The organism is Pseudoalteromonas sp. SW0106-04, from assembly GCF_001293805.1.
In the GTDB taxonomy this organism is placed as follows: Bacteria; Pseudomonadota; Gammaproteobacteria; order Enterobacterales; family Alteromonadaceae; genus Pseudoalteromonas; species Pseudoalteromonas ruthenica.
In genome coordinates this window covers 1-57,671 of sequence record NZ_BCAI01000019.1, presented here as the reverse complement: position 1 = coordinate 57,671, position 57,671 = coordinate 1, and the positions used below count along the sequence as shown (strand labels likewise).

Here is a 57,671-nt window from a genome sequence, read left to right as displayed (position 1 = left end):
ACTTTTTGCCGTCAAGCATTACTACGTTGACGAACTTTGCAAGTAATTCTGATCCGAACTTAGGATCTGGAAGAATTTTACGTTGACCTATTACGCGTCTTCTAGGCATTTTATCTCTCCGATTTCTTCAGGTCTGTTTTTTGAACAGATTCCCAAAACTAATATTTAATTAAAACTTAAGTGCTTGGCCTTACTAACGGAGAACCATTAGCCCTTAGGACGTTTTGCACCGTACTTAGAACGACCTTGTTTACGGTCATTTACGCCGGCACAGTCAAGTGCACCGCGAACAGTGTGGAAACGTACACCAGGTAAGTCTTTAACACGACCACCACGGATAAGGATTACACTGTGCTCTTGAAGGTTGTGGCCTTCACCACCGATGTAAGATGTTACTTCGAAACCGTTTGTTAAACGTACACGGGCTACTTTACGTAGAGCCGAGTTTGGTTTCTTAGGAGTAGTGGTATATACACGAGTACATACACCACGCTTTTGTGGACATGCCTTAAGCGCGGCTGAGTTACTAGTTGTAACCTTGCTGCGACGTGGCTTGCGCACTAGCTGGTTAATAGTTGCCATCAAATAGCTCCTGATGAAAAATTAAAGTTACTACTGAAATTAAAAATTCCGCCCAATTTACACACTGCGATAACACCAGCGAGTAAAAGGGTGGCGGAATTTTAATGAGCAAAGTTTAGCCTGTCAACCAAAACAACGCCGAGAGCGGTATTATACCGCCCTCAGCGTGACTTAATTATGAAATTAAGCGGTTATTCTTGGTCGCCAGACAAATCTGCATTAAGTGCATCAGTCAGTGCTTGGGTTGCTTCCTCGGCACTTACTGTTGGCTCAAGCAGTTCCTCTGCATTCTGTTTACGACGATTTTGGCGATCTTGGTGATACGCAAAGCCAGTACCGGCTGGGATCAAGCGACCCACGATTACGTTTTCTTTCAGACCGCGAAGTTCATCGCTCTTACCATTTACAGCAGCTTCAGTTAGGACACGTGTGGTTTCCTGGAACGAGGCTGCTGAAATGAATGATTCGGTTGCCAATGACGCTTTGGTAATACCCATTAGCTGAATTTCATACTTCGCTGGGATCTTACCTTCGGCCTCAAGTTCACGGTTTGCGATGCTTACGCGTGCAACTTCAACCTGTTCACCGGCTAGGAATTCAGTGTCGCCACCATCGAGGATGATACATTTACGTAGCATCTGACGAATAACAGTTTCGATATGCTTATCGTTAATCTTTACACCTTGCAGACGGTAAACGTCTTGCACTTCATTAACGATGTAGTTAGCAACATCGGTCACACCACGTAGACGAAGGATATCATGCGGAGACTCTGGACCATCGGCGATTACTTCACCTTTGCTCACCGTCTCACCTTCGAACACGTTAAGCTGACGCCACTTTGGAATCATCTCTTCGTATGCATCACCTTCCGCTGGGGTGATGACAAGACGCTTCTTACCTTTGGTTTCTTTACCAAAGCTTACCGTACCTGAGATCTCCGCTAGGATGGCTGGATCTTTCGGCTTACGCGCTTCGAATAGGTCAGCAACACGTGGTAGACCACCGGTAATATCACGAGTTTTCGAACCTTCCTGCGGGATACGTGCAAGCACATCACCCGGGTTCACCGTGGCACCATCGCTCACCTCAATGGTGGTGAATGACGGTAGGCGAATCTCTTGCAGGCCGCGCTCTTCATTCTCAATGATAAGCTTAGGCTCTTTCGCATTCACCTTGGCTAGGTCTTTAACAACCACACGCGTTAGACCTGTCAACTCGTCGGTCTGAGCTTCGGTGTTAGAGTCATCGATATCGCTGAACGATACTTTTGACTCATGCTCGATGATGATTGGGTGACTGTGCGGGTCCCACATCGCTACGATGTCGTTGCCTTTCACTTCGGCACCATCTTGTACCGTTAACACTGCACCGTAAGGTACTTTATAACGCTCTTTCTCACGACCGTGCTCATCAATGATGGTGATCTCGGTAGAACGTGAAGTGATAACGATCTTGCCTTCTGAATTCAATACATATTTCGCATTGTGAAGCTTCAGACGACCGTTGTTTTTAACTTGTACGCTGTTCTCTGCAGATGCCCGCGATGCCGCACCACCGATGTGGAAGGTACGCATGGTAAGCTGTGTACCTGGCTCACCGATTGACTGTGCTGCAATAACACCGACCGCTTCACCTGGGTTGATGATATGGCCACGAGCCAAGTCACGACCGTAACATTTAGCACATACACCAAAGTCATTGTCACAAGTGATAACAGAACGAACACGTACTTCATCCACTGAGTGCTCTTCAAGTAGGTCACACAGCTTTTCATCAAGCATGATGTTACGCTCAACCAACACTTCCTCAGTGCCTGGCTTAAGTACGTCTTCAGCAACTACACGCCCTAGTACACGCTCGCGTAGCGGCTCTACTACGTCACCACCTTCAATGAGTGGCTTCATAGTTAGACCATCTTCCGTGCCACAGTCGCTCTCATTGATTACCAAGTCTTGCGCTACGTCTACGAGACGACGCGTTAGGTAACCCGAGTTCGCTGTCTTCAATGCGGTATCGGCAAGACCTTTACGCGCACCGTGCGTTGAGATGAAGTACTGAAGTACGTTTAGACCTTCACGGAAGTTCGCGGTAATTGGCGTTTCGATGATTGAACCATCTGGACGAGCCATTAGACCACGCATACCCGCTAGCTGACGAATCTGAGCTGCACTACCCCGTGCGCCCGAGTCGGCCATCATAAACACTGAGTTGAATGAGTCTTGCTCTTCTTCGTTACCTTCAGCATTGATAACAGTGTCTTTCGATAAGTTCGCCATCATTTCGCGTGATAAGTTTTCGTTCACACGTGACCAAATATCGATAACTTTGTTGTACTTCTCACCCGCTGTTACAAGACCAGACTGGAACTGTTGGTTGATTTCGGCAACCTCAGCTTCCGCTGCATCGATGATCTCAGTTTTAACCGGCGGGATTTCCATGTCGTTGATGCCGATTGATACACCCGATTTCATCGCATAGTGGAAACCGGTGTACATCACTTGGTCAGCAAACACTACGGTGTCTTTCAAGCCTAGACGACGGTAACACTCATTAAGCATACCTGAGATTTGCTTCTTACCTAACGCACGGTTAACCAGTGAGAAAGGTAAGCCTTTAGGCATGATCAACGAGAAAATAGCACGACCGACAGTGGTATCGATAACGCCGGTCACTTCTTCAGTGCTGCCGTCTTCTTCGATTACCGTTTCTGTCATCCGTACTTTTACTCGAGCATGTAGCTCGGCAGTACCAGTACGATAGGCTTTTTCAGCTTCTTTCGCGTCTTTAAATACCAGGCCTTCACCTTTGGCATTAATGCGGTCACGGGTCATGTAGTAAAGACCCAAAACAACGTCCTGTGAAGGTACGATGATTGGCTCACCGTTCGCAGGCGAAAGAATGTTGTTGGTTGACATCATCAACGCGCGCGCTTCTAGCTGCGCTTCTAGCGTTAATGGTACGTGAACCGCCATTTGGTCACCGTCGAAGTCAGCGTTATACGCCGCACACACCAATGGGTGTAGGTGAATCGCTTTACCTTCGATAAGTACCGGCTCAAACGCCTGGATACCTAAACGGTGAAGGGTTGGTGCACGGTTAAGTAGCACTGGGTGTTCACGAATAACTTCGTCTAGTACGTCCCAAACCTCTGGTACTTCGCGCTCAACCATCTTCTTCGCAGCTTTGATGGTTGTCGCCATACCACGGCGCTCAAGTTTGCCGTAGATGAAAGGCTTGAATAGCTCAAGAGCCATTTTCTTAGGCAGACCACACTGGTGTAGTTTCAGTGTAGGACCTACGGTAATTACAGAACGGCCTGAGTAGTCAACACGCTTACCAAGAAGGTTTTGACGGAAACGACCTTGCTTACCTTTGATCATGTCTGCAAGCGACTTAAGTGGGCGCTTGTTAGAACCGGTAATAGCACGACCACGACGACCGTTATCAAGAAGCGCATCCACAGCTTCTTGCAGCATACGCTTTTCGTTGCGTACGATGATGTCTGGCGCGGCTAAATCGAGAAGACGCTTCAAACGGTTGTTACGGTTGATCACACGACGATAAAGGTCGTTTAGATCTGACGTCGCAAAACGACCGCCATCTAGTGGTACAAGTGGACGTAGATCAGGCGGTAGCACTGGAAGAACGCTCATTACCATCCACTCAGGGTTGTTACCTGACTGGTGGAACGATTCCATCAACTTCAAACGCTTGGTAATTTTCTTACGCTTGGTTTCAGAGTTGATAGTTGGTAGCTCTTCGCGCATTTCTGCAATCAGCTGACCTAGGTCGAGTTCTTTAAGAAGATCAAGTACAGCTTCTGCACCCATCTTCGCTTCAAATTCATCACCGTGCTCTTCAAGAGCATCAAGGTACTCTTCTTCACCTAAAAGCTGACCACGCTCAAGCGTCGTCATACCAGGTTCGGTTACCACGAATGATTCGAAGTACAGCACACGCTCGATGTCACGAAGCGTCATATCAAGCATTAGGCCGATACGCGATGGCAGTGATTTTAGGAACCAAATGTGTGCCACTGGGCTTGCCAGCTCAATGTGACCCATACGGTCACGACGCACTTTGGTTAGCGTTACTTCAACGCCACACTTTTCACAAATAACACCACGGTGCTTCAAGCGCTTGTATTTACCACACAAACACTCGTAATCTTTCACTGGGCCGAAAATACGGGCACAGAATAAGCCGTCACGCTCAGGCTTGAAAGTACGGTAGTTAATGGTCTCAGGTTTCTTTACTTCACCATATGACCATGAACGCACCATGTCCGGCGAAGCAAGACCAATGCGAATTGCATCGAATTCTTCGGTCTTATTTTGTTGCTTCAGAAACTTAAGTAAGTCTTTCACCTTAGCTCTCCTGTCGGAGGTTAATCTCGAGGGCGGCAAGCCGCCCATTTATTTGTTCGCAGGTTTGGGCGCCTTGCGCCCGACCGGCTTATTCTTCTTCCAGCTCGATGTTGATACCGAGTGAACGGATTTCTTTCAACAATACGTTGAATGATTCTGGCATACCCGGTTCCATCTTGTGGTTACCGTCAACGATGTTCTTATACATCTTAGTACGACCATTCACGTCATCCGACTTCACAGTCAACATCTCTTGCAGGGTATAAGCCGCGCCGTACGCTTCTAGTGCCCAGACTTCCATCTCACCGAAGCGCTGACCACCGAACTGTGCTTTACCACCTAGCGGCTGCTGCGTTACTAGGCTGTATGAGCCAGTAGAACGCGCGTGCATCTTGTCATCAACAAGGTGGTTCAGTTTCAGCATGTACATGTAACCAACCGTTACTTGACGCTCAAACTGATCGCCAGTACGACCATCATACAGCGTTACCTGACCGCTTGATGGGTAACCACCGAGCTCCAACATTTCCTTGATTTCGCTTTCGCGAGCACCGTCAAATGCAGGAGTAGCAATCGGTAGACCGCCTTTTAGATTCTCTGCTAGGCGACGAACTTCGTCATCAGAGAAGCTAGCGATGTCTACTTGCTGGCGACATTCACCCAGTTCGTAAGCTTTCTTGATGAATTCACGCAGTTCGTGAAGCTCACGCTGCTCTTTCATCATTTCTTCAATACGCTCACCGATACCGCGTGCCGCAAGACCCATGTGAGTCTCTAGGATCTGACCGATGTTCATACGCGATGGTACGCCCAGCGGGTTCAATACGATATCAACGGTACGGCCTTTCTCATCGTAAGGCATGTCTTCTACAGGTACGATAGTCGAGATAACACCTTTGTTACCGTGACGACCCGCCATCTTATCACCTGGCTGGATGCGACGTTTAACCGCTAGGTAAACCTTCACAATCTTCAATACGCCTGGTGCTAAGTCATCACCTTGAGTGATCTTGCGACGTTTAGTTTCAAACTTCTTATCGTACTCAGCTTTTAGCTCATCGTACTGCGCTGCTAGTTGCTCAAGTTCTGCTTGCTTGCCTTCATCAGCTAGGCTTTGTGTTAATAGTTTATCAGCAGCGAGGCCTTCTAGGCTGGCTGCATCCATGCCTGCGCCGGTCAATAGACCACGAGCACGGCTTAACACACCTTCTTCAAGGATCTTGAACTCTTCGTTGAAGTCTTTCTTCGCTTCACGAAGCTGCATTTCTTCGATTTCAAGCGCACGTTTGTCTTTTTCTACGCCGTCACGGGTGAAGACTTGTACGTCGATTACGGTACCTGATACTGAGTTTGGTACACGTAGCGAGCTGTCTTTAACGTCAGACGCTTTCTCACCAAAGATGGCACGCAGTAGCTTCTCTTCAGGCGTAAGCTGAGTTTCACCTTTAGGTGTTACTTTACCTACTAGAATGTCGCCGCCTTTCACTTCTGCACCGATGTAAACAACGCCAGACTCATCTAGCTTGCCCAGTGCAGACTCACCCACGTTCGGGATGTCAGCAGTGATTTCTTCCGGCCCAAGCTTAGTATCACGAGCAATACACTGAAGCTCTTGGATGTGGATAGTCGTTAGACGATCTTCTTTTACAACGTTCTCTGAAAGGAGGATTGAATCCTCGAAGTTGTAACCATTCCAAGGCATGAATGCCACGCGTAAGTTTTGACCTAACGCCAAGTCGCCAAGGTCTGTTGACGGACCATCAGCAAGCACGTCACCACGTACAATTGGCTCACCAACCATACAAGTTGGCTTTTGGTTAATACAGGTGTTCTGGTTAGAACGGGTGTACTTAGTTAGGTTGTAGATGTCGATACCCGCTTCACCAGGTACACGCTCATCTTCATTTACGTTGATAACGATACGGCTCGCATCAGCGTAATCAACCACCCCACCACGCTTAGCAACGATAGTTACACCCGAGTCTTTCGCAAGTGTAAGCTCGATACCTGTACCTACTAGTGGTTTATCAGCACGTAGTGTTGGTACAGCCTGACGTTGCATGTTCGATCCCATCAATGCACGGTTCGCATCATCGTGCTCTAGGAATGGGATAAGCGCAGCAGCGACTGAAATAACCTGTTGTGGCGAAACGTCCATATACTGGATATCATCGCGCGGCATCAAGGTTGACTCGCCTTTGTGACGGCAAGTAATCAGCTCTTCTACAAATCCGTTGTCATCGTTTAAGTCAGCATTTGCCTGAGCAATAACGAACTGACCTTCTTCGATAGCAGAAAGGTAATCAACCTCGTCGGTAACCGCACCATCAACCACTTTACGGTAAGGTGTTTCTAGGAAACCAAAGTCATTGGTACGTGCATACGTAGACAATGAGTTAATTAGACCGATGTTTGGACCTTCAGGCGTTTCGATTGGACATACGCGACCGTAGTGCGTTACGTGTACGTCACGTACTTCGAAGCCTGCACGCTCACGCGTAAGACCACCCGGACCTAATGCAGAAATACGACGCTTGTGCGTAACTTCTGATAGCGGGTTGTTTTGGTCCATAAATTGAGAAAGCTGTGATGAACCGAAGAACTCTTTCACCGCTGCCGAAATTGGCTTGGCGTTGATAAGGTCTTGCGGCATGATGGCATCAAGGTCACCAAGGCTTAGACGCTCACGTACAGCACGCTCAACACGAACTAGACCGACACGGAACTGGTTTTCTGCCATTTCACCCACAGAGCGGATACGACGGTTACCAAGGTGGTCGATGTCATCAACATCGCCTTTACCGTTACGGATATCGATAAGCACTTTCATCACGGCAACGATGTCTTCTTTAGACAAAGTACCTGGGCCTTCGTCGGTGTCATAACCAACGCGGCTGTTGAACTTCATACGACCTACAGTTGATAGGTCATAGCGCTCATCGGTAAAGAATAAGTTTTCAAATAGCGCTTCTGCAGCTTCTTTTGTCGGCGGCTCACCTGGGCGCATCATACGGTAGATTTCTACCAAGGCCTCAAGGCGGTTTGTAGTTGAGTCGATACGAACGGTATCTGACATGTAAGAGCCGCTGTCTACTTCATTGATATATAAAGTAGCAATTTCGGTGTGACCTGCTTTAACAAGCTCAGCCATTAGCTCAAGCGATAGTTCATCGTTGGCATTGGCGATTACTTCACCTGTTGACTCATCAACATAGTTTTTCGCTAATACCCGACCGATGACGTACTCATGCGGTACTTCTAGCTGCTTGATGCCTTTTTTCTCGATGCTCTTGATGTGACGCGCAGTAATACGACGGCCTTGTTCTACCAAGACTTCGCCATCTTCGCCTTTAATGTCAAAGGCTGCGGTTTCACCACGTAGACGCGCAGGCACAAGCTCCATAAGAACTTTACCGTCACTCACCTCAAAGGTAGTAGTTTCAAAGAAGATATTAAGAATTTCTTCTGTTGAATAATCAAGCGCGCGCAAAATGATCGACGACGGCAACTTACGGCGACGGTCGATACGTACGTAGAGATTATCTTTAGCGTCGAATTCAAAGTCGAGCCATGAACCACGGTAAGGAATAACGCGAGCGTTATAAAGCACCTTACCAGAGGAGTGCGTTTTACCGCGGTCGTTATCAAAGAATACACCAGGTGAACGGTGTAGCTGAGAAACGATAACACGCTCAGTACCATTGATAACAAAGGTACCTGTGTCAGTCATGAGCGGAATTTCGCCCATGTAAACTTCTTGCTCTTTGATGTCTTTAACTGTGCCGGGTGCTTCTTTGTCCATAAGCACAAGACGAAGTTTTACGCGAAGTGGAGCAGAATAAGTCACACCGCGGATTTGACATTCTTTAACATCGAACACTGGCTCACCAATACGATAACTTACGTATTGAAGCTCAGAGTTGCCCGAATAGCTTTTAATCGGGAAAACGGAGCGGAAGGCAGCTTCCAAACCGAAATCGCCGTCAGCGTCCGGAGTTAAGAATTTTTTAAACGATTCTAACTGCATTTGCAGTAAGAAAGGTACGTCCAAAACCTGTGGACGTTTACCAAAATCCTTACGGATACGTTTCTTTTCAGAATAAGAGTAAGCCATGGGGTTCCTCAGCTTGCTGATCTTTGACCCTACCTGTTCTTGTAAGAACAGACATAACTGGCATCTATGCCAATATTTACAACATTTAGAATTGTTGTTCCTAAATGTCACTGCTATTGCCAATGAAGTTACGTAACCAATTGAAAATAAAAGTGAAATTTAGGTTTAGAGCACCCTGGAGCAAATTTTCGCTCTATAGCGCAAAAGGGCCGGTGATTAAATAATCACCAGCCCTTGCCTGATTACTCAGGCAGCGAACCTAGCATACGCTAGATTACTTGATCTCAACTTCAGCACCAGCTTCTTCAAGATCTTTCTTAAGTGCTTCAGCTTCTTCCTTAGAAACACCTTCTTTGATAGGTGCAGGAGCTGATTCAACAAGTGCTTTAGCTTCTTTAAGGCCAAGACCTGTTGCGCCACGTACCGCTTTGATAGCAGCAACTTTGTTACCGCCAGCGCCAGCTAGGATTACGTCGAACTCAGTCTTCTCTTCAGCAGCTTCAGCAGGACCAGCAGCAACAACAGCAGCAGCAGCAGTTACGCCGAATTTTTCTTCCATTGCTTCAACTAGTTCAACAACTTCCATTACTGACATTTCAGCAATAGCGTCAAGGATTTGGTCTTTAGTTACAGACATTATAAATTTCCTAATATTCTCGAACCCGAGGGTTCATTAAATTCATTACACCGATAAAGAACAATAGCTTATAAATAAAAATTAAGCAGCTTGTTCTTGTTTCTGGTCGCGAACTGCAGCAAGAGTTTTTGCCAACTTGCCTGCAGAAGCTTCTTTCATAGCGCTCATTAGACGTGCAACTGCTTCGTCGTATGTAGGTAGCTTAGCTAGCATATCTACATCTACGATTTCACCGTCAAATACAGCCGTTTTAAGCTCAAATGCTTCGTTACTCTTTGCGAAATCTGTGAAGATACGCGCTGCAGCACCTGGGTGCTCAGAAGAGAAAGCGATTAGGCTAGGGCCTACTAGTGAATCGTTAAGACACTCGTAATCAGTCCCTTCGATAGCGCGTTTAGCTAGCGTGTTACGAACGACTTTCATCCATACACCTGCTTCACGAGCTTCTTTACGAAGTGAAGTGATAGCGTCAACAGTTACACCACGAGAATCTGCAACTACTGCAGATAGAGCACCTTTGGCAGCTTCGTTGACTTCAGCAACAATTGCTTTTTTGTCTTGAAGATTTAAAGCCATGGGTGTTACTCCTGGTTCAGTGAGATACCGAAATACCTCAGTTTTACTCTACTCCATCATCATGACGGAGCTGCTTGTTACGGCGAGAGCCAGAAGATTAGGAAAAATCTAGCTGGGATTCACACCGTCTACGTAGGAAATTAAGCAATACGTGACTGCACCTACGGTCTTGGACGGAAGCCAACAACGTTGGCTTCAACCCGAATTCGTTGATTGTTGAGTTCAATACTCAACAAAATGGCGCGAAATTATAGTATAAAAATCGCGCCACGTAAACTCCTAAATTACGCTACTTGCGTGCTTAGTGAGTTTTGGTCAACAGCAACACCTGCGCCCATAGTAGTCGAGATGCTTACTTTCTTGATGTAAGTACCTTTTGCTTGTGAAGGCTTAGCCTTCTTAAGCGCTACGATAAGAGACTCAAGGTTTTGTTGTAACTGTTCAGCAGTGAAGTCAACTTTACCAATGGTAGAGTGAACGATACCGTTCTTGTCGTTGCGGTAACGAACCTGACCCGCTTTCGCGTTTTTAACTGCTTCAGCAACATTAGGTGTTACAGTACCAGTTTTAGGGTTAGGCATAAGACCACGTGGACCTAGGATTTGACCTAGTTGACCAACAACGCGCATTGCATCTGGAGAAGCAACAACAACGTCAAAGTCCATCTCGCCAGCTTTTACTTTGTCAGCAAGATCTTCCATACCTACGATATCCGCGCCAGCTTCTTTAGCTGCGTCTGCATTAGCACCTGAAGTGAATACAGCAACGCGAACGTCACGACCAGTACCATTTGGAAGTACAGTCGCACCACGTACGTTTTGGTCAGATTTACGTGCATCGATACCAAGGTTAACAGCAACGTCAACACTTTCAACGAACTTAGCAGTTGCTAGCTCTTTTAGAAGTGCAACAGCTTCGTTGATTTCGTAATCTTTAGTGACATCCACTTTTTCGCGGATAGTACGCATACGTTTAGTTAATTTTGCCATTATCTTAGTCCTCTACGTTCAAGCCCATTGCACGCGCAGAACCTGCGATAGTGCGTACCGCAGCGTCCATATCAGCCGCTGTAAGGTCAGGTTTCTTCATCTCAACGATCTCTTCAAGTTGAGCACGAGTAACTGTACCCACTTTTTCAGTGTTAGGACGGCCTGAACCAGACTTAATGCCTGCAGCTTTCTTAAGTAGGTAAGCAGCAGGTGGCGTTTTCATGTCAAACGTGAAAGAACGGTCATTGTAAACAGAGATGATTACAGGAACCGGAGCGCCTTTCTCTAGAGATTCTGTACGAGCGTTGAACGCTTTACAGAATTCCATGATGTTTACACCGTGTTGACCTAGAGCAGGACCTACTGGTGGACTAGGGTTAGCCATACCAGCAGCAACTTGTAGCTTGATTAAAGCTTCAACTTTTTTAGCCATGATTATACCTCGTTAGGTGGGTCTTAGCCTCGTGCGCGCGAGGACGCGTACTCAAACGGCTTCCCAATTAATAAAAAACCTATTTTGCAGCCAGCATTTTCAGCTGCTACAAAAAGGCCGCTGATTATAAGTTAATCAGCGGCCTTTTTCAACATTAGTTTGCGAACTTACTTGTCTTGTTCAACCTGACCAAATTCAAGTTCAACAGGTGTAGAACGACCAAAGATAAGTACCGATACTTTCAAGCGGCTTTTCTCGTAATCCACTTCTTCAACCACACCGTTGAAATCAGCAAATGGGCCATCAATAACACGTACCACTTCACCTGCTTCAAACAAGGTGGCTGGCTTCGGTGCTTCAGCATTTTCTTCAAGACGATTAAGAATGCGGTCGGCTTCGCGCTTGCTGATTGGTGCTGGACGATCAGAAGTACCACCAATGAAACCCATCACTCGAGGAGTGCTGTTCACTAAGTGCCAGCTCTCATCATTCATGTCCATTTCTACCAGTACGTAGCCTGGGAAAAATTTACGCTCTGACTTGCGCTTTTGACCGGCGCGCATTTCCACTACTTCTTCAGTTGGCACCAGCACCTCACCAAAGCTATCTTCTAGACCTTGGATTTTGATGTGCTCTTTGATGGTTTGCGCAACACGCTTCTCAAAACCTGAGAAAGCCTGGATTACATACCAACGTAATTTCTTTTCTTTGTTCTCATCCGTCATGGGATTAGATCTCCAATCCAGTTAAAAAGCCCACTAGGCGGAATAAAATTCCGTCCAATCCCCACAAGATAAGCGCCATAATCACTGTCGCGATCATTACGATAAATGTTGTGTGTGTGGTTTCTTGGCGTGTTGGCCAAACAACTTTGCGTACTTCGATGCGAGCTTCTTTCGCAAACGAGATGAAGGAGCGACCTTTGCCCGTCGTTGCCGCAATACCCAGGGCAACGGCGATTGCAGCAACCACGCCAATAGCTCGAATTAACGCAGACTCTTCACCATACATGGTGTTGCCTACTACTGCTGCTGCCAGCAACGCAATGGCGATAAGCCATTTTACCAAGTCCATCGGGCTTGACGAGTTTTCTACATTTGCACTCATAATCCTAATACCTTAAATACAGACACAACAACCCCGTCACACGACAGGGTAAATCTATCCAAATCTAACCTTAAAAACATGCTTTAAAACAGATTTTTAGACTTAGACTTGTCTGTGAAAAGTGGCAGGGGCGGAGAGATTCGAACTCCCAACCGTCGGTTTTGGAGACCGCTGTTCTACCAATTGGAACTACGCCCCTGCAAAGTGGATGCCCATTATACTGACCAGTGACGCTAAAACAAGAGCAAAACAAAGGCCACCGAAAATTAATTTAGTGGTAGAGGCTGTGATTTATTTAGCGCTATAAAGCTGTAATGGCTCATGCGTGCCTTGCCAGTCGGTTAATAGCCAAATTTGTTCGAATGGATGACCTGGTGCAAGGACCAACTGCGGCTTTACTTCAAGAAAGTCTTGATGATGCCAAAGCGTGCTAGCATTGCGAATTAGTAGCCATACGCGCTTGCTGTCATAACGTTTGGCGGCCTTGGCACTGAGTAGTTTAGAGAGTGCATAGCGCAGCTGCTCTGTATCTGGGTTTAGTGCCAACTGCGCCAGTTGGCGTTGTATATCAAGGCTCAAAGGTCGACCAAGCACGGCCATCGCTTCATGCTCGTTGGCATACAGATGCGCAATCTCTATATCTAAGCGCTCACTTTCCATGTAGCAACTGACATCGGGCTTCGCTGGTTGATTGTGCCAAATATGGCGCATCGGAATATGATAATAGCGCTCATAGGCGCGCAGAAAGCGTCGCGCAGCATCATGCTCTAGCGCTATTTTTTCCGCTTCACTGTCACTCATAACACTTTGTACAACTCACCCAGTAATGATGATGCCCCGAAGCGAAAGTTAAAAGGCGTCAACCATGCTCCACCCATAGTGTTTACCGCCATATCCAGATATAACTGCGCTTGGCTTAGGTTTTTTACGCCACCAGAGACCTTAACACCCACCGCTCGCTCACTGTGTGCAACTTCGTCGAAAATCACCGCGACGGCCTCTGGCGTCGCATTAATAGCCACTTTCCCGGTGCTGGTTTTAATGAAGTCAGCGCCGCCGACTATGGCAATGCGACTGGCAATACGTACTTGCGACAAGCTCAATTCGCCACTTTCAATAATCACCTTTAGCTTCGCTTTATTGGCACAGAGTTCACGGCTTTGACGTACATATTCCAAAGCTTTTTGCTCGTCGCCCTGCTGCAACGCTCGATAAGGTAGCACCAAGTCAATCTCATTGGCGCCCAATTGCAGCGCTTCGCGCGTCTGCGCCAAAACAGTGGCCAAATCCTCGTCACCAGTTGGAAAGTTGGTCACTGTGGCCAATGGAATTTGTTGTAAGTTGCGATTATCGAGCTCGCGACGTGTTAGCTGCAACCATTGTGGGTAGACGCACAGCGCTGCAGGCAGTGCATGAGCGGTATTAATTTGCGCCACGAATTGACACATTGCATCCTCACTGTCGTGCTCTTGCAATCGGGTGTAATCTAAACAAGCGAGCGCTAACTGCGCATCGTGAACATCACTCATGGTCATCTCCTGGTCCTGCGCTTAGTGATTATATCGCCGTTATCGCTTTCAATTTTATCACTTTAATCTACTTAAAATAGCGCCTTAATATTGATTTTCATTGCCTTAAGCCATTTCACAAGTCGGCATATAACTTTTAGATATATAAGCTTGGAACAAATTATTTTTTAACCGTTAATGCTGCCTATATCCTTGCATTCTCCAAGCTCAATAAAACATTGTCGCTTTCGGTGTTAACAAATTAGGTGGTGCGCGGTGCAATATTTACCCATTTTTACAAAACTTGATGACAAGCCGGTACTCGTGATCGGCGGCGGTGAGGTCGCACTGCGTAAGTCACAAGCTTTCCTCAAAGCACGAGCTAAAGTTACGGTTATTGCACCTGAGTTTTGCGCTGAACTTGAAGCCCTTGCAAAGCAACAAAAATTAACGTTGCAAAGAGCTTATTTTCAGCCAGAGCAAGTGCTTGGCTATATGTTGATTATTGCTGCTACTGATAACGATACCGTAAATACCCAAGTATTCGAAGCCGCTGAACAGCATAATATTTTCGTTAATGTTGTCGACGATCAACCTAAATGCCGGTTTATTTTCCCCTCTATCGTGGATAGAGATCCAATCACCATTGCTATTTCCAGTGCAGGAACTGCGCCGGTATTGGCTCGCCGACTACGGGAAAAGTTGGAAACGTTAATTCCTCAGCATATAGGCGCATTGGCCAAATTAGTAGGTAGTTTCCGAAAACAAGTAAAGCAACGTTTTACAAGCTTTGATGATCGTCGTCAATTTTGGGAACGGGTGTTTGATTCCAATGTTGTAAGCACCGTGCAAAAAGGCAACATCGAACAAGCCAGTGACGAACTCACGACTATGCTTGATGACAATCTGCCCCCTCAAGGCGAAGTGTATGTGGTTGGCGCAGGCCCTGGCGACCCTGAGTTATTGACCCTCAAAGCTCTGCAATTGATGCAGCAAGCCGATGTGGTGGTATATGACTACTTGGTATCAGATGAAATTATGGAGCTTGTGCGACGCGACGCTGAGCTCATTTGCGTGGGCAAACGCGCAGGCGACCACAGTGTGCCACAAGAGCGCACTAATGAGCTGCTCGTTGAGTTGGCACAACAAGGTAAGAAAGTGTGCCGCATTAAGGGTGGTGACCCCTTTATTTATGGTCGTGGTGGTGAGGAAGTACAAGTGCTAGCCAGTCACGGTGTAAGCTATCAAATTGTACCAGGTATTACTGCAGCAGCAGGGTGCAGCGCCTATGCGGGTATCCCGTTGACACATCGCGACCATGCTCAGGCCATCCAATTTGTCACCGGACACTGCAAAAAAGAGGGTCAAGAACTGGATTGGCCCTCTTTGGCTAAACCCAATCAAACTTTGGCTATCTATATGGGTGTGATTAAGTCACCGCATATTCAAGGCCAGCTGCTGGCTCATGGGCGCAGTGCTACTACTCCTGTGGCGATAGTAGAAAATGGCACACGCAAAGATCAACGTGTTGTCACCGGGCAGCTGGCGCAGCTCAGCGAACTGATTGAAACACATACGATTCAATCCCCGGCGTTATTAATTATTGGCGAGGTCACTTCGCTACATCAGCAACTTGCATGGTTTGGCAAAAAAACGCAAACTAGCAGCTTTGCTCAGCCTCTCACTGATGTGGCTTGACCTTGAAAGAATCAAATCTCTAGATTATTAGGACAGAAGCTATGGCTTTAACCCATCTTCAGCAACTTGAGGCTGAAAGTATCAAAATCATCCGCGAGGTTGCGGCTGAATTTGACAACCCGGTGATGCTTTACTCCATTGGTAAAGACTCATCGGTGTTACTCCATTTAGCACGTAAGGCGTTTTATCCAGCCAAGATCCCCTTCCCTTTGCTGCATGTGGACACCAACTGGAAGTTTCGGGAAATGATTGCCTTTCGCGATCGTATGGCCAAAGAATACGGCTTTGACTTGTTGGTGCATAAAAACCCTGAGGGCTTGGCAATGAATATCAGCCCCTTTGAGCACGGTTCGGCTAAGCACACTGACATAATGAAGACTCAAGGTTTGAAACAAGCCTTGAATCAATATGGGTTCGACGCCGCCTTCGGTGGCGCTCGCCGTGATGAAGAGAAATCGCGTGCCAAAGAGCGAGTTTATTCATTCCGTGACAAGCATCACAGATGGGACCCAAAAAACCAGCGCCCGGAATTGTGGAGCACTTTCAATGGTGAAGTAAACCAAGGTGAAAGTATTCGTGTGTTCCCACTTTCAAATTGGACTGAGCTGGATATTTGGCAATATATCTACCAAGAAAACATTGAGATTGTGCCGCTGTACCTAGCAAAAGAACGTCCGGTGGTCGAACGTGACGGCACCCTAATCATGGTGGACGATGAACGTATACCTCTTAATGAAGGCGAACAGCCACAAATGAAGTCGGTCCGTTTCCGTACCTTAGGCTGTTACCCTCTGACTGGTGCAGTCGAGTCGACGGCTGACTCGCTAACGGGGATCATCGAGGAGATGCTGCTATCAACCTCATCAGAGCGTGAGGGTCGGGTCATTGACCATGATTCAGCAGGGTCTATGGAGAAGAAAAAACGTGAGGGGTATTTCTAATGTCAGCAACTGCTAATGAAGTCAAAGAGCTAGGCATCGAAGCCTATCTAGCACGTCAACAAGACAAAAGTTTATTGCGCTTATTAACCTGTGGCAGTGTCGATGATGGGAAATCAACCTTAATTGGTCGTTTGCTACATGATAGTCACCAAATCTATGAAGATCAGTTAGCCGCACTGCATAAAGACAATGAGAAAGTCGGGAATGCGGGTGAGGAGCTTGATTTAGCGCTGTTAGTCGATGGCCTGCAAGCTGAGCGCGAGCAAGGTATTACCATTGACGTGGCCTATCGTTACTTCTCTACCGCCAAGCGTAAGTTCATCATTGCTGACACTCCAGGGCATGAACAGTACACCCGCAACATGGTAACGGGTGCATCAACCAGCGATCTTGCTGTCATTTTGGTTGATGCTCGCTATGGCGTGCAAGTACAAACCAAACGTCACAGCTTTATCTGTGATTCACTAGGCATTGAACAGTTCGTCGTCGCGATTAACAAAATGGATATTGTCGACTTTGATGAAACTGTTTATGAAAAAATTAAGGCGGACTACTTAAAATTTGCTGAGCAACTTAATGTTAAAGACATTAAGTTCGTACCGATGTCGGCGCTTAAAGGTGATAACGTGGTTACTCGCTCAGAGCATACTCCTTACTACACCGACAAACCGCTACTAGAGCTATTAGAAGACTCGCCTGCAGCAGCGACCGATAACGGCTTTGAACCACGGTTACCGGTGCAATATGTAGTACGTCCGAACCTTGACTTTAGGGGCTTCCAAGGAACCATTACGTCAGGACAATTTAAAGTCGGTGATGCCGTAAAAGTGCTGCCTTCAGGTAAAATATCCAGCGTCAAGGAGCTGGTCACTTTCAATGGTCACCTTGATCATGCTGAGGCAGGTCAAGCTATCACTATGACTTTGAACGATGAAATTGACGTAAGCCGTGGCGATGTCATTGTGCCCGCGCACTCAAGTGCGCAAGCAACCAACCAACTGCAAGCAAAATTGGTATGGATGCATGAGCAACCCTTAGAGCTGGGTAAAACCTATAATTTCAAGCTAGGTACTAAAAAAACCGCAGCGGTGGTGTCACGCATTGACCACACCATTGACGTCAATACTCTAGAAAAGGGTCAAGCTGAAAGCTTACGGCTCAACGAAATTGCCATCGTCACGTTGGAGTTGACCGAGCCGATGATGGCCGATATTTATCGTGATAACCGCGAAACCGGCGCCTTTATTCTTATTGATCGTCTCAGTAACCTGACTGTGGGAGCGGGAATGGTCGAGCAAGTGCTAGCGGCTCAAACGTCTCAGCATAACGCTCAGTACAGCGATTTTGAAATTGAGTTCAATGCCTTAGTACGTAAGCACTTCCCGCATTGGCAAGCCATCGATATTAGCAAGTTGAAATAAACGATGGATGTGGTCTTTTATGCAGCGATTATAATCGCGTTGTTTGCCGGGTTGGTACTCACTCATGTACGCCCAGCAACACTCTTTTTCGTTGCATTATTAGGCTGCTATGTGTTGGGGTATATCGATACCCCAACATTACTTGGTAACTTTACTAATACTGGCTTAGTCACTTTGGTGTTGTTAATGTTGGTGTCTATCGCCTTGGAACGCACGTCGCTGTTACAGCACGTTGCTAAAGGTATCGTTAGCCCATCATTGCGAGCCAGTATTGTTAAAGTAAGCACCGTGACCGCTGCCGCTTCGGCTTTTTTGAATAATACCGCCGTTGTCGCTTCATTGGTGGGGCCCCTTACTCGCAATAAGTATCACGCACCTTCTAAGCTACTTATCCCGCTATCCTATGCTGCCATTTTAGGAGGGACGACCACGCTTATTGGTACCTCAACAAACCTCATAGTAAATAGCTTTACGCAGCAATATGATGGCTTCAACCTCGCCATGTTTAGCTTTTTACCCATAGGTATCGCAGTCACCTTAAGTGGAATAGCCGTACTGATTTTATGTCGGCGACTGCTGCCAAACTACCCAAGGGTAGAAGGTGAGCACAAAGAGTATCTCCTTGAAGCAAAGGTTAGTGCAAACTCACCACTTATTGGTAAAACCATAGAAAAAAATGGCTTACGTGATCTTGATGGCCTGTTTCTGGTTGAGATTGTCCGTGAGCGACGCTTGATAAGCCCTGTCAACCCGGAAAATAAAGTACGAGCTGGCGATAAGCTTATTTTTACCGGTCATGTGCACAGCGTCGCCGCCTTACAGCGCATCCCGGGCTTAACTTTATTTGCCGACAGCAATGGACTATTGAGCTCGAACCTACAAGAAGTGATTGTCACACACACCTCAACGCTTGTGGGACGAACCTTAAAGGCAACGGGCTTTCGTGCGAAGTTCGACGCCGCTGTGGTGGCTATTCATCGCAATGGTGAGCGCCTCTCCGGAAAGCTTGGCGAAGTGACAATCCGCCCGGGCGATCGCTTTATGCTCGCGGTCGGTCATGATTTTCATAATCGCTCCAACCTGGATAAAAACTTTTATTTCGTCAGTGAACATGAGGTTGATAAAACCTATGGCCGTAGAAGTGAAGCCACTTTATTGGCAGGGTTTGCCGCTGTTATCGCCCTGGCGGCGACGGGGACAATTGCCTTGGTGCAAGGGCTATTGCTGTTTATTGCCTTGCTGTTAGCCACTAAGGTGCTTGATGGTCAAGAACTCAAAAGGCGCTTTCCTTTTGAGCTAGTCATCATTATTGCCTCAGCACTGGGCTTAGCTCATGCTTTCAGCGGCTCCGGAGCAGAGCAAGCCTTACAACAATGGTTGGCTGGCTACAGCGCGCTCACACCGTTTGTCGCGCTGATAGTGGTGTATATGATCACCGTGGTGATGACTGAGCTTATCACCAATAATGCCGCTGCGGCGCTCATGTTTCCATTGGCCTATGGCTTAGCCAGCTCCTTGGAGGTGAATTTGATGCCCTTTGCCATGGCTGTTGCTTATGGCGCTAGTGCCGCATTTATCAGCCCTTATAGTTATCAAACCAATATGATTGTAATGAATGCGGGGCAGTATCGCTTTGCCGATTTTGCCCGCATAGGTGTGATCATGTCTATCGCCTATGCGGTGGTAGTGCTCAGCCTCATTACTTATGTCTTTCCGTTTTAATATCGAGACCGAGAAATGGACGAAAACATTGTGTGGCACCACCATGGTGTCGATAAAACCAAGCGCCAACAGCTTAACAAGCATAAAAGTTGCATTATTTGGTTTACTGGCTTTTCAGGCTCAGGAAAAAGTACCATTGCTGGGGCCTTAGAGTCAGCGCTTTATCATTTAGGTCATCATACTTACTTACTGGATGGTGATAATGTTCGCCATGGTTTGTGTGGTGATTTAGGGTTTAGCGATGCTGATCGTAAGGAAAATATCCGCCGTGTTGGCGAAAGTGCCAAACTCATGGTAGATGCGGGTTTGTTGGTACTGACCGCCTTTATTTCTCCCTTTCAAGCCGAGCGTGATATGGTTCGTAACTTAGTGCAAGAGCATGAGTTTATTGAGGTATACCTTGATACGCCATTGGCAACCTGCGAACAGCGCGATCCAAAAGGCTTATACAAAAAGGCCCGTGCTGGAGAAATTGCCCACTTTACAGGCATTGACTCCGATTATGAAATTCCGCAGCATCCAGAGCTCACACTAAATACCGCTGAGTTGGATGTACAAGCATGTGTCGCCCAGCTCATTGCTCATTTACGTACCCGAAATATCATAGGCTAGAGTATGAACCCTCCAGAGTTGCTAGAAAATATCCTCGACCTTGCTCGTGACGCAGGCCAAGCTGCGATGACAATCTATAATAAAGATTTCGCCGTGGAGTATAAGGATGATAAAAGCCCGGTCACTGAAGCCGATTTAGCGGCTCACAAGGTGATCGTCGCAGGGCTTCAAGCACTGACTCCAGATCTTCCCATTCTCAGCGAAGAAAACGCGGGTATTTCATGGCAGCAGCGCCAGCAGTGGCAACGTTACTGGCTCGTTGATCCTATCGACGGAACCAAAGAATTTATCAAGAAAAATGGTGAGTTCACAGTCAATATTGCGCTGATTGACAAGGGTGAGCCGGTACTGGGTGTCGTTGATGCACCCGCTCTGGGAGTCAGCTATCTTGCTGCAAAAGAGATTGGCGCCTTTAAACAACAAGGCGAAGAGCGCATTGAGCTTAAAGTGACGGCGAAGCAAAACCAAGGGTTAATAAGAGTAGTCGGCAGTCGCTCGCACCCATCTGAGGAGTTAGCGCAATACCTTACTCAGTTCGATGAGGTGGATATGGTCGCTAAAGGCAGCTCGCTCAAGCTATGCCTAGTTGCCGAAGGAGAAGCTGATATCTACCCACGTTTAGGGCCGACATCCCAGTGGGATACCGGCGCCGGGCACGCTGTTGCCGCAATTGCCGGAGCCCGGGTCACAACGATTGAAGGTGAGCCACTGCGCTATAACCAAAAAGACAGTTACCTCAATCCGTACTTCATCGTTAGCGCATTAAACGACTAATACGACTTTAATTCATATTAATAGCAACAAAGGTGCACTTGAATGCACCTTGTGTGCCTGGCAACGCTTTAAGTACATGCGCCGGGCGCTCTCCCTGATAGGTTATCCGCGTGGTACGCTCATAATGAAGGTGGGTATCAACGCCGCTATCGCTAGTTAAAACCACACGCTCACCTTGGCGACGCCAAGTACCAGCGAGAGGTTTTGAGACAAAATCATCAAGCTGCCATCGACCCTCTGGCGTTAGCATTAACGTGCGATAAGGGGTGCAATCCTCGCTCTCCACATATAAAGGCAACCTTTGCTCTTTAGGTAACAATAAATAGACACCGATGTGCCCTTCATAATAAAACTGTTGCTGCTGAGCGAAACGCAGTTCGTCCACCTTGTAATAACCTGCGCTGCGCAGCGCATCCTTTACTAAGCCCAATAACTTGAAGTCAGCAAATGTTGGGCTCATGGTGATGCTTGCCTCATTGAACTCGCTCGGGGCAAGCACTCCTTGAGCAAAGTTAACCTTCAAGTTTTGATCAGCAAAATGCTGTGCTAGCTGCTGCTTTTGCTGCTTATCAAAACTCGGCGCGACTATATGAATGCGAGCACTTTGGCAGCCTGCCAAAACGAAAATACCGATAAAAAGTAATAATTCCTTCATTACTCACCAATTGATTACATTTGTAATCAATTAATTTACAGCAATTAAAAAAGCAGCACAAGGTGCTGCTCGTATATAAACTCACTATTGTAGTGGCTAAAGGTTTACTGTATTTACACCGTGATTCGCCAACCACTTATTGATGCTATCTTTATGATAAGTGACTTCTTTGAACAGCTTATGGTGGCAATAAGTAAGCTCAGCTTCGCCACTGTGCCCTTGGTACAGAATGCGGTTATGATTGTCATTAAAACGAGATAACAAAGTGAAGAGCAACTCACGTTGTGGCGAATTAGCCTTAATAGCACGTGTTAACGATGTACGGACTTGCTCTGCACTGCAATGGTCTGCAAATTTACTACTTAAAAGCTCTTCGAATACAGCTTGTCTTGCGCCCATTTTCTTAGCTCCATTTGTTAAAGTTGGTGGGCCATTACACCTACCTGAAATATTTGGCTGGCACTTACCAGCAAATACTGCGCCAAAATCTCAAAGCGCTATTTTAATAGGCCTCAATGGCACTTTCATGAAGGTCACAGCAGTTAGAGTGGTAAATTTTGCATGAGTTCAGTGCAAATTTTCTCATTGTGGTGCAGCCTATCGGGTATACTGTACGTAATAACGATTCGCTTTGGTTCAACTATGAATGACGACATGATTGAAGTGCAATTAGAGGAAGAGCCTATTGAGCTATGTAAGCTCTTAAAAGTGCTCGACTTAGCCGAAGGTGGTGGCCATGCTAAACTACTTATCGCCGACGGCTACGTAGGTGTTAACGGAGAGGTCTGCACACAAAAGCGCAAGAAGATGCGTGCAGGAGACACCTTGTATTTCAATGGCGAGCTATTTGCGTTAAGCGCGGCAGAGAATATGGTGCAACGACAACCTAAGCCCCATCCAGAGGCTAAAACCCACACTCCTGCAAAAAAACAAAAAGCCAAAAAGCCACAACGAGATGAGCGCACTGGACGCAAGCCTATTTCTTTTGGATAGCCTAAGACCCCTTGAAAACATCCTTTTCTACCCCACTTCTAATTTATGACTAAAATTTAGTCATAACCAAGGGCATTATTCATGTTGGATCGCATCTTGCGTTACCCATGAAGGAATAATGGAAAAATAAAAGGGGTCACAATGAACAACAGCTTCAAAACGCTTGAACAGCTTACTGTTAATGCTGAGCAATATCATATCCACTCTCTTCGTCCGCTCGGTAATGCTGCGAAACGTTTACCATTTTCGTTGAAAATTTTACTCGAAAACCTCCTGCGCCATGAAGATGGCGAAAACATTACCAAAGACGACATTCAAGCTCTGCTTGATTGGGACCCTACTGCCAAGCCAAGTAAAGAAGTCGCCTTCACACCCGCTCGGGTAGTGATGCAAGACTTCACTGGTGTACCGGCTATCGTCGACTTAGCGGCCATGCGCGATGCCATGGAGCAATTAGGCGGCGACCCCAGCAAGATTAACCCGTTATCGCCGGCTGAGTTAGTCATTGACCACTCGGTCCAAGTTGATAGCTATGGTAAAGACGGTGCCTTTGACCTGAATGCCAAACTTGAATACGAGCGCAATAAAGAACGCTATGAATTTTTACGTTGGGGGCAAACAGCTTTTGATAACCTGAAAGTTGTGCCACCGGCAACCGGTATTGTTCACCAAGTTAACCTCGAATATTTAGCACGCGTAGTGTTTACCAAAGAGGATAATGGCCAGCGCGTAGCGTACCCCGATAGCCTCGTGGGCACCGATTCACACACTACCATGATTAATGGCCTAGGTGTATTAGGTTGGGGTGTGGGCGGTATCGAAGCCGAAGCAGCGATGTTAGGCCAACCAATAAGTCTACTGATCCCACAAGTGATTGGTTTCAAACTCAAAGGCGCTCTGCCCGAGGGCACCACTGCTACCGATTTAGTACTCACAGTGACGCAGATGCTCAGAGAGAAAGGCGTTGTAGGTAAATTTGTGGAGTTCTACGGTGACGGCCTGGCAGACTTGCCGCTCGCTGACCGCGCGACTATCGCTAATATGGCACCAGAATATGGCGCCACCTGCGGTATTTTCCCGATTGACCAAGAAACACTCGAGTACCTTAAGCTCACAAATCGCAGCGATGAGCAAATCGAACTCATTGAGTCTTACGCCAAACATCAAGGCATGTGGCGAGAGCCAGGCGACGAACCTATGTACACCGACACCTTGGAGCTCGACTTAGGTGACGTTGTACCCAGCTTAGCAGGGCCAAAACGCCCACAAGACCGCATTCCGCTCAATGAAGCGGGTGACACCATTACCAAACATCTGCGCGGCTTCCAAGATGAACGCGCAGAGAAGAAAGCATTGGAAGTTGAAGACGAAGCTCGTATCGTTTCCGAAGGCGGACAACCGAAGCAGTCTAAAACTGAACCTGAGGTCACCGGTGTTGCCAAAGTAAACTACAAGGGTGAAGAATTCGAGTTAAACGATGGTGCCTGCGTCATCGCCGCGATCACTAGCTGTACCAATACTTCCAACCCCAGTGTCATTCTTGCTGCGGGCTTGGTCGCGAAAAAAGCCAAAGAGATGGGGCTAAACGTTAAGCCTTGGGTGAAGACGTCTTTAGCGCCAGGCTCTCAGGTGGTCACTGATTACCTGAAAAAAGCTGAATTAATGGACGACTTGGAAGCCCTTGGCTTTAACCTAGTAGGCTACGGGTGTACAACCTGTATCGGTAACTCTGGCCCGCTACCTGATGAAATTCAAGAAGCCGTTTCTCAGCACAAACTCGTGGTAAGCTCGATTCTTTCCGGTAACCGTAATTTCGAGGGTCGTATTCACCAAGATGTGAAGATGAACTTTTTGGCCTCGCCGCCCTTAGTCGTCGCTTATGCTATCGCCGGGCGCACCGATATAGATGTATACAACGAGCCACTGACACAAGATAGCAATGGCGATGATGTCTATCTAAAAGATATTTGGCCATCGGTTAGCGAGGTGGCTGATTTGGTTAAATCGACTGTCACCAAAGAAATGTTTGCCAAGAGCTACGCCGACGTTTACAAAGGCGACGAACGCTGGCGCAATATTAAGGTGCCAGAGGCAAAGCGTTACGAGTGGAGCGACGACTCAACCTATATCCGTAAAGCGCCTTTCTTTGACAACATGAGTAAAGAAGCCCCGGGTATTCCAACTATTGAAGGCGCGCGCTGTCTGGCCAAGTTAGGCGATTCGGTAACGACCGACCATATCTCACCAGCAGGTGCCATCAAAGCCGATGCTCCCGCAGGTCAGTATTTACTTGAAAATGGCGTAGCTAAAGGCGACTTTAACTCCTACGGCTCACGTCGCGGTAATCACGAAGTAATGATGCGTGGTACCTTCGCCAATGTCCGCCTGCGCAATCAGCTTGCCCCCGGCACCGAGGGCGGTATTACTCGCACTCAACCCGAGGATGACATTGCCAGTATTTACGATGCCGCGATGCAGTACCAAGAGCAAGGCACGCCATTGATCGTGCTTGCTGGCGCAGAGTACGGCACAGGTTCTTCGCGTGACTGGGCTGCAAAGGGCTCTTTATTGCTAGGCATAAAAGCCGTGATTGCAAAAAGCTATGAGCGTATACACCGTTCGAACCTAATCGGCATGGGCGTGCTACCCCTGCAATTTAAAGAAGGCGAAGGGTACGAAGAGCTGGGGCTAACCGGCAAAGAAACCTTCGATATTAATGGCCTATTCGATAAAGCCGATGAACTTGAGATTATAGCCACCGACGAGGATGGCAATAAAACCGAGTTTAAAGCCGATGTAAGGATAGACACGCCCAAAGAGTGGGATTACTACAAGCACGGTGGAATCTTGCAATACGTGCTGCGACAAATGGTCGCTTAAATGCATCAAGCCGCGCATTATGCGCGGCTTTTTATTGCCTCGACTTTATTCACAAAGCGCTGAAAAAGCAGCTGCGAATCTGCCAAGCTAATATTGATCTGCAGTTGATTGCTCAGCAAACAGTGCAAATGATCAACACTGCGTATAGCCTGCTGGTGTTGTTGCCATCGTCCTTGTTGTAGCTCAAAGTGAGTAAAGCTGTCATTGCGCAACAACCATCGTTGCTCAGCGGTAATTCGAGACACCACCAGGTTATTGACGAACGCCGCCTTATCATGCCGGTGGCTATAAAAGTGAGCGACTTCACAATCCTGTTCGTAAAATCTCGCCAAAGAAACCTGATATAAGCACACTTGCTCTGGCGCAACCTGCCATACTAAATATTCACCATCTCGCACCTCTACACGATACTGCCGTCCAAAAGCGGACTGTATAGCAGTGTTATCCAGCTCTATTGCTACAGCCGGCGTCAGTACGCCAAAGCCGACATCAACTAGAAAGGTTTTTTGCTGCCACCGTAATACGGTTAAGCGATGGGAACGGGGATTGTCATTGCGACCATTAACCATGACCCTGGCAATCACTGGACGAACCTCATAACCCAAGCTCTGAAGTAACGTGTACATCAGCTTATTGTGCTCGAAGCAGTAGCCGCCTTGGCGCTTGATAACCACTCTTTCGGTTAAATCATCAGGCGCTAAACTCAGCGTTCGACCGAGTAGCGAATTGATGCTGCTAAAGGCAAATTGCTGTAAATGAGAGCGGATCAACTGGTTAACTTGCGCGAATGAATTCTCGTAGTTGCGAACACTTAGCGCCTGTAGATATTGGTTCATAGGGGTCATGCTTCAGTTCCTTTACTATCAGTGTGATAGCAAAACTGTAAAACCTGAACCTAGCTTAAGGTCAAGCGCTTAATACACTAATTCAGATAATTCTTGTGGCGTGAGCCAATATTTCGGATCCAGCGTCGGTGTACTATCGGGAAGGAGCGGATTATCCAAGCGAATAAACTCGCGATCAGAGAAGTTAAGCATACGCAACGCATTAATATGGTGTGGATTATTGAGAATCATAGCTTTTAGCTCGCCGCTTTGCAGCATGGCCACCAGACCATACTCTAAGCGCTGCGCTAATGAGGCATCTTCATGACGCACAAAAAAATAGCTTGCGGCGGGGTAATGAAGCACCCATTTGGAGTCTATAGTCAGCGCATAGGCCGCTAACCCTTCCCCCTCAGCGCCAATTTCAAGGACGCCCCGAGGAAAATAATCAAACTTATCTTCGGCCAGTAATTTATACATACTTTGATGCCAACTTACGCCACGCACTTTAAAACCATTACTACTCATAATTTCCGTATCCGGCCAATCATGGCCTTGCAACGCAAGTAGTTGCTGTAGTTGTGCTTTGCTAGTTAATGTGGCAAAGCGATGGCGATCTCGCTGCTTAATAACAAAGACGCGATAGCCAATGAGTCCCATTGTAAGTGGTATGCGAATAGGTCGGGCGTCAAGCTCACGGGCACGGGACGTCATCGACCACAATACGTCAATATCGGCGCGCGACAATGCGCGAAATTGCCGTCCCTGCAACATAGGTGTATCTATTGCTTGCGCAGAAATTGCACCAAACTTGGCCTCTGACAAACTCAGTGCACGTTTGAGAACTTGGATATGAAAACTGTTATCACTGGTCGCATCGCCAAAAAAGGGCTCGATATATCGCACCGTCTTGGCGCTGGCGCTGCTACAGAGCAAAAACAGAATTAATAAAATAGGTACTGCACTTTTCATCTACACGACACAGCTGTGATTGATAAACTCAGTTTAGAAGTACCATGGCATAATGCCAAGTTAAGCGATATCTAAGGCTATGTCGTCTCGACGCTTTGTGTTCAGGTTAACCACTGTAACTTGCCAGTATCGACAAGTTCGGCAACATAACGCTGCTCTAAGTCCCAAGGATGCCGCTTCCACCCCTGAAAACCAAACCCGGTGATAGTAACGCGGTGGCCTTGCTGTAAGAAGTGGTCAATCGCTAGGGTACCAGAGCTCGGACAAACTGGCTTATATTGCGGTTTACCATAAGTATGCAAACGCTTTAGTAACTGCTTGCGAGTCTCTTTGCTAACACGCCAACCAGACTCGCTTTGGGCGAACTTAGCCAGCAGTGCCGCACCATGATCATACTTTCCTTGACGACGGATCAGTCGAAATAGTGATTGCACAACAGCCTGTGCAGGCGGGTCAGTGATCACCACATTTTGTAATCGCTCAGGGTCCACAGCGATAGGCTGTTGCAACAGTTTTGCAGCCTGACGTCCGCGTCCAGTTAACCATAAGTCAGTGCACTTGCTACCCAAATTTACGGGCATTCCGGCACAAAAGTTAAAACGTACTACGCGCTCAAAGGCATCGACCTGCGCAGCTAAATTGTCTTTGATTGGCGCATTGCCAAGGATTAATACGTCTTGTATTGAGGTGCTCATTGCGGCCCCTTTTTCGAGCTGGGCTAGAGAAAACTAGGTAAGTGAACCCATTATGACACCAAGGTTTAAGGTCGCCAACAACAAAAAGCCCCAACATATGCCGGGGCTTTTCAGTCGTCTAATCAAACTTAATAAAATTAAGCTTTCTTAGGACGCTCAACAACGTCTACCAAAGTCCAAGACTTAGTCTTAGAGATAGGCGCACATTCACGAATAGTAACTGTATCGCCTGTTTGAGCAGTGTTGTTCTCGTCATGCACGTGCAACTTGGTTGTACGCTTCATGAATTTACCGTATACCGGGTGCTTCACGTAACGTGCCACAGCAACAGTGAAAGACTTGTCCATCTTGTCGCTAATTACACGGCCTTGTAGAGTACGGATCTTCTCGCTCATTATGCACCTGCCTTCTGGTTGATAACCGTTTTAACACGCGCGATATCGCGACGTACTTTACGTAGCATATGAGATTGAGCTAGCTGACCAGTGCTTGCTTGCATGCGCAGGTTGAACTGCTCACGAAGAAGCTCGATAAGTTCAGCGTTAAGCTCTTCTACGCTTTTGTCTTTAAGTTCGCTAGCTTTCATTACATCACCGTCCGAGTTACAAAAGTGGTTTTGAAAGGTAATTTACGAGCAGCTAGGTTAAATGCTTCGCGAGCAAGCTCTTCTGAAACACCTTCCATCTCGTAAAGTACTTTACCAGGCTGAATTTCAGCAACCCAGTATTCAACAGAACCTTTACCTTTACCCATACGAACTTCAAGCGGCTTTTCAGTGATTGGCTTGTCTGGGAATACACGGATCCAGATTTTACCTTGACGCTTGATGTGACGTGTCATAGCTCGACGAGCTGCTTCGATTTGACGTGCAGTCATACGACCACGGCCAGTGGCTTTAAGACCGAAAGTACCGAAGCTTACTTTGTTACCGTTTTGTGCAAGACCACGGTTGCGGCCTTTGTGCACCTTACGGAATTTTGTACGTTTTGGCTGTAACATTACTCGCTACTCCTACTTAGCACTTTTCTTGGCTTTCTTCGGTCCGCGTTTAGCAGGCTTCTCTTGCTCAGCGTTTAGTGGAAGACCACCAATTACTTCGCCTTTGAAGATCCATACTTTAACACCGATGATGCCGTAAGTGGTTGAAGCTTCAGAAGTTGCGTAATCGATATCAGCACGTAGAGTGTGTAGAGGTACACGACCTTCACGGTACCACTCAGCACGTGCGATTTCTGCGCCGCCTAGACGACCGCTTACTTCAACTTTGATACCTTTTGCACCTAAGCGCATTGCATTTTGTACCGAACGCTTCATTGCGCGACGGAACATAACACGACGCTCTAGCTGTGAGGCAATGCCGTCAGCAACTAGTTGTGCATCAAGTTCTGGTTTACGTACTTCCGCAATATTGATTTGCGCAGGTACACCAGCGATTTTAGTTACAGCTTGACGTAGCTTTTCAACGTCTTCGCCTTTTTTACCGATAACAACACCAGGACGAGCTGTGTGAATTGTTACACGGATTGATTTAGCTGGACGCTCGATAACGATTTTAGCCACAGAAGCGTTCTTAAGTTCCTTAGTAAGGAAAGAACGTACTTTGTGATCGCCAAAAAGCTGTTCAGAGAAATCTTTTGTATTCGCGTACCAGGTAGAAACCCAAGGTTTAGAGATACCTAGGCGAATACCAGTAGGATGAACTTTTTGTCCCATTACTTATATCTCCTAGCTATCCGAAACCACAACAGTGATGTGGCTTGTACGCTTAAGGATGCGGTCTGCGCGTCCTTTAGCACGAGGCATAATGCGTTTCATTGTAGGACCTTCGTCTACAAATACTTTCGCTACTACAAGCTCATCAATGTCAGCACCTTCGTTGTGCTCCGCGTTCGCGATAGCAGACTCAAGTACTTTTTTAACTAACACAGCCGCTTTTTTAGGGCTGTACGCCAGGATTTCTAGCGCGCGATCGACCGGTAGTCCACGGATCTGATCAGCAACTAGACGTGCTTTTTGCGCCGAACCAGAGGCGAATTTGTGTTTAGCTAATGCTTCCATCTTCAACCCCTTAACGTTTCTTCGCTTTCTTATCAGCAGCATGGCCGCGATAAGTACGTGTAGGTGCAAACTCACCTAGTTTGTGACCGATCATTTCGTCTGTGACAAACACAGGAACGTGCTGACGACCATTATGGACAGCGATGGTCAATCCGATCATGTTAGGTATGATCATTGAACGACGGCTCCAAGTTTTAATTGGCTTCTTGTCACCGCTTTCCAACGCTTTCTCTACCTTCTTCAGCAAGTGCAGGTCAATAAAAGGACCTTTCTTGAGAGAACGTGGCATGGCTATTCCTCAACTATTATTTAGTACGACGACGTACGATGAACTTATCAGTACGCTTGTTCTTACGGGTCTTGTAACCTTTAGTAGGCGTGCCCCATGGAGATACAGGGTGACGACCACCAGAAGTACGACCTTCACCACCACCGTGTGGGTGATCTACCGGGTTCATGGCAACACCACGAACGGTCGGACGAACACCGCGCCAGCGGTTAGCACCAGCTTTACCTAGTGAACGTAGCATGTGCTCAGCATTACCTACTTCACCTAGTGTAGCGCGACAGTCTGACTCAACTTTACGCACTTCGCCTGAACGAAGACGTAGAGTCACGTATTGACCTTCACGTGCTAGGATTTGTACGTATGCACCTGCTGAACGTGCCATCTGGGCACCTTTACCAGGCTTAAGCTCTACGTTGTGTACAGTCGAACCAACCGGCATATTGCGCATAGGCAATGTGTTACCAACCTTGATTGGTGCATCTACACCAGATTGGATTGAATCACCGGCCTTAAGACCTTTTGGAGCGATGATGTAACGACGCTCACCGTCTGCATAACAAACCAACGCGATGTTCGCGCTACGGTTTGGATCATACTCTAGACGCTCTACTTTAGCTGGGATGCCATCTTTAGTGCGTTTAAAGTCAATTACACGATAGTGATGCTTGTGACCACCACCGATATGACGAACCGTGATACGACCTTTGTTGTTACGACCACCAGATTTAGAGTTTTTCTCTAGAAGCGGAGCGTATGGCTTACCCTTATGTAGATCAGGGTTTACCACTTTAACGACGTGACGACGACCCGCAGAAGTTGGTTTACACTTTTGAAGTGCCATAATTCTAACTCCCCTTATTACTCGGCGCCGCCGACAAAGTCTAGCTCGCTACCTTCTTTAAGAGTAACGTAGGCTTTCTTCCAGTCGCTGCGGCGGCCGAAACGCATACCAGTACGCTTTGATTTACCCTTAACATTCAGTGTGCGAACACCAGTTACTTCTACTTCGAAAAGCTTCTCTACAGCTGCTTTAACTTCAGCTTTAGTTGCATCTTTTGCTACTTTGAAAACAATGGTGTTGTTTTCTTCAGCAGATACAGTGCTCTTCTCAGAGATGTGTGGAGCAAGGATTACTTTTAAAAGACGTTCTTCACGGATCATGCTAGCGCCTCCTCAAGTTGCTTAACAGCACCCTTAGTAATAAGAACCTTATCAAATGCGATTAGGCTTACAGGGTCAATGCCAGCTACATCACGGACGTCAACCTTATAAAGGTTACGTGCAGCAAGGAATAGATTTTCTTCTACTTCCTCAGTCACGATAAGCACGTCTTTAAGCTCAAGCTCTTTAAGCTTAGCTACAAGCTCTTTTGTCTTAGGAGCTTCAACAGCGAAGTTCTCAACGACAACTAAACGCTCTTGACGAACAAGCTCAGACAAGATGCTCTTAATCGCACCGCGATACATCTTACGGTTAACTTTTTGGCTGTGATCTTGCGGCTTAGCTGCAAAAGTCACACCACCGCTGCGCCAGATTGGGCTGCGGATTGTACCAGCACGAGCACGGCCAGTACCTTTTTGACGCCATGGCTTCTTACCGCCACCGCTTACTTCAGAACGTGTCTTCTGAGCTTTAGTACCTTGACGAGCACCTGCTGCATAAGCAACAACTACTTGGTGTACTAAGGCTTCGTTAAACTCACGTCCAAAAGTAGCTTCGGAAACTTCAAGAGCGCCTGACGCGTCTTTAATTGCTAATTCCATCACTAAATCTCCAGGACTTATGCTTTAACAGCAGGTTTAACGATAACGTCACCGCCGATAGCGCCAGGTACTGCACCTTTAACTAGAAGCAGATTACGCTCAGCGTCAACACGTACTAGCTCAAGGTTCTGAGTTGTGGATTGCACATTACCCATTTGACCAGCCATTTTCTTACCTTTAAACACCTTACCAGGTGATTGGTTTTGACCGATTGAACCAGGAGCACGGTGAGAAATTGAGTTACCGTGAGTCGCGTCTTGCATGGAGAAGTTCCAGCGCTTAACACCACCTTGGAAACCTTTACCTTTTGAAGTACCAGTAACGTCTACTTTTTTCACTTCGTTGAATACATCAACAGTGATTTCGCTACCTACTTCAAAGTCGCCTTCACCGCCATTAAGACGGAATTCCCACAGACCGCGACCCGCTTCAACACCAGCTTTAGCGAAGTGACCCGCTGCTGGTTTGTTTACACGGCTAGCTTTTTTCTCGCCTGCGGTTACTTGAAGCGCGTTATAACCGTCTGTTTCGTCAGATTTAATCTGCGTAACACGGTTAGGAGTCGCTTCGATAACTGTCACAGGGATAGATACGCCATCTTCAGTGAAGATGCGAGTCATACCCACTTTACGACCGACTAGACCTAATGCCATTTTCCTAAAACCTCTCTAATCTTCCGATTAACCCAGGCTGATTTGAACATCAACACCAGCAGCAAGGTCTAGGCGCATAAGTGCGTCTACAGTCTTGTCAGTTGGCTCTACGATGTCGATCAGACGTTTGTGGGTGCGGATCTCGTACTGATCACGCGCGTCTTTGTTAACGTGCGGAGAGATCAATACAGTGAAACGTTCTTTGCGTGTAGGAAGTGGGATTGGACCACGTACCTGAGCACCTGTGCGTTTCGCAGTTTCCACAATTTCCGCCGTTGATTGGTCAATCAAACGGTGGTCAAAAGCTTTTAGGCGAATGCGAATGCGTTGATTTGACATTCTAAAACCTCAATTAAAAGAGCATTTAAAAAGAGCATAAAAAAACCGCCGAAGCATCCATAATATTTTAAGGAGTCGGTTGTTCTCTTATATCTACGTTGAGTTCCAAATCGGAACTCCTGTTTATTGCTTGAAATCCAAGCCTATATTTAACTTCCTTCTACCTAGGCGAGCCTATGGCAAAGAAAGTCTGCGTATTATAGAGAGATTGGTGATAAATGCAACAACTATTTGCATAATAAAAGAAGTACGTTAGACAAGAAGAAGTACGCCTACAGAGCAAGGGTGCTGCTGCTATGCAAACGCCCTCTTCATGTCCTTCGTAACGAGGTAATCAGTCCCAGGGATACGACTTATTACCTAGCCTGATGCTTGATGTAAGCGCCATTGTTCGTATTATCCGTTTTGGGAACTGACAACAAGCTTAAAGCCAGGTTATTTTATAATCAACGCATTAGTAACCCCTTATTAGAAAAGCTAACGTGAAGATTTCTAATATGAATAGCCTTCAGCTTCTTGCCCAAAAATGGTCAGTCCAGTGATAACTTGGTATCCTATCGCACTATTTTGTGTTTTCTTATCCATTGCCAATGGTGGCAAAGTGATAAAGTGCTTTAGTGAGTGACCCATTCCATGAAAGTGTTAAGCCGTGGTATAGATTTCTTAGCGCGCATCCTCAACGCCTTGAGCGTGAACTCTAAGGTGCTCCCCAAGGAGCCTGTGACGGAGTACGAGCTTGATGTTAACGTACCGACCTTTTATATTGGTCGACTCAATTCGCGCACCGATATCGCCGCCTTAGCCAAGGTATGTCGACGCCTAAACCTCCCAGATCCAACCAAAGAACAATTGTTGGCTTCAAAGTCGTTACCACGCTTTATTGGTATCCAAAACCCGCCGCCATTGTTCGGCTCAACGAGCAAGCCCAGTGACGCCACCGAACAAGGCAAGCGTATTTTCGCCGCGTTAGAACAAGCTCCAGAGCAGAAAATCCAAATAATACCGGTGACCATTTTATGGGGCCGTAATCCAGGAAAAGAAAAGCCTGGTTTAGGAACGTTAATTTCTCACTCGCTCACTCCGAGCTGGTTTCGCAAAATATTTGTGGTGCTTTTTTCCGGGCGCGACAACTTTATTCGCTTTAGCCAACCGCTGGATTTAACCCAACTAGTGCATGAAAAAGGGGATAAAGACGAGCTACCTCACAAACTTATTCGCGTAGCGCGGGTCCACTTTCGCCGTCAAAAGTTGGCCGCTACGGGGCCTAAACTCCCCTCGAGAGAACAGCTTTTTAACTCACTGTTGGCCTCACCGACGATCAAAAAGGCCATTGCTGATGAAGCCAAAGCGAAAGGCTTAAGTCATGAAGAAGCACGACAAAACGCCTTACGTTTACTCGATGAAGTCGCTGCCAATTATTCTGATGCCATGGTTCGTGTTGCCGATAGAATCTTAACTTGGCTTTGGAACAAGCTGTATAACGGTATTGATGTACGTTACGCCGAACAAGTGCGTGAGCTCACCGACAAAGGCCACGAAGTCATTTATGTCCCCTGTCATCGCAGCCATATGGATTATCTACTGCTCACGTATGTAATTTATCATCAAGGCTTAGTACCGCCACATATTGCCGCCGGCATTAATCTGGATTTTTTCCCTGCAGGGCCGATATTCCGTCGCAGTGGTGCGTTCTTTATTCGTCGCTCGTTTAGCGGTAATAAACTCTACTCAGCGGTATTCAAAGAGTACCTCAGTCAACTCTTTATTAAAGGCTACTCGGTGAAGTTTTATACCGAGGGTGGACGCAGCCGTACTGGCCGTTTACTTCCCCCAAAAACCGGAATGCTGGCAATGACATTGCAAGCGATGCTAAGGGGGATTGACCGCCCAATTTCTATTGTACCAGTGTACATTGGTTACGAGCACGTCATGGAAATTAACACCTACCTAAAAGAATTGGCGGGTAATAATAAAAAGAACGAATCGGTCTTTGGGGTGTTTAAAGCCATCAAGAACCTGAAGAACTATGGCCGTGGTAATGTGAATTTTGGCGCCCCCATTAACGTTAATCAATTCCTTAATGAGCAACAGCCTGATTGGCGCGACGCCATTCACCCTACCGATGTACAAAAACCAGCATGGCTAGGCCCTCAGGTAAGCAAGCTAGCCGATGAAATTATGGTCAATATTAATAGTGCTGCCGCCATCAACTCGGTCAACCTATTAGCCACCATTTTACTGACTAACGACCAGTTTGCACTCAGTAAAGTGCAGCTAATTGAGCAAATGAACTTCTATCTGCGCATGCTCAGCGATGCGCCATTAAGCGAACAAATAACCCTACCCGAACAAAACGCCGAGCAATTACTGGAACATGCACTGACACTCAACAAGTTTGATGTGCTTAAAGATCAATTCGGCGACATCATTGCCATAACCGAAAAAGAGCGCACCTTATTTAATTACTACCGTAACAATGTGCTGCACTTATTTGCTGTGCCTAGCGTTATTGCACAACAACTGTTTAACAACCATCGAATTACCCGCAGTGAATGCAAAGCCCAGGTTAAACGCCTATACCCGCTGTTCGCCAAAGAATGGTTCTTGCTGGAGCTAAAGGATGAGTATATCGACAATATTCTTAGTAGCTTTGTTGACCAAGGGCTGATCCGCGAACAGGGCGACCAGCTTGAAGTACTTAAAGACGGCGATAACCCAGCAACGCTTGAAATGCTGGGTAAAGTGGTACATCACACCTTGATGCGCTACGCCTTAGTCATTGGCTTACTCAGCGAAGACAAAAGCTTAAGTCCAGCAGAACTGGAAAAAGAAAGCACCGCCGTGGCGCAGCGTTTAGGCACTTTGCATGGCATTAAGAGCCCCGAGTTCTTTGACAAAAAAGTGCTTTCCAGCTTTATTGCCAACCTAAGCGAGCAACAATTAATCAGCAAACAAGATGACAATAAACTAATACACAGTGATGCTCTGCTTATTCTCAATGAGGATTTACATCAGCTGTTACCCGCACGGATTTGGCAATCGATTAGTGATACGGTGGCAGCAACACGCTAACGAAGAGTCAGGTGCAAGCCTGTGTCATTAACGGGTAAGTGGACTCCTGACTGCCTTGCTTGAATGAATACTTGTAGGTCGGTGCTCTACGCCGACAAAGGTACTATTTTTAGCTCTGGCTTTGCCGCATTAGCCAAGCGTTGTAGGTCAGGCTTTAGCCTGACAGCTCAGTGACACAGTTTAGATCTTGTCGGGCCACCGACAATGGGTTAGGTGATACCTGTAGGTCAGGCTTTGCCGCCAACCAGGGTAACGCAGGAGCTGTTACCTAGTAGCCTGCCCGTCATATCTGAATTAGTTATCTGTGGGTCAGGCTTTAGCCTGACAGCTCAGTGACACAGTTTAGATCTTGTCGGGCCGCCGACAACGGGTTAGAGGAAATGCGCGCCCATTTCCTCTAACAACTCCTAGGGCGCCCGTGATTCGCCAATGCTTACGAACTCAGGTTTTTGTTAAACGCTCCGCTTAGCTTTCAACACGGTTTAACTCGTCGTCCTGACTCGATAAACCTAACTTCGCATCCATGCTCAGTTGTTTTAAGCACTCTCCACAACAAAAGCTGAGATCGAAAGCGCGAATCATAACGGGATTAGGTGATACCTGTAGTTCAGACTTTGCCACCAAGAATAGCGGTACTAGGGTAACGCAGGAGCAGTTACCTAGTAGCCTGCCCCGAGCTTGTTATCTGTGGGTCAGGTTTTAACCTGACAACTCAGTGAAATAGTTTAGATACTGTTGGCGACCTGACAATCTCGAGATTAACTTACACAATTTTCAGGCTAAAGCCTGACCTACAACTCGTCGCATCCTATATGGACGTGCCCAGCCCTGTAAAGAATAACTGCAATCATAGACATCGCAGTATCAAAAGGTACCAGCGTAGAGCTTCACTTATAATAATCTAAACTCCCGCATAAAAATAACGCCCTAAAGCTGCTGATTGTACATATAGCACTTAATCCGCCGGGAAATAGCCGTGCTACCAACGCCAATAGATATAAAAGATAGCTCTAGGTTTAATATTTCTTAGGGTATAGTACTGACATACCCCCTACTTATATATGAAAGGACTTCGCCACCTATGAAAAAGTTAGCATTTTTACTGTCATTTTTTCCATTGATATCTACCGCTAGTGACTATAGCTGTGAACAGGAATTTAATTGGCTAAAGAAAACTTTTGAGAACAATGATGCGGGCTTTCAGTATGCGCTATCTCAAAAAGGCGAAAAAAACTACCTCGAACATAATAAAGCATCTCTTAAGGCTATCAAAAATGCCGACGACATAAGTGACTGCCACCAAAGACTTCAACAATGGTTGTTATTCTTTCGTGAAGGCCATATAGGACTCAGCCTCAATGTAAAAAAAGAGAATAACTCTTCTGTGCACAACTTTAATAAAACAGAGTTTCAACAGCATTTAAATAATAAAAGCAAAGAGGATATAGAAGGCATATGGCGCTTGCCGAGCTATACAGTTGGCCTAAAAAAAGAAGGCAGTAATTATAATGGCTATGTGATTGAGTCGACAAATTCAAAGTGGCAACCAGGCCAATTGAAACTTATCCTCAATGAGGAAAATGATGGTACTTATAAAGCCATCTATTATATGGCTGACCATTCTATACGTCATGTAGATTCAGTAGGCTTTATAGATCAAAACCATATTAGTTTGGGGAATAATTGGCTAACCTTATCAAGACAGAACCCCAAAGAAGAGAGCAAAGCTGAAGTTCTTCAATATGTTCAACTTATGGCGTCCAAAACACCATTGGTTAAAAAATTAAGTAAGGAAACGACCTTACTTAGAATTCCATCATTTTCATATACCGAGAAAAAACATATTGATACCGTCATTAGAAACAACCTAGAAACCATTCTAAATACTGAAAACCTTATCATAGATATACGCGGCAACGGCGGTGGTAGTGATATCAGTTATGAAGAAATATTACCTATCATCTACACCAACCCTATACGCAATGTAGAAGTCGAATTTTTATCAACACCGCTGAATAATTCAAGAATGTTAAAGTTTATCGACGATGAGAATTTCAGTGATGACGATAAAAAGTGGGCCAAAGAGGGTTACAAAACGCTGCAACAAAGCCTAGGCCAATTTGTTAATTTGGATGCACAAGCAGTTAGCGTAAAGAAGTTAGAAAACGTTAACCCTTTACCAAAGAAGGTGGGTATTTTAATCGATGAGAGTAATGGCAGCACAGCTGAGCAGTTTTTACTTGCCGCAAAACAAAGCTACAAAGTGAAGCTAGTAGGCGCTCCAACGCGTGGTGTTTTGGATATCTCTAATATGCACCAAGTCGATTCCCCAAGTAAGAATCTAACGCTGCACTACAGCCTTAGTAAAAGCCTGCGAATCCCAGAAATGACAATTGACGGTAAAGGCATTCAACCTGATTTCTATCTTGATGCAAGTATTCCCGCTTACCAATGGGTTTCTTACACGCGTGGTATGTTAGAAGAGATGTGATCTTTCCCGTTTTGATTCGCGCTCAGGTAACTGCTCCTGCGTTACCCGAGTACCGCCGTCCTTGGCGCAAAGGCCAACCTATGAGTAACCTGTTCGAATAGATTGTCAAGCTAAAGCCTGACCTACAACGAGTGCCTCCTACAAGAGGCCATCAATGTCGACGACCCGACAATCATTGTCAGGTTGAAACCTGACCTACAGGCGCGCCGCGGGCTTTGAAGCGATTTTTAACGCTGTGCTGATGAGCGCAGCAGTTTTACCCTACCTTTCGCGCATTACGCCTTCTTGAATGGTCGAGGCTACGAGTTCGCCGGCACGATTAAAGAACTGTCCGCGCACAAGGCCGCGTCCGCCGCTGGCACTGGGGCTGTCAACGCTATACAGCATCCACTCATCCATACGGAATGGGCGGTGGAACCACATGGCGTGATCGATGGTCGCCACTTGCATGCTGGGGTGCATAAATGATTTACCGTGGGGCTGGAGCGCCGTAGGTAGAAACTCGAAGTCAGAGGCGTAGGCTAGCAGGTAATTGTGAATACGCTGGTCATCTGGCATCTCGCCATTGGCTTTAAACCAAATGTGCTTCACTGGCTCAGAAACTTCTGGCTTAAAGGGGTTTTGGAAGTTCACCGGGCGCATTTCAATGGGCTTTTCACTGATAAATTTATTGCGGATTGGCTCGGGAATCTGATGAGCGTGCTCCTGATAAAATTCAAGTGCTGGGCGCAGCCCCTCAGGTGCTGGCACATCCGGCATGGCGCTTTGGTGTTCAAGCCCTTGAGATTCACCAGAGAATGATGCCGTCATGTAGAAAATGGGCTTACCATACTGAATAGCGCTGACGCGGCGCGTACTTAGACTTCGACCATCGCGAATATTTTCGACATCGTAAACAATGGGGCGAGAGGCATCGCCAGGGCGCAGGAAGTACGAGTGCAATGAGTGAACAACTCGCCCTTCTGGCAAAGTTTCCTTCGCAGCCGACAGCGCTTGGCCCATTACTTGGCCACCAAATACCGCTTTAAAGCCAAGGTCTTGGCTGGCACCACGATAAAGACCGAGTTCGATTTCTTCTAACTTGAGTAAGGAAAGTAATTTATCTAATGCTTGGCTCATTGCGTCCTCATTACCACATTGCAGCTAATACAATGATAATACTATACAATGAACCTGATTACCTAGTTCAGCACAGGATAGAGCATGGCTTACTGGTTATTAAAAACAAAGCCCGACGCGTTTTCGTTGGCAGACTTACAAGCCGCCGAAAACGGCACTACAGTATGGGATGGGGTACGCAATTACCAAGCCCGTAATTTTATCCGCGATGGCATGCAAGTGGGTGACAAGGTCTTTATCTATCACTCTAGTTGCAAGGTGCCCGCGATTGTCGGCATCGGTGAAGTGACACGAGGCCCCTATGCCGACCCCACGCAGTTTGATGCCAGTAGTGATTATTATGACCCTAAGGCCACATCAGAGTCACCACGCTGGTTTAGTGTCGATGTGCAATACCGACAAAGCTTTCAGCAGCCGATAACCTTAAAAGCAATTAAGGCAGACCCCGCCATCGCCGAGCTGGCTTTAAAAAAGTCAGGGCGTTTATCGGTCATGCCGGTGAGCGAACAAGAATGGCAATACCTGTGCGGCATTGCCAAACCGTAATCCAGCTGAGCCCTTAGTCACCGTCAATAAGATCGCCAAGGCCACCTAAGATAGAGCCTTCACCTTGGCGCGAACCGCCCGCTCTCGGGGCATGCTCTAGCACGCGGTCGGCAAGTCGGGAGAATGGTAAGCTTTGCACCCACACCGTGCCATGGCCTCGCAACGTGGCTAAAAATAGCCCCTCGCCGCCGAAGAACATTGACCTAAGTCCTTTCACGCGCTCAATATCAAAGTCGATATCGCCGCTAAAGCCGACTACACAACCGGTGTCTAAGCGCAGGGTTTCGCCATTTAGACGCTTCTCAACTACCGTGCCCCCGGCATGGGCAAAGGCCATACCATCACCTTTGAGGTGCTGTAAGATAAACCCTTCACCACCAAAAAAGCCTGCTCCTAGGCGGCGCTGAAAGGCGATATTCACCTCGGTGCCCATCGCCGCACACAGGAATGAATCCTTTTGCAAGTACACTTGCTCGCCTAGTTCGGCCATATTTAAAGGGATGATGGAGCCGGGGAAAGGCGCCGCGAAAGCCACACGCTTTTTGCCCTCACCCTGATTAGTAAAGTGGGTCATAAACAAGGACTCACCACTGATCATGCGCTTACCCGCACTGAACAGCTTACTCATAAAGCCCTGGTTTACCTGCGAGCCATCACCCATTTTCGCCTCGTAGCTGATCCCTTCTTCGAGGTAGTTCATGGCGCCCGCTTCGGCTATAACTGTTTCACTGGGATCCAGTTCGACCTCCACCATTTGCATCGATTCGCCGATAATTTCGTAATCAATTTCATGACATTGCATTGCACTTTCTCCTTTGCATTAACTGCTTTAGCATGCCGCAAAATACCGCCTTATGCAGCCATGAAAATGTAAGTAAGTTTTACGCCAAGGCCATCTCTGGCACTTCGTCGGGGCAAACTAACTTGCCCTGAGTCTTGGCTTTAATTTCTTCCACGCTCACACCCGGTGCGCGCTCTAGCAGATGAAAGGCTCCATCTTTTATTTCTAGTAGCGCTAAATCGGTGATCACCTTGTTTATACAACCTACACCGGTCAGGGGAAGCGCGCATTGCTTTAGTAATTTCGATTCACCATGCTTGCTGGCATGAGTCATGGTACAAATAATGTTTTTAGCACCGGCAACTAAGTCCATGGCACCACCCATGCCCTTAACCAACTTTTTGGGGATCATCCAGCTAGCAATATTGCCATTTTGGTCCACTTCAAAGGCTCCGAGCACGGTTAAATCGACATGGCCACCTCGGATCATGGCAAAGCTTTCAGCGGAATTAAAAATAGCCGCGCCGGTGCGCGCAGTCACCGTTTCTTTACCCGCGTTTATCATATCGGCATCTACTTCTGCCGCAGTTGGGTATTCACCCATTCCCAGTAAGCCATTTTCCGATTGCAGCATCACATCAATGCCTTGTGGCACATAGTTGGCAACCAAGGTAGGAATACCTATGCCTAAGTTTACATAGTAGCCATCGCGTAATTCCTGAGCCACGCGCTGCGCCATTTGTTCTCGCGTTAATGCCATGCTGTTATCCTCTTACCGTGCGTTTTTCAATGCGCTTTTCAAATTGCCCTTTGATCACCCGCTGCACATAAATACCTGGAGTGTGAATCTCACTGGGCGGCAGCTCACCTGGCTCAACAATTTCTTCCGCTTCAACCACAGTGATTTTACCTGCCGTTGCCGCCATAGGGTTGAAGTTCATCGCCGTATGGCGGTATACACAATTACCATAGCGGTCTGCCTTCCATGCTTTAACAATGGCAAAATCACCAACAATACTCGGTTCAAGCACATAGTCACGGCCATTAAATTGCTTAATCTCTTTCCCTTCGGCCACCACAGTGCCCACCCCAGTAGCGGTGAAAAAGGCGGGAATGCCGGCGCCACCGGCGCGCATCTTCTCCGCTAGGGTGCCCTGCGGCGTTAATTCCACAGCCAATTCACCGCTGAGCAATTGCTGCTCGAACAGTGCATTCTCACCCACATAGGAGGCCACCATTTTTTTAATTTGTCGGTCTTCCAGCAAAATACCCAAGCCAAAACCATCGATGCCACAGTTATTGGAAACCACAGTGAGTCCAGTTGTGCCTCTTTCTTTAATTGCTTTTATCAGACCCTCGGGAATTCCACATAAGCCAAAACCACCGGCAATCACGGTCATGTCATTTTCTAACCCTGCCATTGCTTCTTGGTAGCTGCTTACAACTTTATTAAAACCTGCCATGTGCTCTCCTATTGCGCGGTCCAACCGCCATCAAGGGCGATGGCTTGAGCGGTGATATTGCGCGCCGCGTCGGCCATTAAAAAATCAACGGTATGGGCTATTTCATCTAAACCAATAAAGGCCTTTTTCGGCATCGGCGCGAGCATAATGGTATCGATCACTTGCTGCTCGGAAATGCCATGCTGTTTAGCTTGGCTAGCGATTTGCGCCTCCACCAGCGGTGTTTTCACATAGGCAGGACAAATGGTGTTTACGGTAATGTCCACATCACCAGTTTCCAATGCCAACACTTTGCCGAGGCCAATCAAACCGTGCTTGGCAGCGACATACGCCGACTTATACTTGGACGCCACTTGAGCGTGAATAGAGCCAATATTAATGATGCGGCCAAAGTTTTGTTCGCGCATTGCCGGCAACACCGCCTTGGTGAGCATCGCGGGACCATTAAGCAGCACATCTTGCAGGAGCTGCCATTTATCTAAAGGATAATCCTCTAAGCGCTCCACATGCTGAATACCCGCATTATTAATTAGCACATCAATTGTTGGCTGACTGGCGATAAAGTGCTCTAACGCTGGTAAGTCTGCAACATTCAAAGCAAGACCTTGGGCTCGAATGCCCTGCTCTTTGAGTCGATTAGCCTCAGTCTTTGCGCATTCACCGTCCAGGTCGGTAAGTAAGATTTCATGTCCTTGGTTGCCAAGGTGTTCGGCTACGTAGCGGCCAATGCCACTGGCCGCGCCGGTAATTAAAATTCGCTTATTCATGGTTACTCCGCTAAAAACTCGGCAATGACAGGCGCTTTTGTTTGAATCGAGAAAATGCCGTCAAGGTGCCCCCAAATACCGTCTATTTCTTCTATTTTTACGTTCTTTCCTTGTGCTTTTAGCAATTGAGCAAACGCTCGTACTGGGCCTGGGCGCAGCAGTAAGTCATTGCTCGCCGGCATCAATAAAATATCTGCTTTGATTTTTTGTGCAGCAGCGCTTAAGTCTTCTTGCATACCGGCACTGTAGAGCTGAGAGGCGCGAACCAAGTACAAAATATGGTTTGCATCTTGGGTCTGAGCGCGGGCAGCGGCACGTTGATATAAGGTTTGGCTAATGGCCGGTAAAGTACGAATATCTTGCTTGGCACCTTCATCCTGCACTGTAAAATTCGGGAAGCTCGCTTGGTAAATTTTTGGATGCATGGCATCTTGGGTGATATTCAACATGGTGGCCGTCACCCCAGCGAGTGGGCGTTCTCCGTCGTAGTAATTGCCGTTGTTCCAATTGGCGTCAAGGCGAATAGGCAATGCCCACTTCTCTAATGCAGGGACCGTCCAAGCGTCCATTTTCGCAGCGCCAATGACATGCACCAAACGCTCGACCATATCGGGGTAGCGCACCGACCACTCTAGGGCTTGAAATGAGCCCATTGATGCACCTATAACGGCATGTAATTTTTCGATCCCCAAGCTATCCAGCAGGCGCTTTTGTACTTCCACAAAATCGCCAATGGTTACCACCGGGAAGTCTAAACCATAGGGCTTTCCGGTTTTAGGGTTGATAGACGCCGGACCGGTGGTGATCACCTGTTCGTTATGCCAATTGGCGTTTACCAAGGTGTCAGAGCTAATCACATAATATTTGTTGGTATCAATGGCCTTCCCTGGGCCGATAATCGCATCCCAATACCCGGGCTGGGCATCATCAACACTGTATTTACCCGCAGCATGAGACGTCCCTGAGAAAAAGTGGGTGATGAGAATAACGTTGTCTTTAGCCTCGTTAAGGGTGCCGTAGCTTTCCCAACCGACCTGCACTTCGGGCAGGGTCTCGCCCGATTCAGTGGTGTAGTTGGTAAAGGCAAAGCGCTGCTTTTCCACTAGCATAGGGCCGCTTTGCGCACCCGCCCAATGGCTAGCAATAATTAAAACAACGCCAATAACTTTTAGCATGGACATGGTGTTCACTCCTTAAAACAAGATAAATAAGGCCAGCGCTAGCGCCACGCCAATTAATGGGATCACCGCTGTCAGTGCCGCCATTGACCAGTACGCGCGTTGATGGGTTTCTTTACAAATCGCGCGGATGGTGGTGACCACATAGCCATTATGCGGCAGAGTATCGAGCGCCCCTGAACTGATTGCCACGACACGGTGTAATTGTTCAGGATTGACGCCAGCATCAAGGTAATGAGGAGCGACTAAAGGTAAGGCAATGGCCTGCCCACCGGAGGCTGAACCGGTCAGCCCAGCAATAACGCTCACTGCCACGGCTGCACCTAATAACTCATTACCTGGCATATTAGTCATGACTTCGACCGCCAATTGGAAGGCCTCGGTGTTTTTCGCCACCGCACCAAAACCAACCACGGCACTGGTATTACCGATAGCCACCAGCGCGCCGGTCGTGCCTAGGTTGATAGCACCGCTGAGATTGTGAAAGTGTTTAAAGTTGATAATCAGTAGCGCGAGTACACCGCCGAGTAATGCCACTATCAAGGCACTTTGCTGTAGCACATCGTGCAAGCTAAAAGACAGCGCGAGCACCACTAGCAAGGGAATAACACCGGTAATAGGGTGCGGATAGTCACGCTCTGGTATTTCCGGGTCATCACCACGACTTTCAAAGCGCTCGCCATTATTTACCGCTTTGGTGATCATCCGTTTCAGCCACCAGTAGCCAGTGATAGCCATAAACACGGCAATCACTAGACTGACTTCCCATGCGGCATAAGGTGAAGTGCCGAGGTATTTAATAGGGATCCAGTTTTGGATCTCTGGTGAACCCGCCGAGGTCATGGTAAAGGTCACCGAGCCAAACGCGAGCGTAGCGGGAATAAAGCGTCGTGGTAAGTCGGCATCTTTAAACAAGCTAAGGGCCATTGGATAAACCGAAAAGGCAACGATAAATACACTGACACCGCCATAGGTTAACACCGCACAGGCAATAACCACGGCCAAGACCGCGTGCTTCATACCCAGTTTATTCACTATGGCACGGGCAACGCTGTCGGCGGCACCGCTGTCTTCCATAAACTTACCGAATAGCGAGCCCAGTAAAAACATGAAAAACCAGGCGCTTAAAAACCCTGCGAAGCCACCCATGTAGGTGCTGACAAAATCCAGCTCAACACCACTGCTTGGAAACAACGCCATATTGCCACTTAGAGCAACAAGCAGCGCACACAAAGGCGCGGCGATAAACAAGTTCATACCACGCAAAGTCAGAATTATAAGTAAAACTAAGCCACCGATTAGGCCAACCATACTGAGCATAAATGCGCTCCTTCGTTATTATTTTTCTATTAACTGCATCCAGCATAGCACCTAGATGTGTTAACAAAGCTAGTCCCAGTCTGGCTAGAGTGTGCCATAAAATACATAGTACTAAGGTTATAGAAAGACGCCAGGCCTTGCTCTATAAGGGCTAGAAGCGTATTAGTACTAAGGTACTAACCCCAAGGAGATGTTTTTCCCCTACATTCACAGTTAATTGACATTTTGCCAACAACCCATAGGGTGAGCACAGCCACCCATAACGACAACAACAGGGGACACAGGATGAACACACTAACTTTAAGGCATTCAAGCATCGCCTTAGCCATTAGTACCGCACTCACAAGCACCACAGCACTGGCTGGCGGTGGTGGCGAAAAAGCGGAGTTGGAACGCATTGAGGTGACTGCGCGTAAATCGGTGGAAAACTTACAAGAGGTGCCGGTGGCGGTTACCTCCATCGGTGAGACCGAGTTATTAGAAAACGGCATTTCGGTAATGACAGAAGTGCAACAATTCTCACCCAACACCACCTTACAAGCGAGTCGCGGCACTAACTCAACGATTACCGCATTTATTCGTGGCGTCGGCCAGCAAGACCCGCTGTGGGGTTATGAACCTGGGGTCGGTATTTATATCGATGATGTGTACGTGGCCCGCCCACAAGGCGCCGTTTTAGATCTCCTTGATGTACAACAAATTGAAGTATTACGCGGCCCCCAAGGCACACTTTACGGTAAAAATACCATTGGCGGAGCGATAAAATACGTTACCAAAGAAATGACAGGCGATATGACCTTTGATGTTGAAGGTACGGTAGGCAGCTATAATCAGCGCGACTTGAAGATCACCGGGCAACTGCCTTTAGTGGATGACACGCTTTATCTCGGCTATGGCTTTGCCACCTTAAACCGCGATGGTTTCGGGGAGTTCTTAACCTCAGCGCAGCCCGACCAAGACCGTGAGAACTACAATAAAGACCTAACCGCAGCTCGGGTGACCTTAGAATATCGCCCTAGCGACGATTTGTTCTTCCGCCTCGCTTGGGATAAAACCGACGATGAGTCGAATTCCAAAGGGGGCTACCGCTTACTGCCCAGCTTGCTCACCGATGCTCCCGTGCCAGATAGCGTTTATGACTCTTACACCAGCTTACCAACATGGAATAAGGTTGAATTAGAAGGTTACAGCCTAACCGCGCGCTGGTATCTCAATAACAGCACTTCATTAAAGTATATTGGCGCGCAGCGCGATAGCTACTCGCCGACCAATATCGACTTTGATAATACCTCAGTGCGCATTTTTGACGTGCCAGCCATCTATGATGACGAGCAAACCACCCACGAATTGCAGCTCAATCACGAAGGCGACAATTACAAGCTCGTTTCCGGCCTTTATTACTTCGATGGTGAGTCTTGCGGGCAATTCCAGGCCATTTTGGAAGTACTTGGACAAAGCTTAGGGGCACCGGGGCTCACTCGTGAGGTGAGTGGCTGCAACAACTCCACCAGCAAAGCGGCTTATATTCAAGGCAGTGTAGATTTAAGTGAGCAGTGGTCAATGACCCTCGGAGCGCGCTACACCCGCGACAGTAAAGAAGCCATCGTTAACAACGGTCTGGTGTTTGACACTGTGTACCCTGAGTCTGGCTGGATCCCCGGCTATGTGCGCCCAGAAGGTCAGCTGGTGCCGACAGTGCTCGATGATGACAAAGATTGGTCACGGTTTACTCCACGGGTAGGCGTAGAGTATCAATACAATAACGATATTATGTTCTTTGCCAGCTATGCGCAGGGCTTTAAATCGGGCACTTTTAACCCGCGTGCCAGCACCGCCGAGCCAGCCGCCAACCCGGAGATTGTTGACTCCTTTGAGCTCGGTATGAAAAGCGAATGGAACAATAACCTGCGTGCCAATGTCACCTTATTCACGTTAGACCATGAAGATCGCCAATACATTTCGGTACTCCCAGGAGACACCTCTGCCGATTTAAATCAGCGCTTGGGTAATATTGGTAAATCGTCTGCGAACGGAGTGGAGCTCGAGCTTAACTATGTAGCCACCGATGCACTGAGCTTTGATGCCTCACTGGGCTATATTGATGCTGACTTTGAAGAAGTACTCGACACGGATCCAGAGACCGGTGAAGTATTTGATAAGTCAGACCGCTTTAGTATTTCTAACACCCCAGACTTAACCTTTAATTTAGGCGCGACTTACCGCCTTTACAGCGAACATGGCGACTGGGTCATAAACGGTAACTATTACCATCGTGGTGATTACGTGCTGTTCGAAGAAGACAGCCTACTAAGCCAAGACAGCTATGGCTTGCTCAACCTAAGCGTTAACTGGTATAGCCCAGACGGCCAGTGGCGAGTGGGTCTACATGCTAAGAACTTAACTGACGAAGAGTACATGATTGGCGGCTATCAATTTGTTACGCCTGATCCCACTGACCCCAGTGATGTGAGTAAATACACGCCAGGCTTAGGCGGTGATAATACATTGATCGGTTACTATGGTGACCCTCGCACTGTATCGTTAACCGTTGGCTATCGCTTCTAATGTTCAGCTAGTACAGGTGGCCGGCCTTCCCCCGGTCATATGGCCACCTTTTTATTCTTAGTCACTCACCGTATGCTCTTGCTGCGGAAGGAAAAATCCCCTATAACGAGGAACACGGAGTTTTTATAGGATGTCCAGTGTGCAAGCAATTATTGCCGATGACCACCCGTTATTTCGCAGCGCCTTAAAGCAAGCTGCAGCGCAAGCCATGGCTGATGAACCTATTTTGGAAGCCAGCGACCTTGATGCACTGTTTAGCGCTTTAACAGAGCACCCAGAAATAGAACTGGTGTTTCTGGATTTAACCATCCCCGGAGCCCAAGGGCTGGAGGGTCTTGCCCGGCTGCGTAATCAATACCCAGATATTTTGGTGATTATGGTTTCTGCCAACGAGCAAGCACAGATTATTGAACAAGCCATGGCAATTGGTGCCAGTGCTTATATTCCCAAGTCGTCGTCTTTGGATGTGATCAGTGAAGCTATTGCCCAAGTAATTGAGGGGGAAAACTGGCTGCCACCACAAGCCGACATTTGCACCGACAGTAATACCGAACAAGCCCAGTTTGCTCGTAACTTAGAGAAGCTAACCCCGCAACAATATCGAGTATTGAGTATGATTGCCGATGGCATGCTGAATAAACAAATCGCCTATGCGATGTCGATTCAAGAAACCACCATCAAGCAACATGTCTCAGCAATCCTAAAAAAACTTAATGTGTACAACCGCACTCAAGCGGGTATCTTATTTAAGCAAATGGCCACTGTGGCAGATAATATGGAGAACTAATAATAAATCGTCAGCTTCCATACTCTTTAAGCTGACGCACCGTTTCTTTAGTCATAATCTAAATGCGAGCTAATAAAGCGTAAAAAAATGACGCGAAGTTATCCTCTATAGCCATATCAAAAATCATTAGACCTCCTTTTCCAATACAACCTTAACCCCATGTAAGGTATAGCAAGTCAGTTAAAGGTACAATATTATTCAAGCAAAGCTATTTCGGCTTTAAGCGTTTCAGCATCCGTTTAAGCGCCGGCGTTTTCAGTGGTTTGTAGAGTAGTGGATAACCGCAGTCGCTCACTTGCTCACGAATATTCTCATCGTGATTAGCGGTGTTAATCACAATAGCCATCGTCGTTAAATTCAGCGCACTGATCACCTCTAAGCCGGTGACACCATCATCAAGTTGATAGTCAGCAATTAAAATATCGGCTTCGCTATGAGCTTGCACATCACGCAGCTGCGCTTGATTACGCGCCACTTGAACTTTGCAGCCCCAGTTCTCTAGCACTTGTGAGAGCGCACTGAGCACATTGTCATCATTATCCAATAGCCAGATACGCAGCCCTTCAAGCTGGTTATCGACATGCCGCGTCTCTAATGGGGAGGAGGTCTCTTCGCTTGTTGACGCAAAACAAGGCAAGGTAAGGGTAAATTGCGTGCCCTTACCAAGTTGCGAGCCGAGCGTGAGATTAATAGCTAATACCGAGCAAATACGCTTACTAATAGCAAGGCCCAAGCCTAACCCCTGCGCCTGCTCTTTGCCTTGCAGCTGTTTAAACTCCTCAAAAATAAGCTCTTGATCTTGCTGAGCAATACCGGAGCCAGTATCTTCCACCATAATCGACAGCTGGCCTTGATGACTTTCGCACAGTAACCGTATTTCACCCTGCTCAGTGTAACGAATGGCATTGCTAAGCAAATTACCCAATACCCGTTTAAGCAAGGCTTTATCGGTCTTTAGCATTACTTCAGCGCCTTGCACTTGAAAGGCGAGCCCTTTATCTCGCGCTAGGGCACCGTATTCATTGGCCAAAGGTTGCAGCAAGCTCGAGAGGGAGAAATCACTACTATTAACCTTAAAAGAGCCGGACTCTAGCTTGGTTAGCTGCAATATGCTTGATAATAGGTCCTCCGCACTTGCCAATGAGCTGCGTATATTATTGGCCAGCTCGCTCAGCTCTGTATTGCTGGCTTTTTCACTCATCAACGAGCAGAACAAACTTGCGGCATTGAACGGTTGCAGCAAGTCATGGCTGGCGGCAGCAAAGAAACGCGTTTTGCTCTCGGTGGCTTGCTCGGCCTCGCGTTTTGCCTCTGCTAGGGCATGATTAGTCGCCACCAGTTGCTGGGTGCGCGCTGCGATTTTTTCTTCTAGATTTAAGTTGGCTTGCTCAAGCTCACGCTGCTGGTTTATAAAATCGGTAATATCGGTGTACGTGGTCACAAAGCCGCCACCGGGTAATGGGTTACCCTGCATTTCAAATACCCGTCCATCATTGTGCTGACGGCGATACTTGTAGGCGCTGCCGCGACGCAAGTGGGCTATGCGCTTCTCAACCTCAGTATCAATATCTTGATAGGCGAATAGTCCACGCTCGGCATTAAAACGGATCAACTCGGCAACCGGGCGACCAACGACCAGTGAGTCGTCAGGATACGAAAACATACTTTGATAACCTTGGTTCCATGCAACCAACTTAAGGTCACTATCAACCACACTGATCCCCTGCTCGATGTTTTCGATAGTCGCTTGCAGTAAATCACGGTTAAATCGCAGTACTTGGGAGGCTTCGTCAACGAAATCGGCGACTTGCTCAAAAGGCTGACGTTTCTCATCCTTGGCCACATCGAGTATAAGCCGTGCTGATGCGCCTCCAACTAACGCCGACATTTCGCGTTCAACTCGTTGCTCAATGTGTTCTGGGGCTTGTTCTTTCCAGCGACCGGAGCTTGCAGGAAAATAATGACTCACCAGTGCTTTAGCTCGTTCTGGCTCACTAAAGCGCTGCAACAGCAGCGCCAAGTCTTGATAACTTAGGGCAATATGCCCGCTACGCTGTGGGCTTGCTGTGATAATAAATTTATTACTTTGTAAGCGCTCAGCAAGCTGCGCTGAACTCAGTAAAGGCACACTAATGTATACCAGCGTATTCACTCCTAGAGATAACAATACCGCCTGGCTAAGCTCATCGAGCCCCAATGCAAATAAATCTCGCGGAGCCAACCACTCTATGCCCCAGGGCCCAGTTGATAGCCACAACGCCTCGCCAAACAATGCGGCGTACAAATTGGGTAACAGCAAGGTGTAAAACCAAATTGCAAAACCCGCGATAATCCCCCACTGCGCTCCACGACATGACGCTTTAGACCACCACAGGCCGATAATCATCGCTGGCGCAAACTGCGCAACGAGCGTGAATGACATCAGGCCCATATTGGCTAGAGTATTGCCCTCCGCCAATACTCGGTGACTGGCGTAGCTTAGTAATAACACCGCGACAATCACGGCCCGCCGTGCTTGCAGTAGCTTAAACTTCGAGAGACCGCGATGAGATGAACTTAGTTGTGAGCGCCGTAATAAGAACTGGTTAATGAAGTCGTTGGTGATCATAATCGACAAAACAATGGTAGAGACAATCACCATACTGGTCGCAGCAGAAAACCCACCTAGAAAGGCCAACAATGAGAAACTTGGCGACTGCACTGCAATAGGCAGTGCTAATACAAAGGTGTCATAGCCCACACTCTGGTCTTGAAAATAAACTAAGCCAGCGTAGGCGATGGGCAGAATAAACAGATTAATCAACAACAAATAAATCGGAAATAACCAGCGAGCGGTAACGAGTTGATGTTCGTTGTCGTGCTCAATAAAGGCGGTATGAAACTGACGAGGTAAGCACAGGGTCGCTAAAAATCCCAGGCCTACATGTACCCAATACACGTAGGTAGGGCTTGCTGTCGCCGCAACCTGGGCTGAAATATCTTGCTGCTGAGCGGCCGAGTACAGGGCGTGTGGAGAATCGAAAATCTCAAAACAAATAAACAGCCCCACTCCTAAAAAAGCCAACAGTTTAACCACCGACTCAAAAGCAATAGAAGCCATCAACCCGGGGTTATGCTCACTGGGGCGTACCCGGCGAGCACCGAATAAGATGGCAAAAAGCGCCAACAAGGCGGTAATAAAGAAGGTGCTATCTTGCCAAAAATAACCGCCTTGTATCGGCCTATCGGTGAGCATAGCGATACTGGCACTGGTTGCGTTAAGTTGCAGCGCAATATAAGGCACGATGGCTATTACCGAGATCAATGACACTAACCCGGAGAGCTGCGACGACTGACCATAACGGGTGGCAAGAAAATCGGCCAAGGAAGTCAGCTGTTGCTGCCGACAAACATGAGCAATACGGCGGTAGATGGCCCAACCAAAGGTGAACAACAAAATGGTACCGGCGTAGGTTGGTGCTAACCACCAACCATTGTTAGCGGCCTGAGCAGTGGTGCCATAAAAAGCCCAAGAGGTACAATACACCCCCAACGAAAGGCCATAAATCCAACCACTCGAGTGATTCTTTGTGTGCTTATCGGCATACCAAGCAACAGCAAAAAGCACGCCTAGGTACGCCAAAGCAATCAGGCTAATAACACCAATCGAAAACATCAGAGATCATTTTTTATTATTTTCTGATAGCATAACGATATCTGCTTATAAAAACATCACTGACTTTAGTGCTACCCCCTGCAGGCTACCCACCTAGCATCATGGATGTATGCAACTGAGAAATTATAATGATAAGAATACTGCTTTTATGCTGGCTATTAGCCTGCACCCTTACCCCTAATACGGCCTTAGCCAACTATCAGATAACGCCTGCAGCTGATTGGGTTGCACCAACTAAACTGCCCCCTTTGGTTGCAGAAACAATTCCCACAGAACAACTCTCTGATGGTACTTACTATCGCCTGTTGGAAGATCAGATTCAGGTCCCAGGCGATAACCCCAATGCCGTCAGCCACTACATCCGCTATGTTATGCACGCCACCAACCAAAGCGGTGTCGAGAACATCTCTCAGCTGAACTTAGATTATGATCCCAGCTACCAGCGCATTGAGCTCAACCACCTTCGAGTGATACGCGATGGGCAAGTAATAGATAAAATCCCTACAGCTCAATTAAAAGTGTTGCAGCGAGAAACTGAAGCGGAGCAACTAATTTATGATGGTACGCAAACACTGAATATTATTGTTGATGATGTGCGTCCAGGTGACTCTTTGGATTATGCTTTCACGCGCATTGGTCGTAATCCTATCTACCAAGGCCGCTTTAGCTATTCAGCGCAATTAGACTGGAGTGTGCCGGTCGCCGAGCAATATATCCGTATCGATTGGCAAAAACCACAACCATTATATATTCAACAAAACAATGGCGATGCCCAGATAAACGTAACAGATACGGCGAACGGCAAAGAGTATAGTCTGTATATCACTTTCCCAGACATGCAGCGCTATGACTCGCAAACACCGTTATGGCACGACCCTTATCATATGGTATTTTTTAGCGAGTTTAATCGTTGGCAGGAGGTCGTAGACTGGGCGTTGCCAATGTATCAGCAGGCGCTCTCCACAGGCGATGATATCACTGCCATTGCTGAACAAATACGCCAACAGCACCCTACTTTGCCAGCGCAGATTGGTGCAGCATTAAAGTATACACAAGATGAAATTCGCTATTTAGGCTTGGAAATGGGCAGTAACTCTCACCTGCCAACTCCTGCCCAAGAAACTCTGCAAAACCGCTATGGCGATTGCAAAGACAAAACCGTACTATTAATAAGTATACTGCGCGCACTGGGAGTGGAAGCTCACCCTGCGCTTGTAAACACACAATTAGATAAAGGCTTAGCTGCGACATCCCCCTCATCGGCACGCTTCAACCACGTTTTGGTTACGCTGGAGCACAATGACGAGCGCTACTGGCTTGACCCGACCACCAGTTATCAAACTGGCCCACTGTTAGCATTGAGTGAGCCCGACTTTGGTTATGCGTTAATCGTCAAACCCTCGCAAAATACTCTCACCAGCATGCACAAACCGGTAGAGCGTATTCACCGTGACATCACCGAGCGCTACGAGCTTCCTAATGCCAGCGAACCATTGGCACTATTCAGTGTGCAAAGCATATTCAGCGACGCCGATGCCATCAGTAAACGCCAAGAGCTGGCAACCACGGCATTGCAAACACTCCAAGAAAACTATACCAATTACTACCAAGACTACTTTGCTGGCACCCAGCACACCCGGCTACCGCAAGTTCGCGAGCACCCGCAAAAGGGCGCAATCGAAGTCACTGAATTTTATCAAATTGACGACTTTTGGAGTGATGAGGAGAATGGCCAGACAGCTTACTTTTACGCTGATGATATTCAAAATGCAATCTATCAACCCGATACTAAAACCCGTATCAGCCCGCTTTATCTGCAGCACCCTTATAACGTTAATTACACCATAGAGGTAAAGTTAAATGAGCGTGACTGGTACTTTAATAATAGTAAGAGCTCTATTGATAACCCTTATTTTTCATTGGCTTCGCAAGTGCGCTTTAGCTCAAATACACTGACTCTTACATATCAGTTCCGCAGCAAAACAGACCATGTGCCAGTTGCAGAAATGCAGGCCTACCTTGACGCACGAGAGCAACTTCTCGATGCCACCCAATATGGTATCCGCCAAGCTTACAGCCATGTAAATGAAGCCGAGCAGGATAATTTCCTATTACTCGGCTACGCCGTTATAGGCTATTGCATTCTTGCTTTAGTTGTTATCACCGCCTTTCTTACCCTGTGGCGCGTTGAAGCAGGCAAGCGACCGACATTCTCCGAACAACGTTACTACCCTGTTTCGACTGTGAAATTTTGCCTTTACTCGCTGCTCACTTTTAATATCTTTCCTTTTTACTGGTGTTACAAAAACTGGCAATACATTAAGCAGCAGCATAATGAAGCGATGATGCCAATAGCCCGGGGGTTCTTCGCTTGGCTTTGGTACTACCCTCTGTATTTACGTTTTTATCAAGAGGGTAAAGAGCTGGGGACGCAGCAATATCTCCCACCAAAGTGGCTGGCGGCACTCTTTGCGATATTAGTGGTGGTACTGCATATCGCGACATCGTTAGATTTTTACGGCACGGTGTTCTATTTAGTGTGGCCGCTGCTGTGGTTACCCTTGGTAAATTACACGGCGCACATAAATCAGCGTAACGATTCATTGCCTTACTATAGTCGCTGGCGGGTGCGGCAAGTTTTACTTGCTATGGTACTGCTACCCATACTTACCTTAGGTCTGGCCCAAGATATTGGTCTCACCGCCAATGTGGCCGTGGTTTCAGGTGATAAAGTATGGCAGCACGATAAGCGCTTTATGCTGCGTCATGGAGTTCTCAATCAAAATGAGCAACTGCTTTATTTTTACTCAGATGCCGCTTGGAATATCCGTGATGATGGTAATGGCATTACCGAGCAAGGCGTATTCAGTTATTACCGTGATCAAGGGCAGCTGCAAGTAGAACGTGCGGACTTTGGTGATATTGTTAATGTGCATACCGAGTTTGCTAACCAAGATGACGGCTACACCACTATTGATATAGAGCGCGCTGATGGCAGTAGCTTTCGGTTAATACTCTCTAGCGAGGAGAAAGGAGACAATAAGTTTGTTCAGGCGCTACAGACCCGTTGGCGACAACCTTCAGCTCAATAACGCGTCTTTCTGACTGCACCAGACACTTGTTGCGGGTACTTGCCCATAGCCGTTGAAAACTGCTGCTGTACTTGCACAAGTGTTTGTTCAATATCATCACTCACATAGATAGCCGGCATTATAACAAACTGCTTCTTGCTGTAGTCCAAAGCCATTGGCACCACAGGGACTTGCGCAGCGTTAGCGATATGGATAAAACCGGTTTTCCAATTCGGCATGTGCTTGCGTGTGCCCTCGGGGGCGAGCCCTAGAATCAATGCATCGGTCTCATCAAACAACGCCTTCACTTGCCCCACAACACCATTGGCTGCTCGCCTATCAACCGCTATCCCACCCCACTTACGTAGCAGTATACTTAGCGGCCAAATAAAGATGCTGTGCTTACCCAAGAAGCGAATACGCACTTGCAAGTGCATTTTCACTGCAATCGCTATAATAAAATCCCAATTCGATGTATGCGGTGCAACCGCCGCCACAAACTTACTGTGCTCTGGAAACGCGCCTATAACCTGCCAACCGAACCAACTCAACACCTTGGTGCCGAGCCATTGACCAAAGCGACTATGGGTACGAGGAGTGCATGTGGGGATATTTATTTCATTCATAGCAAGGAATAACAGCCTAGTTATAATCTTAGACTGATGCTCAACGACTGTTTAGTCAACTTTTCTGTTAGTGCTCCCTTGTAGGTTAGGCTTTAGCCTAACCATGTATGAGAGACAGGTAAGGAACATGGTTGTGATTAGGTACTGGCCTCTGGAATGTGACCGCCCTCGGCGGTGGCAAGGCTGAAGCCTTGCCTACAACGACACCCTCCGTGGGTTGGGTTTTGGCCTACCACATCAGTCCCTGTAGGTTGGGCTTCAGCCTAACCATATATGAGAAATAGAGAAATAGGTAAAGAACACGGCTGTGTACTAGGCTCCGATCTCTGGGATGTGATCGTCTTGGGCGGCTACAAGGCTAAAGCCTTGCCTACAACGACACCCCCCGTGGATTGGGTTTTGGTCTACAACATCGACCCCTGTGGGTTGGGCTTTAGCCTAACCATGTATGAGAAATAGTTAAGCAGCACGGTTGTCTGCTAAACCCCGGCCTCTGGGATATGACCGTCTTTGGCGGTTGCAAGGCTAAAGCCTTGCCTACAACATCACCCTGTGGGTTCGGTTTTAACCTAACCATTTTGGGGAATTATTGATTGTGTACTAGCTGGGATATGACCGCCTTTGG

General features: G+C 47.3%; 51 protein-coding genes and 1 tRNA gene (1 of these 52 running past the window's edge). 14 read left to right on the top strand and 38 right to left on the bottom strand.

Translation table 11 applies throughout. The features are described from left to right. From rpsG to deoC, 13 genes are all read right to left on the bottom strand, one after another. Nucleotides 1-109: the start of a 30S ribosomal protein S7 gene (rpsG, locus tag W04_RS17180; protein ID WP_022944284.1), read on the bottom strand. The gene continues 362 nt to the left of window position 1, outside the view; 109 of the gene's 471 nt are visible here — the first part of the coding sequence; the start codon lies at nucleotides 107-109; its stop codon lies beyond the left edge, outside the window. Nucleotides 110-207: 98 nt separating this feature from the next. Further along, nucleotides 208-582 carry a 30S ribosomal protein S12 gene (gene rpsL / locus W04_RS17175; protein ID WP_022944285.1) on the bottom strand — a complete coding sequence of 125 codons (375 nt, stop codon included), beginning with the start codon at nucleotides 580-582 and terminating at the stop codon, nucleotides 208-210. 191 nt (nucleotides 583-773) lie between these two features. After that, complete coding sequence (gene rpoC, locus W04_RS17170) at nucleotides 774-4,952, bottom strand: DNA-directed RNA polymerase subunit beta' (RefSeq protein WP_022944286.1); 4,179 nt, start codon at nucleotides 4,950-4,952, stop codon at nucleotides 774-776. Nucleotides 4,953-5,040: 88 nt separating this feature from the next. Then, on the bottom strand, nucleotides 5,041-9,066 hold the full coding sequence (gene rpoB, locus W04_RS17165; RefSeq protein WP_053911724.1) for a DNA-directed RNA polymerase subunit beta: 4,026 nt from the start codon (nucleotides 9,064-9,066) through the stop codon (nucleotides 5,041-5,043). Nucleotides 9,067-9,340: 274 nt separating this feature from the next. After that, a complete protein-coding gene (gene rplL, locus W04_RS17160; protein ID WP_022944288.1) occupies nucleotides 9,341-9,703 on the bottom strand; it encodes a 50S ribosomal protein L7/L12 in 363 nt (120 codons plus the stop codon). An 81-nt stretch (nucleotides 9,704-9,784) separates the two neighbouring features. Beyond that, nucleotides 9,785-10,279: a 50S ribosomal protein L10 gene (rplJ, locus tag W04_RS17155; protein WP_022944289.1), complete on the bottom strand. Its 495-nt coding sequence runs from the start codon at nucleotides 10,277-10,279 to the stop codon at nucleotides 9,785-9,787. 284 nt (nucleotides 10,280-10,563) lie between these two features. Continuing rightward, the gene (rplA, locus tag W04_RS17150) at nucleotides 10,564-11,268 is read right to left on the bottom strand and encodes a 50S ribosomal protein L1 (protein WP_022944290.1); all 705 of its coding nucleotides are present in this window, start codon (nucleotides 11,266-11,268) and stop codon (nucleotides 10,564-10,566) included. A 4-nt stretch (nucleotides 11,269-11,272) separates the two neighbouring features. Continuing rightward, complete coding sequence (gene rplK, locus W04_RS17145; RefSeq protein ID WP_022944291.1) at nucleotides 11,273-11,701, bottom strand: 50S ribosomal protein L11; 429 nt, start codon at nucleotides 11,699-11,701, stop codon at nucleotides 11,273-11,275. Nucleotides 11,702-11,868: 167 nt separating this feature from the next. Beyond that, nucleotides 11,869-12,426 (bottom strand): transcription termination/antitermination protein NusG, encoded by a 558-nt coding sequence (nusG, locus tag W04_RS17140; RefSeq protein WP_022944292.1) that lies wholly within the window; start codon nucleotides 12,424-12,426, stop codon nucleotides 11,869-11,871. A gap of 4 nt (nucleotides 12,427-12,430) precedes the next feature. Continuing rightward, the gene (gene secE / locus W04_RS17135; RefSeq protein ID WP_022944293.1) at nucleotides 12,431-12,808 is read right to left on the bottom strand and encodes a preprotein translocase subunit SecE; all 378 of its coding nucleotides are present in this window, start codon (nucleotides 12,806-12,808) and stop codon (nucleotides 12,431-12,433) included. Nucleotides 12,809-12,930: 122 nt separating this feature from the next. Continuing rightward, nucleotides 12,931-13,007 (bottom strand) — tRNA-Trp (locus tag W04_RS17130). A 92-nt stretch (nucleotides 13,008-13,099) separates the two neighbouring features. Then, a complete protein-coding gene (locus W04_RS17125) occupies nucleotides 13,100-13,609 on the bottom strand; it encodes a hypothetical protein (RefSeq protein WP_022944294.1) in 510 nt (169 codons plus the stop codon). Further along, entirely contained in the window at nucleotides 13,606-14,337 is a 732-nt protein-coding gene (gene deoC, locus W04_RS17120; RefSeq protein ID WP_231658193.1) for a deoxyribose-phosphate aldolase, read from the bottom strand. The genes W04_RS17125 and deoC overlap by 4 nt, the downstream gene beginning before the upstream one ends. Nucleotides 14,338-14,592: 255 nt before the next feature. On the opposite strand from deoC, the gene cysG reads away from it, so the two are divergent. From cysG to cysQ, 6 genes are read left to right on the top strand one after another with little or no spacing between them, the layout of a single operon-like run. After that, on the top strand, nucleotides 14,593-16,014 hold the full coding sequence (gene cysG / locus W04_RS17115; protein WP_053911722.1) for a siroheme synthase CysG: 1,422 nt from the start codon (nucleotides 14,593-14,595) through the stop codon (nucleotides 16,012-16,014). A 41-nt stretch (nucleotides 16,015-16,055) separates the two neighbouring features. Continuing rightward, the gene (gene cysD / locus W04_RS17110; RefSeq protein ID WP_053911721.1) at nucleotides 16,056-16,955 is read left to right on the top strand and encodes a sulfate adenylyltransferase subunit CysD; all 900 of its coding nucleotides are present in this window, start codon (nucleotides 16,056-16,058) and stop codon (nucleotides 16,953-16,955) included. Further along, a complete protein-coding gene (gene cysN, locus W04_RS17105; protein ID WP_053911720.1) occupies nucleotides 16,955-18,376 on the top strand; it encodes a sulfate adenylyltransferase subunit CysN in 1,422 nt (473 codons plus the stop codon). The genes cysD and cysN overlap by 1 nt, the downstream gene beginning before the upstream one ends. 3 nt (nucleotides 18,377-18,379) lie before the next feature. After that, complete coding sequence (locus tag W04_RS17100; protein WP_053911719.1) at nucleotides 18,380-20,098, top strand: SLC13 family permease; 1,719 nt, start codon at nucleotides 18,380-18,382, stop codon at nucleotides 20,096-20,098. Nucleotides 20,099-20,113: 15 nt separating this feature from the next. After that, nucleotides 20,114-20,710: an adenylyl-sulfate kinase gene (gene cysC, locus W04_RS17095; protein WP_053911718.1), complete on the top strand. Its 597-nt coding sequence runs from the start codon at nucleotides 20,114-20,116 to the stop codon at nucleotides 20,708-20,710. 3 nt (nucleotides 20,711-20,713) lie between these two features. Then, entirely contained in the window at nucleotides 20,714-21,484 is a 771-nt protein-coding gene (gene cysQ, locus W04_RS17090) for a 3'(2'),5'-bisphosphate nucleotidase CysQ (RefSeq protein WP_053911717.1), read from the top strand. A gap of 7 nt (nucleotides 21,485-21,491) precedes the next feature. Here the strand turns inward: cysQ and W04_RS17085 are convergent, their stop codons facing one another. Continuing rightward, nucleotides 21,492-22,139: a hypothetical protein gene (locus W04_RS17085; protein ID WP_053911716.1), complete on the bottom strand. Its 648-nt coding sequence runs from the start codon at nucleotides 22,137-22,139 to the stop codon at nucleotides 21,492-21,494. 96 nt (nucleotides 22,140-22,235) lie between these two features. Then, nucleotides 22,236-22,538 carry a hypothetical protein gene (locus W04_RS17080; protein ID WP_022944303.1) on the bottom strand — a complete coding sequence of 101 codons (303 nt, stop codon included), beginning with the start codon at nucleotides 22,536-22,538 and terminating at the stop codon, nucleotides 22,236-22,238. Nucleotides 22,539-22,781: 243 nt separating this feature from the next. On the opposite strand from W04_RS17080, the gene W04_RS17075 reads away from it, so the two are divergent. Then, nucleotides 22,782-23,132, top strand: coding sequence for an RNA-binding S4 domain-containing protein (locus tag W04_RS17075; protein ID WP_045979796.1), 351 nt, complete (start codon nucleotides 22,782-22,784; stop codon nucleotides 23,130-23,132). A 141-nt stretch (nucleotides 23,133-23,273) separates the two neighbouring features. Continuing rightward, entirely contained in the window at nucleotides 23,274-26,012 is a 2,739-nt protein-coding gene (acnA, locus tag W04_RS17070) for an aconitate hydratase AcnA (protein WP_053911715.1), read from the top strand. A gap of 17 nt (nucleotides 26,013-26,029) precedes the next feature. On the opposite strand, the gene W04_RS17065 is transcribed toward acnA, so the two are convergent. From W04_RS17065 to rpsJ, 14 genes are all read right to left on the bottom strand, one after another. After that, nucleotides 26,030-26,857 carry an arylamine N-acetyltransferase gene (locus W04_RS17065; RefSeq protein ID WP_053911714.1) on the bottom strand — a complete coding sequence of 276 codons (828 nt, stop codon included), beginning with the start codon at nucleotides 26,855-26,857 and terminating at the stop codon, nucleotides 26,030-26,032. 69 nt (nucleotides 26,858-26,926) lie between these two features. Continuing rightward, complete coding sequence (locus W04_RS17060; protein ID WP_053911713.1) at nucleotides 26,927-27,808, bottom strand: hypothetical protein; 882 nt, start codon at nucleotides 27,806-27,808, stop codon at nucleotides 26,927-26,929. Nucleotides 27,809-27,909: 101 nt separating this feature from the next. After that, nucleotides 27,910-28,503, bottom strand: coding sequence for a hypothetical protein (locus W04_RS17055; RefSeq protein ID WP_053911712.1), 594 nt, complete (start codon nucleotides 28,501-28,503; stop codon nucleotides 27,910-27,912). Nucleotides 28,504-28,640: 137 nt separating this feature from the next. After that, entirely contained in the window at nucleotides 28,641-28,898 is a 258-nt protein-coding gene (gene rpsQ, locus W04_RS17050; protein WP_022944309.1) for a 30S ribosomal protein S17, read from the bottom strand. After that, nucleotides 28,898-29,089, bottom strand: a complete 192-nt coding sequence (rpmC, locus tag W04_RS17045) for a 50S ribosomal protein L29 (protein ID WP_022944310.1) — start codon at nucleotides 29,087-29,089, stop codon at nucleotides 28,898-28,900. Before rpmC ends, rpsQ begins: the two co-directional genes overlap by 1 nt. Continuing rightward, nucleotides 29,089-29,502 carry a 50S ribosomal protein L16 gene (rplP, locus tag W04_RS17040; protein WP_022944311.1) on the bottom strand — a complete coding sequence of 138 codons (414 nt, stop codon included), beginning with the start codon at nucleotides 29,500-29,502 and terminating at the stop codon, nucleotides 29,089-29,091. Before rplP ends, rpmC begins: the two co-directional genes overlap by 1 nt. 12 nt (nucleotides 29,503-29,514) lie before the next feature. Beyond that, the gene (rpsC, locus tag W04_RS17035) at nucleotides 29,515-30,216 is read right to left on the bottom strand and encodes a 30S ribosomal protein S3 (protein ID WP_022944312.1); all 702 of its coding nucleotides are present in this window, start codon (nucleotides 30,214-30,216) and stop codon (nucleotides 29,515-29,517) included. A 12-nt stretch (nucleotides 30,217-30,228) separates the two neighbouring features. Beyond that, on the bottom strand, nucleotides 30,229-30,561 hold the full coding sequence (gene rplV, locus W04_RS17030; protein ID WP_022944313.1) for a 50S ribosomal protein L22: 333 nt from the start codon (nucleotides 30,559-30,561) through the stop codon (nucleotides 30,229-30,231). A 10-nt stretch (nucleotides 30,562-30,571) separates the two neighbouring features. Next, nucleotides 30,572-30,850, bottom strand: a complete 279-nt coding sequence (gene rpsS / locus W04_RS17025; protein ID WP_010367084.1) for a 30S ribosomal protein S19 — start codon at nucleotides 30,848-30,850, stop codon at nucleotides 30,572-30,574. A gap of 16 nt (nucleotides 30,851-30,866) precedes the next feature. Continuing rightward, nucleotides 30,867-31,691: a 50S ribosomal protein L2 gene (rplB, locus tag W04_RS17020; RefSeq protein ID WP_022944314.1), complete on the bottom strand. Its 825-nt coding sequence runs from the start codon at nucleotides 31,689-31,691 to the stop codon at nucleotides 30,867-30,869. A 17-nt stretch (nucleotides 31,692-31,708) separates the two neighbouring features. Next, a complete protein-coding gene (gene rplW, locus W04_RS17015) occupies nucleotides 31,709-32,011 on the bottom strand; it encodes a 50S ribosomal protein L23 (protein WP_022944315.1) in 303 nt (100 codons plus the stop codon). After that, a complete protein-coding gene (gene rplD, locus W04_RS17010; RefSeq protein WP_022944316.1) occupies nucleotides 32,008-32,613 on the bottom strand; it encodes a 50S ribosomal protein L4 in 606 nt (201 codons plus the stop codon). Before rplD ends, rplW begins: the two co-directional genes overlap by 4 nt. 17 nt (nucleotides 32,614-32,630) lie before the next feature. Further along, complete coding sequence (gene rplC, locus W04_RS17005) at nucleotides 32,631-33,266, bottom strand: 50S ribosomal protein L3 (RefSeq protein ID WP_022944317.1); 636 nt, start codon at nucleotides 33,264-33,266, stop codon at nucleotides 32,631-32,633. Nucleotides 33,267-33,293: 27 nt separating this feature from the next. Then, on the bottom strand, nucleotides 33,294-33,605 hold the full coding sequence (gene rpsJ / locus W04_RS17000; protein ID WP_010376390.1) for a 30S ribosomal protein S10: 312 nt from the start codon (nucleotides 33,603-33,605) through the stop codon (nucleotides 33,294-33,296). Nucleotides 33,606-34,238: 633 nt separating this feature from the next. Here rpsJ and plsB point away from each other — a divergent pair. Next, nucleotides 34,239-36,677: a glycerol-3-phosphate 1-O-acyltransferase PlsB gene (plsB, locus tag W04_RS16995; protein ID WP_053911711.1), complete on the top strand. Its 2,439-nt coding sequence runs from the start codon at nucleotides 34,239-34,241 to the stop codon at nucleotides 36,675-36,677. 1,081 nt (nucleotides 36,678-37,758) lie between these two features. Beyond that, on the top strand, nucleotides 37,759-39,168 hold the full coding sequence (locus tag W04_RS16990; protein WP_053911710.1) for a S41 family peptidase: 1,410 nt from the start codon (nucleotides 37,759-37,761) through the stop codon (nucleotides 39,166-39,168). A gap of 261 nt (nucleotides 39,169-39,429) precedes the next feature. Here the strand turns inward: W04_RS16990 and tesB are convergent, their stop codons facing one another. Further along, entirely contained in the window at nucleotides 39,430-40,287 is an 858-nt protein-coding gene (gene tesB / locus W04_RS16985) for an acyl-CoA thioesterase II (protein WP_022944321.1), read from the bottom strand. 84 nt (nucleotides 40,288-40,371) lie between these two features. Between tesB and W04_RS16980 the strand changes: the two genes are divergently transcribed. After that, entirely contained in the window at nucleotides 40,372-40,833 is a 462-nt protein-coding gene (locus tag W04_RS16980) for an EVE domain-containing protein (RefSeq protein ID WP_053911709.1), read from the top strand. Between the two features lie 13 nt (nucleotides 40,834-40,846). Here W04_RS16980 and W04_RS16975 read toward each other — a convergent pair whose 3' ends face one another. From W04_RS16975 to W04_RS16950, 6 genes are all read right to left on the bottom strand, one after another. After that, nucleotides 40,847-41,635, bottom strand: coding sequence for a TIGR00266 family protein (locus W04_RS16975; protein ID WP_045979791.1), 789 nt, complete (start codon nucleotides 41,633-41,635; stop codon nucleotides 40,847-40,849). 79 nt (nucleotides 41,636-41,714) lie between these two features. Continuing rightward, nucleotides 41,715-42,374: a CoA transferase subunit B gene (locus tag W04_RS16970; protein WP_053911708.1), complete on the bottom strand. Its 660-nt coding sequence runs from the start codon at nucleotides 42,372-42,374 to the stop codon at nucleotides 41,715-41,717. Nucleotides 42,375-42,378: 4 nt separating this feature from the next. Then, the gene (locus W04_RS16965) at nucleotides 42,379-43,077 is read right to left on the bottom strand and encodes a CoA transferase subunit A (RefSeq protein ID WP_053911707.1); all 699 of its coding nucleotides are present in this window, start codon (nucleotides 43,075-43,077) and stop codon (nucleotides 42,379-42,381) included. A gap of 8 nt (nucleotides 43,078-43,085) precedes the next feature. Further along, nucleotides 43,086-43,844: a 3-hydroxybutyrate dehydrogenase gene (locus W04_RS16960; protein WP_053911706.1), complete on the bottom strand. Its 759-nt coding sequence runs from the start codon at nucleotides 43,842-43,844 to the stop codon at nucleotides 43,086-43,088. A 2-nt stretch (nucleotides 43,845-43,846) separates the two neighbouring features. Then, nucleotides 43,847-45,019 (bottom strand): homoserine O-acetyltransferase, encoded by a 1,173-nt coding sequence (locus W04_RS16955; RefSeq protein ID WP_082342276.1) that lies wholly within the window; start codon nucleotides 45,017-45,019, stop codon nucleotides 43,847-43,849. 18 nt (nucleotides 45,020-45,037) lie between these two features. Beyond that, nucleotides 45,038-46,342 carry a GntP family permease gene (locus W04_RS16950; RefSeq protein ID WP_053911704.1) on the bottom strand — a complete coding sequence of 435 codons (1,305 nt, stop codon included), beginning with the start codon at nucleotides 46,340-46,342 and terminating at the stop codon, nucleotides 45,038-45,040. A 285-nt stretch (nucleotides 46,343-46,627) separates the two neighbouring features. Here W04_RS16950 and W04_RS16945 point away from each other — a divergent pair, with 285 nt between their 5' ends. Next, on the top strand, nucleotides 46,628-48,907 hold the full coding sequence (locus W04_RS16945; RefSeq protein ID WP_053911703.1) for a TonB-dependent receptor: 2,280 nt from the start codon (nucleotides 46,628-46,630) through the stop codon (nucleotides 48,905-48,907). Nucleotides 48,908-49,037: 130 nt separating this feature from the next. Continuing rightward, the gene (locus W04_RS16940; protein WP_045979786.1) at nucleotides 49,038-49,694 is read left to right on the top strand and encodes a response regulator transcription factor; all 657 of its coding nucleotides are present in this window, start codon (nucleotides 49,038-49,040) and stop codon (nucleotides 49,692-49,694) included. A gap of 208 nt (nucleotides 49,695-49,902) precedes the next feature. Here W04_RS16940 and W04_RS16935 read toward each other — a convergent pair whose 3' ends face one another. Then, nucleotides 49,903-53,349, bottom strand: coding sequence for a PAS domain-containing hybrid sensor histidine kinase/response regulator (locus W04_RS16935; protein WP_053911702.1), 3,447 nt, complete (start codon nucleotides 53,347-53,349; stop codon nucleotides 49,903-49,905). 128 nt (nucleotides 53,350-53,477) lie between these two features. Between W04_RS16935 and W04_RS16930 the strand changes: the two genes are divergently transcribed. Continuing rightward, complete coding sequence (locus W04_RS16930; RefSeq protein WP_053911701.1) at nucleotides 53,478-56,441, top strand: DUF3857 domain-containing transglutaminase family protein; 2,964 nt, start codon at nucleotides 53,478-53,480, stop codon at nucleotides 56,439-56,441. Here the strand turns inward: W04_RS16930 and W04_RS16925 are convergent. After that, nucleotides 56,435-57,046 (bottom strand): 1-acyl-sn-glycerol-3-phosphate acyltransferase, encoded by a 612-nt coding sequence (locus W04_RS16925; protein WP_053911700.1) that lies wholly within the window; start codon nucleotides 57,044-57,046, stop codon nucleotides 56,435-56,437. The two genes, W04_RS16930 and W04_RS16925, sit on opposite strands and share 7 nt — an antisense overlap. Nucleotides 57,047-57,671 lie beyond the last annotated feature (625 nt).

Coding starts and splice junctions, on each gene's coding strand:
- rpsL (WP_022944285.1), bottom strand. CDS start 582: ATGGCAACTATTAACCAGCTAGTGCGCAAGCCACGTCGCAGCAAGGTT.
- rpoB (WP_053911724.1), bottom strand. CDS start 9,066: ATGGCTTACTCTTATTCTGAAAAGAAACGTATCCGTAAGGATTTTGGT.
- rplL (WP_022944288.1), bottom strand. CDS start 9,703: ATGTCTGTAACTAAAGACCAAATCCTTGACGCTATTGCTGAAATGTCA.
- rplJ (WP_022944289.1), bottom strand. CDS start 10,279: ATGGCTTTAAATCTTCAAGACAAAAAAGCAATTGTTGCTGAAGTCAAC.
- rplA (WP_022944290.1), bottom strand. CDS start 11,268: ATGGCAAAATTAACTAAACGTATGCGTACTATCCGCGAAAAAGTGGAT.
- rplK (WP_022944291.1), bottom strand. CDS start 11,701: ATGGCTAAAAAAGTTGAAGCTTTAATCAAGCTACAAGTTGCTGCTGGT.
- nusG (WP_022944292.1), bottom strand. CDS start 12,426: ATGACGGATGAGAACAAAGAAAAGAAATTACGTTGGTATGTAATCCAG.
- secE (WP_022944293.1), bottom strand. CDS start 12,808: ATGAGTGCAAATGTAGAAAACTCGTCAAGCCCGATGGACTTGGTAAAA.
- W04_RS17125 (WP_022944294.1), bottom strand. CDS start 13,609: ATGAGTGACAGTGAAGCGGAAAAAATAGCGCTAGAGCATGATGCTGCG.
- deoC (WP_231658193.1), bottom strand. CDS start 14,337: ATGAGTGATGTTCACGATGCGCAGTTAGCGCTCGCTTGTTTAGATTAC.
- cysD (WP_053911721.1), top strand. CDS start 16,056: ATGGCTTTAACCCATCTTCAGCAACTTGAGGCTGAAAGTATCAAAATC.
- cysN (WP_053911720.1), top strand. CDS start 16,955: ATGTCAGCAACTGCTAATGAAGTCAAAGAGCTAGGCATCGAAGCCTAT.
- W04_RS17100 (WP_053911719.1), top strand. CDS start 18,380: ATGGATGTGGTCTTTTATGCAGCGATTATAATCGCGTTGTTTGCCGGG.
- cysC (WP_053911718.1), top strand. CDS start 20,114: ATGGACGAAAACATTGTGTGGCACCACCATGGTGTCGATAAAACCAAG.
- cysQ (WP_053911717.1), top strand. CDS start 20,714: ATGAACCCTCCAGAGTTGCTAGAAAATATCCTCGACCTTGCTCGTGAC.
- W04_RS17085 (WP_053911716.1), bottom strand. CDS start 22,139: ATGAAGGAATTATTACTTTTTATCGGTATTTTCGTTTTGGCAGGCTGC.
- W04_RS17080 (WP_022944303.1), bottom strand. CDS start 22,538: ATGGGCGCAAGACAAGCTGTATTCGAAGAGCTTTTAAGTAGTAAATTT.
- W04_RS17075 (WP_045979796.1), top strand. CDS start 22,782: ATGAATGACGACATGATTGAAGTGCAATTAGAGGAAGAGCCTATTGAG.
- acnA (WP_053911715.1), top strand. CDS start 23,274: ATGAACAACAGCTTCAAAACGCTTGAACAGCTTACTGTTAATGCTGAG.
- W04_RS17065 (WP_053911714.1), bottom strand. CDS start 26,857: ATGACCCCTATGAACCAATATCTACAGGCGCTAAGTGTTCGCAACTAC.
- W04_RS17060 (WP_053911713.1), bottom strand. CDS start 27,808: ATGAAAAGTGCAGTACCTATTTTATTAATTCTGTTTTTGCTCTGTAGC.
- W04_RS17055 (WP_053911712.1), bottom strand. CDS start 28,503: ATGAGCACCTCAATACAAGACGTATTAATCCTTGGCAATGCGCCAATC.
- rpsQ (WP_022944309.1), bottom strand. CDS start 28,898: ATGAGCGAGAAGATCCGTACTCTACAAGGCCGTGTAATTAGCGACAAG.
- rpmC (WP_022944310.1), bottom strand. CDS start 29,089: ATGAAAGCTAGCGAACTTAAAGACAAAAGCGTAGAAGAGCTTAACGCT.
- rplP (WP_022944311.1), bottom strand. CDS start 29,502: ATGTTACAGCCAAAACGTACAAAATTCCGTAAGGTGCACAAAGGCCGC.
- rpsC (WP_022944312.1), bottom strand. CDS start 30,216: ATGGGACAAAAAGTTCATCCTACTGGTATTCGCCTAGGTATCTCTAAA.
- rplV (WP_022944313.1), bottom strand. CDS start 30,561: ATGGAAGCATTAGCTAAACACAAATTCGCCTCTGGTTCGGCGCAAAAA.
- rpsS (WP_010367084.1), bottom strand. CDS start 30,850: ATGCCACGTTCTCTCAAGAAAGGTCCTTTTATTGACCTGCACTTGCTG.
- rplB (WP_022944314.1), bottom strand. CDS start 31,691: ATGGCACTTCAAAAGTGTAAACCAACTTCTGCGGGTCGTCGTCACGTC.
- rplW (WP_022944315.1), bottom strand. CDS start 32,011: ATGATCCGTGAAGAACGTCTTTTAAAAGTAATCCTTGCTCCACACATC.
- rplD (WP_022944316.1), bottom strand. CDS start 32,613: ATGGAATTAGCAATTAAAGACGCGTCAGGCGCTCTTGAAGTTTCCGAA.
- rplC (WP_022944317.1), bottom strand. CDS start 33,266: ATGGCATTAGGTCTAGTCGGTCGTAAAGTGGGTATGACTCGCATCTTC.
- rpsJ (WP_010376390.1), bottom strand. CDS start 33,605: ATGTCAAATCAACGCATTCGCATTCGCCTAAAAGCTTTTGACCACCGT.
- plsB (WP_053911711.1), top strand. CDS start 34,239: ATGAAAGTGTTAAGCCGTGGTATAGATTTCTTAGCGCGCATCCTCAAC.
- W04_RS16990 (WP_053911710.1), top strand. CDS start 37,759: ATGAAAAAGTTAGCATTTTTACTGTCATTTTTTCCATTGATATCTACC.
- tesB (WP_022944321.1), bottom strand. CDS start 40,287: ATGAGCCAAGCATTAGATAAATTACTTTCCTTACTCAAGTTAGAAGAA.
- W04_RS16980 (WP_053911709.1), top strand. CDS start 40,372: ATGGCTTACTGGTTATTAAAAACAAAGCCCGACGCGTTTTCGTTGGCA.
- W04_RS16975 (WP_045979791.1), bottom strand. CDS start 41,635: ATGCAATGTCATGAAATTGATTACGAAATTATCGGCGAATCGATGCAA.
- W04_RS16970 (WP_053911708.1), bottom strand. CDS start 42,374: ATGGCATTAACGCGAGAACAAATGGCGCAGCGCGTGGCTCAGGAATTA.
- W04_RS16965 (WP_053911707.1), bottom strand. CDS start 43,077: ATGGCAGGTTTTAATAAAGTTGTAAGCAGCTACCAAGAAGCAATGGCA.
- W04_RS16960 (WP_053911706.1), bottom strand. CDS start 43,844: ATGAATAAGCGAATTTTAATTACCGGCGCGGCCAGTGGCATTGGCCGC.
- W04_RS16955 (WP_082342276.1), bottom strand. CDS start 45,019: ATGCTAAAAGTTATTGGCGTTGTTTTAATTATTGCTAGCCATTGGGCG.
- W04_RS16950 (WP_053911704.1), bottom strand. CDS start 46,342: ATGCTCAGTATGGTTGGCCTAATCGGTGGCTTAGTTTTACTTATAATT.
- W04_RS16945 (WP_053911703.1), top strand. CDS start 46,628: ATGAACACACTAACTTTAAGGCATTCAAGCATCGCCTTAGCCATTAGT.
- W04_RS16940 (WP_045979786.1), top strand. CDS start 49,038: ATGTCCAGTGTGCAAGCAATTATTGCCGATGACCACCCGTTATTTCGC.
- W04_RS16935 (WP_053911702.1), bottom strand. CDS start 53,349: ATGTTTTCGATTGGTGTTATTAGCCTGATTGCTTTGGCGTACCTAGGC.
- W04_RS16930 (WP_053911701.1), top strand. CDS start 53,478: ATGATAAGAATACTGCTTTTATGCTGGCTATTAGCCTGCACCCTTACC.
- W04_RS16925 (WP_053911700.1), bottom strand. CDS start 57,046: ATGAATGAAATAAATATCCCCACATGCACTCCTCGTACCCATAGTCGC.